Here is a 57,671-nt window from a genome sequence, read left to right as displayed (position 1 = left end):
GCGGCGCTGGCGGCCTTGGCAAGCTCCACGGTGAGGTCGGTCGCCGAACCTGTGGGGATCGGCACGCGTAGGGCGTAGCCATCGAGCTTGCCCTTGAGCTCGGGCAGCACCAGCCCGATGGCCTTGGCGGCGCCGGTCGAGGTCGGCACGATGTTCAGGGCGGCGGCGCGGGCGCGGCGCAGGTCGCTGTGCGGGCCGTCCTGCAGGTTCTGGTCCTGGGTGTAGGCGTGGATGGTGGTCATCAGGCCCTTGACGATGCCGAACTCGTCGTTGAGCACCTTGGCCAGCGGTCCGAGGCAGTTCGTGGTGCACGAGGCGTTGGAGATGATGTTCTGGCTGCCGTCGTACTTGTCGTCGTTGACGCCCAGCACGATGGTGATGTCCTCATCACTGGCGGGCGCGGAGATGATGACCTTCTTGGCGCCGGCGTCCAGGTGGCCCTGCGCCTTGTCACGCTTGGTGAAGATGCCGGTCGATTCGACGACGACATCGACACCCAGGTCACCCCACGGCAGCGCCGCCGGTCCTTCGCGGACCTCGAGGGCCTTGATCTTGTGGTCGCCGACAACGATCGTGTCGTCGCCTTCCAGGCTGACGTCGTACGGAAGCCGACCCAGGATGGAGTCGAATTTCAGCAGGTGGGCCAGGGTGGCGTTATCGGTCAGGTCATTGACCGCGACAATCTCGATGTCGGTGTTGATCCCTTGAGCCTTCTGCGCGTCCAGTGCCCGAAAGAAGTTCCGGCCGATCCGGCCAAACCCGTTTACGCCTACCCGGACAGTCACGTAGCGCTCCCTCTTGTCTGTTTGATATGTGGTGTACCCGTTATCGGGACTCACATTAGCCCAGGGGGTGAGCCACTTCGTCCCGGCCCAGTCGCGCCAATGCGTGGGCGGCGACCGCCAGAACCAGCGGCGCTATCCCGGCGATGATGAACACTGCGGTATTGCCGATCAGGTGAGCCACCGGCACGACCAATGCGAAGGACGCCGGCAACCCCACCAGCGAGACGAAGAAGTCCATGCTGGCGGCGCGGCCCAGCATCTCCTCGGGCACCCGGCGCTGCATGAGGGTGCCCCAGATGACATTGGCTGCCTGCATGGTTCCGCCGACGATGATCATCGCCACGATGATGGTCCACAGGTGCCCGGTGAATCCGATGAGCACCAGCGGCAGCGACCCGGCACCCCACATCAGGATCATCACGGTCAGATACCGGCGTGCCAGGGGCAGTGAGGACACCACGAATGAGCCCACCGCACCCGCGATACCGAACAACGCCAACACCGTGGCATGCGAACCCGGATCACCGCCGTGATCACGAATCACGAACGGCAGCAGGATTTCAATGGGGCCGACCACCACCAGCACATAGCCGATCGCGAAGAGAAGCGTCGCGAAGAACCAGCCGGTGCGCACCATGTATCTAAATCCGTCGAGGAGATCGGTGGCCGCGCGTTGGAGCGGATGCTCGTCGACGCTCGTCGGCACCGGCTCATGCCGATGCCGAATGAGAGCCAGGCAGCCGACGGCGATCACGATGAGGACACCCTCGGTCAAGAACACCCCGCCGGGCGCCCATGCATTGACGATTGTGGCGCCGATCGCGGGGCCCAAGGCCAGTTGCACCGTGGGTCGCAGCACCCCTTCGATCCCATTGGCGGCCAACAGTTCGTCATGTGGCAGCAGGCTCGGCAGCAGTGCGGTGTACGACGGGATGTAAAGGCCTTCGGAGATCCCGAACAGCAGCGACGTCACGCCAAGATGCCAGATCTGCAGGCTGCCGGTCAGGGCCAGCAGCGCCGTGACGAACATGATCGAGGCCTGCACGATCAGCGAGCAGCGCATTACCCACAGCTTGGGCAGCCGGTCCGCGGCCACGCCCGCGGGCAACACACTGATCAGCAGTCCGATGCTGAACATGGTGCCCGCCACGGCCACCTGTCCCGGCCCCATGCCCATCCGGATGACCTGCCACACCAGTGCCACGGTCCACATGCCATTGCCCAGCAGGGTCACGGCCAGGCCGAGCGTCAGCAGGCGATAATCGCGATGCCGCAGTGGACGCAGCGCGCGCGGAAGTCGGGTGCCCTGATGGTGTGGCTCCTCGCCCGAAGAGTCCTCAGGGTTTTTCCCAAGGACCCCTTCGGTTTTCACCTGCTTAGCGAAGTCCACTGCCCCAGAGTACGAAAGCGCTCCGACAATTCGCCATCGGTTTTTGCCTGCCGCCGGTGGACTGGCTAGGCCTCTTCGAGCAGCTCCGGGGTCACCGCGGACTCGGTATCGGGAATGCCGTCGGTCTTGGCCTTACGATCAGCCATCGACAACAATCGCCGAATGCGTCCTGCGACAGCATCTTTGGTCATCACCGGCTCGGCGAGACGGCCCAGCTCCTCAAGCGATGCCTGACGGTGCTCGACGCGCAACTTTCCGGCCGCCGCGAGATGATCCGGCACCGTGTCACCAAGGATTTCCAGCGCCCGCTCCACCCGGGCGGCGGCAGCGACCGCCGCACGCGCGGATCTGCGCAGGTTCGCGTCATCGAAATTCGCGAGCCGGTTTGCCGTTGCCCGCACCTCACGGCGCATCCGGCGCTCTTCCCAGGTCAGTCGGGTGTCCTGGGCGCCCATCCGGGTGAGCAGGGCACCGATGGCCTCGCCGTCACGTACCACCACGCGATCGCTGCCCCGGACCTCGCGCGCTTTGGCACTCACACCAAGCCGCCGAGCCGCGCCCACTAATGCCAGCGCGGCCTCGGGACCCGGGCAGCTGACCTCCAGTGCCGAGGACCTGCCGGGTTCCGTTAGTGAGCCGTGTGCCAGGAAGGCACCACGCCACGCGGCCTCGGCATCGGCCACGCTGCCGCCGACCACCTGGGCGGGCAGCCCGCGCACCGGGCGACCCCGCAGGTCGAGCAGACCTGTTTGTCGCGCCAACGCTTCGCCATCTTTGGCGACACGGACCACATAACGCGTTGTCTTGCGGATACCGCCCGCGGACAACACGTGCACCACGGCGTTGTAGCCGTACAGATCGAAGATGTCCTTGCGCAGGCGCCGCGCGATGCTGCCCTGGTCGACCTCGGCCTCGACGACAACCCGCCCGCTGACGATATGCAGTCCGCCGGCGAACCGCAGCAGCGACGCGACCTCGGCGCGGCGGCTACTGACCTGAGTCACCACCAGGCGGCTCAGTTCGTCCTTGACCTCGGCGGTCATCGCCACGGGGCGTCCCCTCTCTGGATTCCATGCTGTGTGCTCCCGCCCCCCGCTGCCAGGCGCACCGTGGATTCGGCATCTGTTTCCGCGGCCGCGGCCGCACTACCCGTCCGTACTCGATCCAAGACCGCCGACAGTTTCGCAGGGTCATGTAAATGTGTACCAGGACGCGAGACATCAGCGAATTGAACCTGCGCATTGAACAAGGCGGCTGCCCTGGTCAGGTGGTCGCGTTCGGTGTCATCTGCAGACGCAGATTCGACGACGATGTCATGCACACCGAACTCGGGAGCGTGTTGCGAGAGTACGTGCAAATGACGCTCCGCGGAAAAGCCCGCGGTCTCCCCCGGTTCCGGGGCAAGGTTCAAGATCAGGGCCTTGCGAGCCCGGGTCTGCTGCAAGGCGGCGAAAAGGTCGGGCACCAGCACGTGTGGGATAACACTCGTGAACCACGACCCGGGCCCTAAAACCACCAGGTCGGCGGCCATAATGGCCTCCACTGCCTGCCGGGTGGCGGGTGGATTACCCGGGTGCATACGCACCCGCCGCACCTTGCCCGGTGTGGTTGCCAATGCCACCTGCCCGCGGATCACCCGGCTCATCCGCGGGTCGGACTCCAAGCCGGACACGTCAGCCTCGATCTGCAGCGGAATCGGACACATCGGCAGCACCCGCCCGGTGATGCCGAGCATGCGTCCCATCTCGTCGAGCGCGGTGACCGGATCAGCGAGCATGTCGGTGAGTCCGGCCAGGATCAAGTTGCCGATCGGATGCCCCGCCAGTCCACCGCTGCCGCCGAGCCGGTGCTGAATGGCCGTGGCCCACATGCGCCCGCGCGGACTGTCGGAGGCGAGCGCCGCCAAGGCCATGCGCAGATCACCGGGCGGCACGATCCCCAGCTCCGAGCGGATTCGCCCGGACGACCCGCCGTCGTCGGAGACCGTCACCACGGCGGTGATGTCGTGGGTAAGCCGTCGCGCCGCCGACAGCGTCGCGTAGAGGCCGTGCCCCCCGCCGAGGGCGACGATGCGGGGTTCACGTCGCGCGAAATGGGGCTGATCGGTGTCGGGGTTCATTCGCGCCCCAGGTCGCGGTGCAACACCCGCACCGACAGGCCCTCATCGGGCGCCATGGAAGCGGCCAGCGCCTCGGCTATCGCGACACTGCGATGCTTACCGCCTGTACAGCCGACCGCGATTGTCATGTAGCGCTTTCCCTCTCGCCGGTAACCGTCGATGACGAGGTTCAGCAGCCGATGGTAGGTGTCCAAGAACTCGTCCGCACCGGGTTGGCTCAACACGTACTGACTGACCGATGGGTGCTGACCGGTGTGCGGCCGCAGCTCATCCACCCAGTGCGGGTTCGGTAGAAATCGGACGTCAACGACCATATCGGCATCCATCGGCAGCCCATATTTGAATCCAAAAGATTCCACGGTGACGCTCAGATGCGCCACCATCTCGGTGCTGAAGGCGCGCTCGATAGCAGCACGCAGCGCAGGCACCGGAAGTGATGAGGTGTCGATGACCAGATCCGCTGAGGCCCGGATCGGTGAGAGCAGTATGCGTTCGGCGGCGATGCCCTCGGCCAGCGTCTGACCGCCCTGCAACGGGTGGCTACGCCGGTTCTGTTCGTAGCGGCGCACCAGGCTTTCGTCGGAGGCCTCCAGGAAGAGCACCCGTGGGCTGATACCCCGGGTGGCCAGGTCGGCACGCACCGACTCCAGATTTCCGGTGAAGCCCCGAGACCGCACGTCCATCACCACGGCAAGCTGCGTGATGCGTGAACCGGCGGCAAGTCCCAGGTCCACCATGCGCGTGATCAGCTCGGGCGGCAGATTGTCCGCGACGTACCACCCCAGGTCCTCGAGCACCTTGGCGGTCGTGCCCCGGCCCGCGCCCGATAGGCCGGTGACCAGCACGACGTCGATATCGGCGTTCACGGTCTCATGAGGGGGGTGGAGTGTCATCGACTCCATTTTCGACCATGGCGGGCAACGGCGCGTCGGTTGCCCCGGAAGTGGCACCTGAAGTGTCAGGACCGACGAGTGCCTCGCGTACCGCGAGCGCGGTGGCCGCACCAATACCCGGAACCGCGGTGATCTCTTCGACGCTGGCCTTCTTGAGCTGCGCCACCGAACCGAAATGCGAGACGAGCGCGGCCCGGCGCGCCTCCCCTAGCCCGGGTATGCCGTCCAGTACCGAGGCAGTCATCCGCCGGGACCGCTTGCTGCGATGGAACGTGATCGCGAATCGGTGCGCCTCGTCGCGCACACGCTGCAGTAGGTAGAGCGCCTGACTTGTCCGCGGCAGGATCACCGGATCCGCCTCGCCCGGCACCCACACCTCTTCGAGCCGCTTGGCCAATCCGATGACCGCGACATCGGTGACACCCAGCTCGCTCAACTCAGCGGCGGCCGCGTTGACCTGGGGCGCACCACCGTCGACTACGAAAAGATTTGGCGGATAGGCGAACTTTCGTGATCGGCCTTCCGGAGCCGCGACGCCGGCGACATCCAACGCAGGAGCCGCGACGCCGGCGACATCCACCCCCGGATCCCTGGCCTGGTGAATCTGGGCGTCGTGCATATGCCGCGCGAATCGCCGGCGGGTGACCTCCGCGATAGAGGCGACGTCATCGGAACGCCCGTCGCCGGCAGCCTCCCTGATGCTGTAGTGGCGATAATCCGATCGTCGGGATAGGCCGTCCTCGAAGACCACCAGCGAGGCCACCACATCGGTGCCCTGGACATGGCTGATATCGATGCACTCGATGCGTAGCGGCGCCTGCTCGAGACCCAGCGCATCCTGAAGCTCCTGCAATGCCGCCGATCTGGTGGTGAGATCGCCCGCACGCTTGAGCTTGTGCTGCGAAAGTGCCTCTTTCGCGTTGCGCTCCACCGTTTCAGCGAGGGCCTTTTTGTCACCGCGCTGCGGTACCCGCAACGAGACCCGAGAACCGCGCAGACCAGTCAACCACGAGGTCATCCCCTCGGCGTCGCGCGGCAGCACGGGCACCAGGACCTCACGTGGCACGGGCGCCACATCGGCATCCGTATCGGCGACATGGGCGAGATCGGCCTGATCGCCGTAGAACTGTGTGAGGAACTGCTCGACGAGTCCTTCAAGATCCGAATCGCCTGGGTCACCAGTCTTTTCGACAATCCATCCGCGCTGGCCGCGAACTCGCCCACCGCGCACGTGGAAAACTTGCACGGCGGCTTCCAGCTCGTCATCGGCGAATGCCACCACATCGGCATCGGTGCCGTCACCGAACACCACGGTCTGTCGCTCCAGAGCGCGCTGCAGCGCCGAGATATTGTCCCGCAGCCGCGCCGCCCGCTCAAAATTGAGTTCCTGGGCGGCATGGTTCATTTCGCGTTCCATGTCACGAGCCAGACGATCCGTCTTACCCGACAGGAAGTCGCAGAAATCCAGAACGATCTCGCGATGCTCTTCGGCGCTTACCCGTCCAACACAGGGCGCCGAGCACTTTTCGATGTAGCCGAGTAGACACGGCCGATCAATCTGTTTGTGCCGCTTGAACACTCCATTGGAACACGTGCGCGCAGGGAAAACCCGGGTGAGCAGATCGAGTGTTTCCCTGATGGCCCACGCGTGCGAGTACGGACCGAAGTAACGCACTCCCTTGCGGCGGGGCCCGCGGTAGACGAACAGCCGCGGGTACTCCTCGTTGAGCGTGACGGCAAGCACCGGATACGACTTGTCATCGCGGTATCGGACGTTGAATCGCGGATCGAATTCCTTGATCCAGTTGTATTCGAGCTGCAGGGCTTCGACCTCGGTGCCCACCACGGTCCATTCCACGCTGCCCGCGGTGGTGACCATCTGCCGGGTACGCGGATGCAGACTCGCGACATCGGCGAAGTACGAGGTGAGCCGGCTACGAAGGCTCTTGGCCTTGCCCACGTAGATGACCCGTCCGTGCGGATCGCGGAATCGATAGACCCCCGGCTCGACGGGTATCGAGCCGGGAGCCGGTCGATAGGTCGAGGGATCGGGCACATATCCAGGCTAGTCGGGGGCTCTGACGCCCGAACTCATCGATAGACACGCGGCGCCTTTCGGCAATCCGCTACCCTCAGGGGGTACCTCAACCAAGGGGCGAAGGAGCGGCAACGGTGCGTAGATTGCCCACGGGGCTGATATCCGTGTTCGCCGCCGCGGCGACAGGTCTGTCCCTCATCACCGCGATACATGCCCTGGCCGGTCCGTCCAACGATGCCGATGCCGTGATCAACAGCTTGCAGTCCAGTGGATATCGCGTGACCGTGACGAGAATCGGTTCGGGCCATCCTGACAACTGCGTCGTCCAATCCGTCAATCAGCAGTCACCGGTCTCCAATGTGGCCAGTGCGCGCGATATGCGTAACAGGCCGACATCGGTTCCCGTGTCTACCAAGGTCGCTCACGTCACACTGGCGTGCTGACAGATAGGACGATGGATGAGAAACAGCGTTGGCTCCCTGGCCATTGCCATGGTGACGATGACCGGAATCGCCCTGTCGCCCGCGATCGCCGCGGCTGATCCCGATACCCCGGCACCCACACCGAATTCTGAGACCGCCCCCCGGACAGCGATACTTCCCGTCTTCGCGCAGGAGGGCATCAAGGTCAGGACCGGCAAGCCCGGCGAGCTGCTGACGATTCATTTGCCCGAGGACGCTCCCCTGCTGCCCGCGGAATGGAGCGCCGACGGCGAGGCCACCTACCGGTCTTCCGATACCGACTTCACCGTGACGCCTCTCGTCGACGGCGGCGAGTACTTCACCATCGTGAAGAAGAACCCGTCCGACGCGTTCGACTACAACCTGCGCCTCGGACTGCCCACAGGCACGCACTGGGTGCGTCATGGCACCACATTGCTCATCGAATCCGATGGCGCGGGCCCCGATCAGCCGGCGCTGTTGGTCGGAATGTTCGCATCGCCCAGGGTGACCACGGTCAAGGGCACCGACATACCCTTAACCGTCCAGATCGATCCCAATGGCGACGCCACGCTTTCGGCCCGGAGCCCTGAGCTCGTCAACACGCCCGTCGAAATCGGCTTCTCCTACCACCCGGTGGATACCGCCCCGTAACCGCTAACGTGATGGAACTGTGAGGACTCTGTCGAGACTGCTGGCCATCCCCTCGATCGCTCTCCTCACCGCCGCAGGTTGCTCGACTGATCACGCGACGCGCCCGGGTGCCGGATCCGAACCGTGCAGCATCGTCACCAACGGCATCCCGGTGGCGAAATCCGCTGTCGCCGACACCACAACCCCACGTGATATCTCCACCAATCCCGAGGTAGCCACCGGTTACCGCAAAGGCATGTCGGCGGTTCGTACCGCGAGTTTTGCCGTCGCGACGGCCAACCCGCTGGCCACCCAGGCGGCATGCCGGGTACTGCGCGACGGCGGCCAGGCGGCGGACGCACTGATTGCCGCACAAACCGTGCTCGGCCTGGTCGAACCGCAATCCTCTGGTATCGGCGGCGGCGGCTTCCTCGTGTACTACGACGCCCGGACGGGGGCGGTACACGCATACGACGGCCGAGAGGTCGCGCCCGCGGCGGCCACGGAGAATTATCTGCGCTGGATCGATGATGCCGACAGGGGCGAGCCCAGACCCGATGCACGATCATCGGGCCGTTCGATCGGGGTGCCCGGCATTATCCGCATGCTCCATGACGCCCATGCCGCGCATGGCACCGTTCCATGGCGCGACTTGTTCACTCCGGCAGTCCAATTGGCGGATGAAGGCTTCGACATCAGCCCTCGTCTTGCTGCCGCGATCAGCGACTCGGCGCCTGGCCTTGCCCTCGACCAGGAGGCGGGCACCTACTTTCTCAATCCGGATGGATCAGCGAAGTCCCCGGGGACAAAGCTCACCAACCCCGCCTACGCGAAAACCCTTGGCGCTATTGCCACCGAGGGACCGGACGCCTTCTACCGGGGGGCGATCGCCGAGGATATCGTCGCCGCGGCGGCAGATACCTCGGCGGGACGCACCCCGAGCCTGATGACGACGGCCGATCTCTCCGGGTACACGGCGAAGAAGCGCGAATCCCTCTGCACCACATACCGCGATCACGAAATCTGCGGCATGCCGGCGCCGTCCTCGGGTGGTATCGCCGTCGCCGCCACCCTGGGCGTGTTGCAGAACTTTCCGATGGCCTCCTACCGGCCTACGGACGTCGACCTCGACGGAGGCAGGCCCACGGTCGACGGAGTGCACTACATTGCTGAGGCAGAACGGCTGGCCTACGCGGATCGCGACAAGTATGTCGCCGACACCGATTTCGTAGCCCTCCCGGACAATTCACCGAACACCCTGCTCAACGCGACCTACCTGACCGGGCGCGCCAAACTGATCTCCGGCGAGAAGACGATGGGCACCGCCAAACCCGGCGACTTCAATGTGCCGGCGTCGGCGGCCGTGTCCACCCCGGAACACGGCACCAGCCAGGTGACCGTCGTCGATGCGCAGGGCAACGCCGCATCGCTCACCACCACAGTCGAATCCGCGTTCGGCTCCTATCACATGGTCGACGGCTTCATCCTCAACAACCAGCTCACTGACTTCTCTGCCGAGCCGGTGGGTAAGGACGGACTCCCGATTGCCAATCGGCTGCAACCAGGCAAACGGCCACGTAGTTCCATGGCACCCACCCTGGTCTTCGAACGCACGGAGTCCGGTAAGCGTGGTGCGTTGCTGCTCGCGCTCGGATCGCCGGGTGGTGCGGTAATCATCCAATTTGTGGTGAAAACCCTTGTCGGCATATTGGACTGGGGCCTCGATCCCCAGCAGGCGGTATCCATGGTCGACTTCGGTGCCAACAATTCCCGCAAGACCAACGTCGGCGGCGAGCACCCCAATATCTATGCCCGAGACAACGGCGCCAACGATCCGTTGGTCCAAGGGCTGCGTAGCCGCGGTCATACCGTAGATGTTGCCGACCAGTCCAGTGGCCTGTCGGCTCTGGTGCGGCGGGGCCCGGGGTGGATCGGCGGGGCGGATCCACGCCGTGAGGGCCTCGTCATGGGCGATACGGGCTAAGGACAGCAGTCAGCACAGCTCGCTTGGGCTGGCATCATCGATCGCGCCGGCCCGCGAGGTGTCCTTGAGTGACACACCGGAACGGCCCAACCGGCGCGCACCGCTGACCAGGCTCGCTGTGATGTGCGCGGCCTCCCGGTAACTGAGCCCGTCGGGAGGGTGGATGTTGGAGATGCAATTGCGATCGGCGTCAGTACAACCCGGCTGCGGTAGGTGCGTGAGGTAGATGCCGAGGCTGTCGACGACACTGAGCCCGGGCCGCTCACCGATGACGACGATCAGCGTGCGGAACCGTCCCTGCGCCGCGATGTGGTCGCCCAGCGCTACCCGGGCCTGCGTGGCGATCACGGGGGCAGCCAGCGTATATGAGCCGCCGAGCTGCAGGGCGAGTTCGCCAACAAGCGCGACACCATGGCGCATGAGGGCCGTCGGTGACAGACCATCGGCGAGGACAAATCCGATATCCGCCCCGTCTCGCGGCACGGCAGACAAATCGGCGGGCAACCTTCCGAGGTCCGGTCTACGCAAATACTCTGCCCGGGAACTCACTTGGCTGGTGACCACGGTGGGCATTCCCAGCCCGATTCCGTCGACGTCGGCGGCGAGGCGCTCGGTGTCCAGCGGCACGTGGACAGCATCGCGGGCCGCCGCGTGGGCCGCGGCCAAGTCCAATACATCCCGGGTGTGCAGCGCATTGCCCGCCCGGTCCAGCCCGATCCGGGCTTGGGTGTTCATCCGCAGTTCTTTCCAAAACTGTTGTCGGGCAACATCACCGGTTGTCATCGGGCACCCGATGTGGTCAGTGCGCGCAGTGGCGAGCTGGCCACGTCAAAGGGTGTGAGACGGCCACCCTCGTCGATCATTCCGATGGCCTGCAACCACTGCTCGAACTCGGGTGCCGGCCGCAGGCCCAGCGTCCGGCGTGCCTGCAGGACATCGTGAAACGACAGGCTTTGATAGCCGAGCATGACGTCGTCAGCACCGGGAACGGTGATGACAAACGCGACTCCCGCCGCCGCAAGCAGGATGAGCAGTGTGTCCATGTCGTTCTGGTCGGCCTCGGCATGATTGGTGTAGCAGACGTCAACACCCATCGGCAGGCCAAGCAGCTTGCCGCAGAAGTGATCTTCCAACCCAGCGCGGACTATCTGCTTACCGTCGTAGAGATATTCCGGCCCGATGAATCCGACGACTGTGTTGACCAGGAACGGTTCTAGGTCGCGGGCCACCGCGTAGGCGCGCGCCTCTAGTGTCTGCTGGTCAACAGGTTTGCCGCCAGTGCCAAGATGAGCGCGAGAGCTCAACGCGGACCCCTGTCCGGTTTCCAGGTACATGACGTTGTCCCCGACGGTCCCACGCCGCAGGGCGCGGGTCGCATCACGACCTTCGCGTAGCAGCGCGATGTTCACTCCGAAAGCGGAGTTGGCGCCCTCGGTGCCCGCGATTGATTGGAAAGTCAAATCCACCGGCGCTCCCCGTTCGATCAATCCGATCGTCGTGGTGATGTGGGAGAGAACGCACGACTGGGTGGGGATGTCGTAGCGCGATCTGATGTCGTCGAGGAGGTGAAGCAGATCCGATGTGGCGTGCGGTGAATCGGTCGCCGGGTTGATGCCGATGACCGCGTCACCGCATCCCAGAAGAAGCCCGTCAAGAACGGCGGCGGCGACACCGCGGGGGTCGTCGGTGGGGTGATTCGGCTGGAGGCGGGTGGCCAGCGTGCCCTTGCCGCCCACGGTCGTGCGGAACGCGGCGCTCACCTGCATGGCGGCCCCCACCGCGACCAAATCTTGATTACGCATGATCTTGCTCACGGCCGCCGCCATCTCGGGGGTTATCCCCGTGCTGACAGCGGCGATCCGCTGGGCGCCATCATCGCGGGAAGCGCTCTCCAGCAACCAGTCCCGAAAGCCGCCGACGGTCAGATGCGCGATGGCCGAGTAGGCCCGGCGATCGTGGCTGTCGATGATCAGCCTGGTGACCTCATCGGTTTCGTAGGGCACCACCGCCTCGTTGAGAAACATGTCGAGCGGCAGATCCGCGAGAACCCAGGCCGCAGCGGCCCGTTCGGCGTCGGATTCCGCCGCGCAGCCGGCGAGCTGGTCACCCGAGCGCAACGGCGTCGCCTTGGCCATCACATCCACGAGCCCGTCGAAGGTGTAGCTCACCCCCGCGATCTGTTGCCGGTACTTCACGTGAGCTCGCTTTCGGCCTCCGCCAGCATCGCGAACTCCTCGTCGGGCGAATTCGCCACCAGGCGGTGGCGGCTGTAGAGCGCGAAATACACCATGAACGCTGCGAACACGGCCAGACACAGGCCCGCCGCCACCGGGTTCACGAGGAACGTAGCGATGACCGCCAGCACCGCGACGACCAGGGCGAAGCCGGTGGTGGCAATGCCGCCCGGAGTGCGGTACGGGCGCGGCATGTTCGGCTCACGCACCCGCAGCACAATGTGGCTGACCATCATCAGCACGTAACTCAGGGCAGCACCGAAGACCGCCATATTCAGCAGCAGGTCGCCGTGCCCCGTCAGCGACAGTGCGAATCCGATGATGCCGGGGACTATCAGTGCCAGTGTCGGGGCCTTACGGGAGTTGGTCACCGACAGAACCGTCGGCAAATAGCCGGCACGGGACAGTGCGAACAGCTGACGCGAGTATGCGTAGATGATCGAGAAGAAGCTCGCGATGAGTCCGGCCAACCCGATGTAGTTGACCAACTTGGCGGCGGTACCGTGGCCGAGCGCCTCGACGAGCGGATTACCTGAATCCGACATCTGTTCCGCGCCACCGGCGCCGGTGGTCAGCACCAGCGCGATCGCACAAGTCACCAGGAGCACGCCGATCGCCGCGATGATCCCCCGCGGCACATTGCGTTCCGGGTTGGCCGTCTCCTCGGCTGCCAGCGGAACACCCTCCACGGCGAGGAAGAACCAAATGGCGAACGGGATGGCAGCCCAGATTCCCAGGTAGCCATGCGGCAGGACACTCGACGCTCCCGCGGCACCTTCATCCACCACGATGTTGGTCAGGTTGTGGATGTCGAAATGACCGGCGGCGGCGACCGCGAAGATCAGCAGGCCCACCAACGCAATCGCGGTGATGGCGAACATCACCTTCAGCGCTTCACCGACGCCCGACAGATGAATCCCGATGAAGACGGCATAGGCGGCCAGGTAGACCCACCACCCATTGGTGATGCCGAACAGCCCCAACGACTGGACGTATGCGCCGATGAAGGTGGCGATGGCCGCCGGGGCGATCGAGTATTCGATGAGAATTGCTGTGCCGGTGGCAAATCCACCCCACGGACCGAGAGCGCGGCGTGCGAAGGTATAGCCGCCCCCTGCCGTCGGCAGTGCCGAAGACAGCTCCGCCATGCCCAGCACCAGCGCCAGGTACATACCGGCGATCACTACGGTGGCGATCGCCAGTCCACCGAACCCGCCTTGGCTCAGCCCGAAGTTCCAGCCCGAATAATCGCCGGACACCACATAACTCACCCCGAGGCCGGCCAGCAACAGCCAGCCCGCGCTCCCCGATTTGAGTTGACGCTTACGCAGATAGTCCGCGCTCTCGAGGTGCTCCTCGACTAGGCCGTGCTTGGTGGTCGCCATATATCGTTTCCTTGCTCTCCGCAGATCAATTCAGTGGGGTGACGTCGCTTTCGGGTGATATCGCCGATGGCGATGGTCAGAAGAATCCCTGCGCCTTGGAGCTGTAGGACACCAGCAGGTTCTTGGTCTGCTGGTAGTGGTCAAGCATCATCTTGTGGTTCTCCCGGCCGATTCCGGACCGCTTGTAACCACCGAAGGCCGCGTGCGCGGGGTACTGGTGGTAGCAGTTGGTCCACACGCGACCCGCCTTGATGTCACGCCCGGCGCGGTAGGCGATGTTGCCGTCGCGGCTCCACACTCCCGCGCCCAGCCCGTAGGGAGTGTCGTTGGCGATGGCGATGGCATCGTCATAGTCGGCGAACGAGGTCACTGCCAGCACCGGCCCGAAAATCTCCTCCTGGAAGATCCGCATCGAGTTGGTCCCGGCGAAGACCGTCGGTGCGACGTAGTACCCACCCGACAGGTCGCCACCGAGTTCGGCGCGCTCGCCGCCGGTAACCAGCCGTGCCCCTTCGGATTTACCGATATCGATATAGGACAGGATTTTCTCGAGCTGCTCGTGGGAGGCCTGCGCCCCCATCATCGTCTCGGTGTCCAGCGGGTCGCCCTGGCGGATGGCCTTGGTGCGGATGGCGGCCAGTTCCAGGAACTCGTCGAAGATGTCGGCCTGGATCAGGCTGCGCGAAGGACAGGTGCACACCTCGCCCTGGTTGAACGCGAACATCGTGAACCCTTCCAGGGCCTTGTCCTGGAAGTCGTCACCGGCAGCCATCACGTCGGAGAAGAAGAGGTTGGGGCTCTTGCCACCGAGCTCCAGCGTCACCGGAATCAGGTTTTGACTGGCGTACTGCATGATCAACCGGCCCGTACTGGTTTCGCCGGTGAACGCGATCTTCGCGATCCGGCTGCTGGAGGCCAATGGCTTGCCCGCCTCTACTCCGAACCCGTTGACGATGTTCACCACGCCCGGCGGCAGGAGATCGCCGATGAGCGAGAACAAGTACAGGATCGACGCGGGGGTTTGTTCGGCGGGCTTGAGTACCACCGTGTTCCCAGCGGCGATGGCCGGGGCCAGTTTCCAGCTCGCCATCAACAGCGGGAAGTTCCAGGGGATGATCTGCCCGACCACACCGAGCGGCTCGTGGAAGTGATAGGCCACGGTGTCCTCGTCGATCTGTGAGAGCGAACCCTCTTGCGCTCGAAGGACACCGGCGAAGTAGCGGAAATGGTCGACGGCCAGCGGGATATCGGCGTTCAGCGTTTCGCGGATGGGCTTGCCGTTGTCCCACGACTCCGCGACAGCGATGGACTCCAGGTTCGACTCCATCCGGTCAGCGATCCGGTTGAGGATGAGCGCCCGATCGGCCGGTGACGTCCTGGCCCAGCCGTCCGCGGCGGCATGTGCGGCATCGAGCGCCTTCTCGACATCGGCTTCACCGGAGCGCGGGATCTCGCAGAACACCTCCCCCGTCACCGGGGTGCGGTTCTCGAAATATCGCCCAGCTGTTGGGGGAACCCATTGCCCGCCAATGAAATTCTCGTAGCGGGATGCGAAAGTCATCAGCGATCCCTCTGCACCCGGGCGGGCGTAAACAGTCACGGTGGTCTCCTACCTTCAAGACAACAAATGTGTCGGTAATCACTGAAGGTAGGTTTTGGCCCGTTGCAGCACGGTTGCAACTTTTCGCGCGGCGGCGACAGCGCTCAGGCGAGATCGGAATCCAGCGCGATGAGATGGCCACGGGCCTCAGACTGGATGAGCGCACCCGCACCGCGATGGTCGTGCAGCGCCTGCCATCCCTCACGGTCATCGCGCGCTTCGGGAAGATCAAGCCAACGGCGCAGCAGGTGCAGATCGCCGTCGGCAAGTACGGCGCCACGAAGACTCGCGCTCAACTCCAGGCGCAGTCTCCCGATGGCCGGTGCCGCGGACCGCGGCAACAGCTGGCCCGCATAGCAATCGACGGCCCTGGCAGTGTCCCCGGCGCGAAGCGCGGCGAAGACATCACCCATATCGCTGTCGACATGGGTGAGCAACCGGTAGGGACGGGACACGATCAACTCGTCTCCCACGATGCGGCGCAGTCGTGACATTTCCGCGCGGATCGTGACGACGTCGAGATCGTTTTCGTCAAGCAGCATCGCCAGATGGTCGGCGCTCAATCCCTCAGGGTGACGCAGCAAGAGCGCCATGATCTCGGCATGGCGACCGGATAGCCGGTGGGTGCGCATCCCGTCCTGCCCATCACCGGTGTGCAAAAGCGGGCGGTCCGCGCCGAGCAAGGTCAGTCGCGGTTCGGTATCGCTCTCCGGCCGCCCCGATCGCGGGTAGTTCAGGGCGATGAAATGTTCGACGGCAACCGCCGTCGCGCGCACCAAGGCCAGGGTCTGCGCCGAGGCGACCGCCGAACCGCCAGTGAGATCGATACTTCCCAGAGGGGCTCCGGTCACTGGGTCATGGATCGGAACCGCGGTACACGACCACGGCCGGACCAGCCTGCAGAAGTGCTCGCTGCCCCGGATCTGCACCTCACGATCCAGCGCGAGCGCGGTACCCGGGGCGTTCGTGCCCACTGCCCGCTCGCTCCAGTCAGCACCGGGCACGAAGTTCATGGTGGCCGCCTTGCGCCCGGCGCCGGGGTCACCTTCCACCCAGAGCAGCGCGCCATCGGCCGAGGTGACCCCCACAAGCACACCCGAGTCGGTGGCGTGGTCCACCAGCAGCCGGCGGATGACCGGTAGCGCCCCGGCGAGCGGATGGCTGCTGCGCAATTCGGTCAGGCGCGTCGCGGCGGCCGCTTCGCCGGGCCCGCGGTCGGGATCGACCCCGGTGGCCAGGCTCCGCTGCCAACTGTCGGTCACGAGCCGTGACAGAGGTATCGACTCAAGATACGAACCGTCTACCTGGCCCGCCACGAAGAGGTCGTGCGCGTCACGTACGGAAGCCAACGATGCACGAACAGCCCTGCGGCGCGTTGCGGTTCTCGTAGTCGCCACGGTCTCCAAGCTCTCTGCCCTGGCCATTGTCGCTGGCACGGTCGATATCGACACGATACTTGGACATCGGCGCCGGGAAGGGCAACTAGGTGAGATAGCTGGCCAGCCGAGTCACCGCGGGCTGGCCTGGACCCGGATCGCGTCGAACACGGCCGGATCTACCAGCGCTGTGGTGTCACCGGGATCGCGCCCCTCGGCGATGTCCCTGAGCAATCTGCGCATGATCTTGCCGCTACGGGTCTTAGGCAGCTCTGGCACGACATACAGGTCCCGCGGCCTCGCGATCGGTGATATCTGGCGAGCCACCTCGCGACGCAATTCACCAACCATGTCTTCCCGAGGCATGCCGTCATGATGGGACTTGAGGATGACGAACGCGCAGATGGCTTGGCCGGTGTGGTCGTCCGCGACACCGACAACCGCAGCCTCGGCGACCCCGGCATGCCCCACCAGCGCGGACTCGACCTCCGCCGTCGAGATCCGGTGGCCGGACACGTTCATGACGTCGTCGATGCGGCCCAGCACCCAGATCTCCCCGTCGCTGCCGTAGCGGGCACCGTCGCCGGCGAAATACCAACCCTGCTCGGCGAATCGTGACCAGTAAGTCTCCACGAACCGGTCCGGATCACCCCAGATGCCGCGGGCCATCGCCGGCCATGGCTGGTCGAGGACGAGGTATCCGGTGCCCTGCGCGGCATCACCGGAATCGCCGGGCAGCCTGTTGCCATCGTCGTCAACGATCATCGCCGAGATGCCCGGCAAGGGCCGCATCGCCGAGCCTGGTTTACAGAAGGTGACGCCGGGCAGCGGCGAGATCATCGCCGCTCCGGTCTCGGTCTGCCACCAGGTGTCCACGATCGGTGCGGTGTCGTTGCCCAACACCGTCCGGTACCAACGCCACGCCTCCGGGTTGATGGGCTCCCCTACGGAACCGAGCAGTCGCAGACTCGAGAGGTCGTGCGCGCCCGGGATCTGCCTGCCCCATTTCATGAAGGTGCGAATCATCGTCGGCGCGGTGTAGTACAGGGTGACACCGTACTTCTCGATGATCTGGAAATGCCGACGCTCGTCTGGCCAGGCGGGTGTCCCCTCGTACACCACCTGGGTGGCGCCGTTGACCAGCGGACCGTAGACGATGTACGTATGCCCCGTGATCCACCCGATATCGGCTGTGCACCAATAGATATCGGCATCCGGCTTGATATCGAAGATGGCACTGTAGGTGAACGCCGCCTGTGTTAGGTATCCACCGCTGCTGTGCACTATGCCCTTTGGCTTTCCCGTCGTGCCCGAGGTGTACAAGAGGAACAGCGGCTGCTCGGCGTCGAAGGCTTGCGGGCGATGCTCGATGGAAGCGCACCCGACGGTCTCGTGCCACCACGAGTCACGAGAGCCGTTCCAGGCCAACGCGATACCCGTGCGGCGGACAACCAGAACATGCTCGACGCCCGGCTGCTCGACAATCGCCTCGTCGACGGCCTCCTTGAGCGGAGCCGCCTTCCCGCGCCGGTACTGACCATCGGCGGTGATGACAATCTTGGCCCCGGCATCGGCGATGCGGGCACGCAGCGCGGACGCGGCGAATCCCGCGAAAACGACCGAGTGCATGACGCCGAGCCGTGCACACGCCAGCATCGCAACAATCGCCTCGGGGATCATGGGCATGTAAATCACCACACGGTCACCGGCGACGGCCCCCAATTCCGTGAGCACATTGGCCGCTCGGGATACCTCGTCCTTCAGCTCGGCGTACGTGATGGCACGCGCTTCGCCCGCCGGCTCACCCACCCAGTGGATCGCCACCCGGCCGCCGTGGCCTGCCTCGACGTGCCGATCGACACAGTTGTAGGCCACGTTGAGGGCGCCACCCACGAACCACCGCGCGAACGGAGGGTTCGACCAGTCGAGCACCTCGGTGAATGCGCTGTGCCACGAAAGTCTTTCGGCTTGATCGGCCCAGAACTGCAGCCTGTCGGCCTCTGCCTGGGGGTACAGCTCCTCGGTCGCGTTGGCCTGGGCGGTGAAGTGCGGCGCCGGCGGATAGTGCGCAACGCCCGAGCAGGCTGTGTCGGCGTGACGAATAGAGGTTTGCGCGGGCACCGGATCTCCTTGAGTCGCCTCGTTGACAGCACCCGGCAGGGGAAATCGCCAGGCCGGCGGCCCACGGGTTATGTCATTGGTGGCGGCACGTTATCGCCGGAAAGGTTGCAACAAGGCTGCACATCACGGCGGCGAGAACGTGCCGCCGTGTACACCCGGCAGCCGGCTAGGCCGTGGATTGATCCGTGTACTTGACGACCAGCCCGCGCAGCGCATCCATCGCGTCGACTGCACGCTGCTTGTCGACCGCCTGAATGGCCATCATCGGCTCGTATTCGTAGTCATCCAGATCCAGCCGCGCCCATTGCGCACCGGCCGGAAATGAGATGCCGACCACCTCCGGCCACGGAATGAGCTTGGGGCCCAAAACATTGCGAACCTCGATGCCTGCCGCACCGGCGCGTACCCGAGGGCGAGCGAACATGAGCACCACGCCCGCGATGACGAAGCCCACCAGAGCGATTCCAACCTGGTCGGAGGTCTTGAAGATCACCCCGCTATTGGGCGAGATCTTCAGCAGCAGGCCCACCGCGACATGCGCAGCCGCGATGACGAACGCAGCCGCGTAGACGAAGTACGGCGACAGGTGGGGTTTCAGGACGAGCTCCCATTCACGGTCACCCGGCGATTTGGTCACGCCTCAGTCCAGGGCTGACGGAGCCGGCGCAGCGTCAGCGCGGTATCCAGTGCAGCGGCTGCCGCCTGAGCGCCCTTGTCCTCAGACGACCCCGGCAGGCCGGCACGATCGAGTGCCTGCTGCTCGTTGTTCACGGTCAACACCCCGTTGGCGACCGGAGTGCTGGTATCCAGGGAAACACGGGTCAGCCCGGTGGTCACCGCATCGCAGACATAGGTGAAATGCGGTGTCTGGCCTTGGATCACAACTCCGAGCGCGACAACGGCGTCATGGGTACGGGCCAGGGCCTGTGCCACCACCGGTATCTCGATGGCGCCGAGTACCCGCACCACCGTCGGACGGTCGATGCCCGCATCGGTCGTGACACGCTTGGCGCCTTCCAGGAGCGCGGTGCAGATTTGGTCATGCCAGGTGCTGGCAACGATCGCCACGCTCAGCCCCGATGCGTCACCAACTTTCAGTGACGGGATGCCATCGCCGCCGCTCACGCGCCGTCTGCCTCGGGGTGATCGTCCAGATCAGCCAGATCGTGCCCCATCCGGTCCCGCTTGGTGCGCAGGTATCGAATGTTCTCCGAGTTGGCACGCACCGGCAGCGGCACCCGCTCGATGATGTGCAGCCCATACCCGTCCAACCCCACGCGCTTGGCGGGGTTGTTGGTCAGCAGCCGCATGGACTTCACGCCCAAGTCGACCAAAATCTGCGCACCCAAACCATAGTCGCGCGCGTCGGCGGGCAGGCCGAGCTTGAGGTTCGCATCTACGGTGTCCTCGCCGGCATCCTGCAGCTGGTAGGCCTGCAGCTTGTGCATCAGTCCGATGCCTCGCCCCTCGTGGCCGCGCATGTACAGCACGATGCCACGCCCCTCCTTGGCCACCATCTCCATCGCGGCGTCCAGCTGCGGACCGCAATCGCAACGGCGCGAACCGAATACATCGCCGGTCAGGCATTCGGAGTGCACGCGCACCAGCACATCGTTTCCGTCGCCCTCGGGTCCGGAAATGTCCCCCAGCACCAGCGCCACGTGCTCGACGTCGTCGTAGATACTCGTGTAACCCACCGCCCGAAACTCGCCATGCTGGGTGGGAATCCGCGCCTCGGCGATCCGCTCCACGTGCTTCTCGTGCTTGCGGCGCCACTCGATCAAGTCCGCGATCGAAACCAGGGCGAGGTTGTGCTCGTCGGCGAAGACCCGTAATTCCTCGGTCTGCGCCATCGCGCCCTCGTCCTTCTGGCTGACGATCTCACAGATCACCGCGGCCGGCCGCAGCCCGGCCAGCTTGGCCAGGTCGACGGACGCCTCGGTGTGGCCGGGTCGCCGCAGCACCCCACCTTCCTTGGCGCGCAACGGAACAACGTGTCCTGGCTTGGTGAAGTCATCGGGGGCGCTCGCCGCGTCGGCCAAGAGCCGCATCGTCGCCGCGCGGTCGGAAGCCGAAATCCCGGTCCCAATACCGTTTTTCGCATCGACGGTGACCGTGTACGCGGTTCCGTGCTTGTCCTGATTCACCGCGTATTGGGGAAGCAGCCCGAGCCGGTCACAGTCCTCCCCGGCCAGCGGCACACAGAGGTACCCCGACGTGTACCGCACCATAAACGCCACCAATTCCGGGGTGGCCTTCTCCGCGGCGAATATCAGATCGCCTTCGTTCTCCCGATCCTCATCGTCGACGACGACGATGGCCTTACCGGCGGCGATATCGGCGACAGCGCGTTCGATGCTGTCCAACCTGGTCATGGGGACCACTCTCGTTAGGGGCGTGTGGGCAACTCAATTATGAACCACCGGGAATTCAATGATTCGAGCGCTGCTCACTCAGCGGAATCAGGAGCTAAGAACGGTGCTCGAGCAGGCGTTCGACGTACTTGGCGATGACATCCACCTCGAGATTCACCGTCGTCCCCACCACCGCCGATCCGAGCGTCGTCAACCCCAGCGTGGTGGGAATGAGCGATACCTCGAACCAGTCCGGCCCCAGCCCGGACACGGTCAGCGACACCCCGTCCACCGTGATCGAGCCCTTGTGGACCACATAGCGGGCCACGGCCTCCGGCAGTGAGACGCGCACCACTTCCCAGTTCTCCGACGGTGTACGGGTGAGCACCTCTCCGGTGCCGTCCACGTGTCCCTGCACGATGTGCCCGCCGAGCCGGCTGTTGACGGCGGCGGCTCGCTCCAGATTGACCTTGGTGCCGGTCACGATCTTGTCCAGGCTCGACCGCGACAGCGTCTCCCCCATGACGTCGGTGGTGAAGACGCCACCGGCGCGCACATCGACAACCGTGAGACAGACCCCGTTCACGGCGATCGAGTCGCCATGTTTCGCATCCTCGACAACGAGCGGGCCGAGCACGGTGAGACGGGCAGAGTCGCCGAGATCTTCTCTACCCAGGATCTCGCCAAGCTCCTCAACGATTCCAGTGAACATGCAACAAGAGTAGGGCGCGTGCCGCCGAGTTAGGCGTGCGTCCCCGCCTGAGCACAGGCCATCTGGACATTGTGCGCATCGGTGTTCAGGTCGTTCGCCTTGCCGTTCACACCATCGACCGAGGCACGAACGCCCATGAGAATCATCAGCTTGTTCGCGTTTGTCGCCCATGAGCGCATCGGATCGGCAATCGCCGGGTCCAGCTCCGGGGTGTTCGCCGCCTCATTGGCGAACGATGCGGCCTCACGGAGAGCGGTCCGGCCCGTGCCATTGCTCGAGTTCACGTAGACGTCGCTGTAGTTGCCTTCCATGCCGGCCAAGTTCTCGGCGAAGTCGGAATAGTTGGTCGCCGCGTAGTCGAGTGCCGTCGCGAACTTCGCGCACGCCTCGATGGCTGCCGGGGCGGCGCTATCGGAGGTCGGGGCAGGTGCGGACACCACGGCGGGGCCGGGCGCCTGAACGGTCTGCTGAGCCGGCTGTTCGACTTGATCCTGGCCATCTGGCTCGGCGTACGCCACGGGAAGTGTTGCCAACCCCATGCCGATCGCCAGCAGCGACGGCACCGCCGCCTTCCGGCAGAGATGTAATGGCCTCATCGATTCCTCTCCAGATTCTCTGGTGCTGTTCGGCCGTGACCGTACCGGCAATTCGATACGGAGTCGCGTCGTGACAGCACCAATATCTGATAGTGAGTTGCGGAATTGTCACGAGTCTGAACGACCGTTGAACAACTGGTATACGAAGAGAAATTCGACTGACCGTTGAAAAGTGTGCTGGATACCCCTACCGGGTAGTCCCAAACGGCCTCGCTCAGGCAGTAGCGACACCAGTGGTTTTCGTCACAATCGCCGAGGCAGAAGGCTTTTCACGTTTCAAATCATCGCGGTTGGAACGGTGTGTACCGACGTACGAAATGGATAGACATTGGGCGATAACTGTTGTCCGTCCATTCACCCTTTGGAAACACAGCACCCCCAACATTCGTCGGGACAGCTTCCTCACAGAAGTCACACGGACATCACCAACAATTGAGAGGCGCTACCGCACCATGCTGAAAAGTCTTGTCACTCTGACTGCAGTCTGCGCGCTTGCTGCTTCGGCGCCCCTCGCCTTAGCAGAACCCGGTGATGATCCGGCCCCAGTCCAGCCGGTGGCCGACGCACCGCCGCCCCCTCCTGGCGATCCTGGCTTCATGCCCTCGGCAGAGCCAGGTACCTTGCCCACTCCGGATGGCTGGATCCTCGCTGTCGCCGCTAAGGACGAGAGCATTCTGCCGGTGGCTCCACTGACCACCGCGCTGTCCTCACGCGAGTACATCGTCGGTGGCACGTTCATCGGTGGAGTGAAGGGTTCGGGTAAGACCAAGCTCGCTGGTGGAACACTCGAAGCCGGGTACCAGATCGGCTGCGGCATCACCGGTGGTCCCGTGGAGCTCATGGGTGGTGTCAGCCTCCAGCCATCGATCAGCATGGCGGGTGTCCCGAGCGCCAGCGCCGGCATCGTCGGCCAGATCAAGGTCGGCCTGAAGCCCGGTACGGTGACCATCGTTCCGGTCAACAAGAAGACCTTCGAGGGCACCACCACGCGCACCACCATCACCGGTTTCCGTATCAAGATCGACGGCTGCGTCGGTCAGTCCTTCATCCGGTCATACGCCACCTTCACCAGCTCAACGGAAAACACCGATGACGTGGTCACCTACATGGGTATCACCAAGGCCGTCTGACGTCGATGCCCCACACGCTTACAGCCACCCCAATGCAAAAGACCACGAGAGGCCTCACTCCCATGTTCAAGAGTCTCGTCACCCTGACCGCCGCGTGCGCGCTCGCCGCGTCGGCGCCGCTCGCCCTGGCGGACCCGGACGACCCACCACCCGTGCAGCCCGTGGCAGATGCCCCGCCGCCCGCGGACGGCCCGCCGCCCGACAATGGCGTGGTGGGCTCTGAGGACCCGGGCATCGTCAAGACACCCGACGGCTGGGTACTGACCGTCGGCGCCAAGGATGAGACGCAGCTGCCCATCCCGCCGCTGACCACCGCCACCTCGTCCCGTGAATACCTCGCCGGTGGCACGTTCACCGGCTCAGCTAAGGGCGGCGGCAGCACCAAGCTGTCCGGCGGCACCCTGGAAGCCGGCTACCAGATTGGTTGCGGCATCAGCCTGAACACCGTGAAGCTGAACGGCTCCATCGGCCTCAACGCCGGCCTCGGTACGGCCGGTATCACCAGCGTCGGTATGCCCATTCAGGGCCAGATCGAGGTGCACCCCCAGCCCGGTGAGGTCATCAACGTCTCGGTCGACAAGAAGAAATACAAGGGCAGCGAAGTGCGCATCACTCTCAAGGACGTGCACATCAAGATCGACGGTTGCATCGGGCAGTCGTTCCTGCGCTCGTACGCCGTGCTGACCAGCTCGTCAAAGGACAACGACGATATCGTCGCGTACTACGGCGTCACGAAGACCGTCTAGCTAGACCGTCCGAACCACATTCAGTACAGAGGAGAGACGCAGCCATGAGGAACCCCGATCGTCCGTCCATCGTGAAGGTCGGGGTGGCTGCGGCTCTAGCCGCCAGTGCGCTGCTCGCGTCGGCGGCCACCGCCACCGGCGATCCCGGCGATCCCGGGGAACCAGACCCGGCGCCGGCGCCCGCGGCCGCCCCTGCCCCTCCCGGTCCGCCAGAACCACCGCCGGCATCGCAAATCGGCAACCCGCTCGCGCTATCCGGAACCGAACAAGGCCCCGGCGGCATACCCAACAACCTCGCTATTGTGGGTAATCCCAACCTGATTGGGCAGAACCCGGTACCGGCGGCGCCGACGGCCCCGGGCGCCGAGGCTCCGGTCATCACTCCGAACACCAGGGCGCTGAATAACCAGTACCTGCTGCCGCAGAACCTCAAGCCCGCGGAGCCCGGCAAGGGCGAGATCTACGGGGTAAACCCCGGCGAAGAGAACGCTGATATCTCGGGCGGCGACTACCTGGGGCGGCTCGTGCGGGGTGTTCAGGACGGCCAGTGGCGAGGCGGCATCGTGGGGCGAGGAACCAAGGAGTCGCTGAACCAGCCGTTGCCCGGAACCGCCCCACCTCCCGGCACACGCATCCCCGGCCTGGGTGATGACTCGCAGGGTCCGGCGCCTGATCAGTGGCACTGGACCCCGCCCGAGGCACCCGAGGGCGCCGCACCCGGTGCGCCCCCTGCGCCGGTGGCACCGGCAGTGCCGGCACCTCCCGCCTAACTATCGCCGAAGCGCCTTGCGCGCCAGATAGTTTCCCAAGAACTGTGCTGCCTGCACCAGCGCGATGATAATGACGGTCGACACGATTGTCACCTGCCAGTTGAAGCGCTGATACCCCTGCACGATCGCGAAGTCGCCAAGCCCGCCGCCGCCTACCAACCCTGCCATCGCGGACATGTCGACAATCCCGATCAGCACAAAGGTGTAGCCGAGAATCAAGGGCCCCAACGCTTCCGGCACCAAAAGCGTCAGGATGATTCGCAGCGGGCCAGCGCCGACGGCGCGCGCCGCCTCGATGACCCCGGGGTCGATGGTCACCAGATTCTGTTCGACGATGCGGGCGATCGCGAACGATGCCGCGACGATCATTACGAACACCACCGCCGTGGTGCCGATGGTCGTCCCCACCACTCCCAGCGTGATCGGCCCAAGGGCGGCGATCAGCACCACGAACGGTATGGGCCGGACGATGTTGACCACCACGTTGAGGAGTGTGTGCAGCACCCGGTTCTGCAGCAACCCACCGAATCTGGTGGTATACAACAACACTCCCAACCCCAGGCCGATGAGGCCGCCCAACACCAGGGTGATCGACACCATGTACAGGGTGTCACCAAAAGCCTCGAACAACTGTGGCCGCAGCCGCTCCCAATTCGTCGTCATCGCCTCACCGACTGGATGGTTGTCACTGCCGACAGATCCGAAATAATCTGCGCCACTTGATCATCAGGGCCTTCGAGTTCGAGCGTCAGATTGCCGAAGGAACGCGACTGCAGCGTGGTGATGCCGCCGTAGACCACCTCGAAGCGCACCCCGAGCTCGGTGGCACGTGCCAGCGCCGGGCCGATCTGTACGCCCTCGCTGATCTCGACCGAAACGATGCTCCCCTTGTGCCGCTGGACTATTCGTGCCACATCTGCGGCGCTGGGGGTGTTCTGCAAGACGGTGCCCACGAAGCGCTTACCCGCCTCACTCTGGGGTGTGGAGAACACATCGAACACGGTTCCCGCCTCGACAACCCTGCCATCGGCGAGAACCGCGACTCGATCGGCGACGGTACGCACCACGTCCATCTCGTGGGTGATCACCACGATGGTCACCCCGAACTCGTCGTTGACCGCGCGCAGCAGCTGCAATACATCACCGGTGGTTTCGGGATCCAGGGCGCTGGTGGCCTCGTCGGCCAACAGAATGGACGGTGACGTCGCGAGCGCCCGCGCGATGCCGACACGTTGCTTCTGCCCACCGGAGAGCTGATCTGGATAGCTCTTGGCCTTATCGCCGAGTCCCACGAACTCCAACAGTTCGGCGACCCGTGCGTTGCGCTTCTCGGGGGTCCATCCCGCCACCCGCAGCGGATACGCGATGTTTCCCGCGACGGTTCGGGACCGGAAGAGATTGAACTGCTGAAAGATCATGCCGATATCGGTGCGCAGACGCCGCAGTTCACGCTCTCCCAACGCGCTCACCTCGGCTCCGTCCACGACGACGCGACCAGAGCTGGGCCGCTCCAGCCCGTTGATGAGACGCACCAGCGTGCTCTTGCCGGCTCCCGAGTAACCGATCATGGCGAACACGTCACCCGCGGCGATATCGAGCGACACATCGTCGACGGCGGTCACGGTCTTCTTGCCCACCCGAAAGGTCTTGCTGACGTTCTCGAATCGGATGAGCGGTGTCGCGCCGGTCATTTCCGTCGTCATTTTTCGCTGCGGATCTGCTGCTCGATCCTGGCCAGGATCGACGCGCAGTCCGCGCCACTCTTTGTTACCGTCAGTTGAGTTCCCTTGCTCTCCTTGGCATATGCCTCGGTGACGGCCGGGGAATGGAACACCTCGACAAGTTTCTGGTACGTCGGGTTGTCCTTCTCTTCGGCGCGCGCAACGATGACGTTGATGTACGGCTCGGCGCCCGGACTCGCTGGATCATCGGCGTAGAGCGCGCTCTTGGGGTCAATATTCGACTGCGCCAGATAGGTGTTGTTGATGACGGCTCCGTCGATCGACTTGAGCGACAGCGCCGTCTGCGCCGCGTCCACTAGCGTCACCGTGACTCTGGAAGCGCCCTTGTCGATATCGGCGGCACTCGGCGTCACCCGTCCGCCCTTGAGCGTGATGAGCCCGGCGGCCTTCAGCACGAACAGCGCGCGTGCCTGATTGGGCGGATCGTTAGGGATGGCGATCTGCCCACCCTGTGGAATGTCGGCGAGGGTCTTATGCTTCTGCGAATAGAGACCGAGCGGCACGATGTAGGTGGCGCCGACCGGTGCAAGTGTTGCGTTATCGGCGACGTTGTATTCAGCCAGAAAACGTAGATGCTGAAACAGATTCACATCGATCTGTTTTTGGGTGAGTGCCACATTCGGCTGGCTGTAGTCGGTGAAATTGGTGGTGACGAGCTTGATTCCCGCCTTCCCCGCCTCATCGACGAAAACGTCCCAGGATTCCTTACCAGCCTCTGACGTGCCGATACGAACGATGTTTCCGCCTTGGCCATCGCCTCCAGAACACCCGACGCTCCCCATGGCTATCGCGAATGCGGCGAGAGCAATGGCAATGCGTTTCATGTCTACCTTCCAAAATTCAGTGTGATCACAATGATTGACATTGTGGAATTTCTGAAGGCGCAGCAAATTTCTTAGTGGCCCCAGAACGGCGCCACAGTACCAGAATGGAAAGCGCAATGCGCCCTACACGAATACGAAAATGAGCCGGCTGCGCCTAGGACGCCGCAGGGGCCGCGGCGGTCGCCGTGACAGGCACGCTAGGCAGCTCGGGACCACCATTGCCCGGTCCGGCAGCAGGAATCTGCGCCACCAGCTGCGACTGCATCTGAGCCGATATCGCCGACCAGGACATGGCCGCCGGCTTCCCTCCCCAGCGCAGCGAATAGATTCCCACCAGCAAGGCCTGGCCAGGCTGGGTGATGGTGTACACCGGGCCACCCGAATCACCGTGTTGCCCACCGATATCCGACATGGTGAACCAACCGTTGTTAATCGCGTCGACCTTGCCGCACGTCTCGCCTGACACCGATCCCATGAGGCATACCGGCAGCCCCGGCTCCGGCCCGGCGTTCTGCGCCATCCGCAGCGCAAGACCATTGGGCAGGGTGCTGCTCAACTCCACCCCGGGCGCGAACGAAATGCCTTCGTAGTCCGAAACGACATCTCCGGGACCGATCGCGCCTCCGGTGGGCAGGTTCCGGCTCATCAGCAGCACTTCGCCGACACGGTTCCCGCCCAGGTCGGTCACCGATCCGGTGGCATTGCAATGGCCCGCCGTCAGGCCGATTCGAGATGCCGGGTCGACGTAGCCAAGAGTGCAACGGCTATCCCCCTGGACAATCGACATGCCCGGGAAAGCGACAATCTTCGGAGGAGTTTCCGAGGCTGGATCGGCGGCCGAAAGCGCAGGTGAAGCAACAAGTATGCCGACTACCGCGGCGACCGCGGACACACCACATGCCAGAGCTCTGCTCACGTTTTTCACAACAACCAGCCCTCGGTTGACAATCCCGCCCTGCAAACGAGCATGGCGGCGGATTGCTGGAGTGTCAATTTCATCGCCAGCAACGCTGCCGTGTCGCGAGCCTCCCCCGGGGTCGCACTCAGCCTCTACGATCGGACGCATGCGCAACCGCATCCGCCTCGCCCTTATCCCTGTCGCAGTCGCCGCCATCGCCCTGGCCGGCTGCTCCAAGACCGAGAAGGCCGACGTCAACTTGCCCGAGGCCGCCACACTCCTGAGTGAGTCGGCAGCCACCACCAAGACACAGACGAGTACACACCTCGTCCTCAAGGTCACCGGCGACAAGCCGACCATCAAGCTCTCCGAGCTCACCGGCGATCTGACCACCACGCCTGCCCTTGCCGCCAAGGGCACCGCCAAGACCGGTGGACTGGAGCTGCCCTTCGTGGTGGTCGACGGCGAGCTGTTCGCCCAGCTCGGCAGCGCTTACTCCAGCATGGGCCCCGTCAAGGATGTCTACGACGTCGGGATCATTCTCGATCCCAACAAGGGGTTGGCCAATCTGCTCTCGAACTTCACCGGCGCCAAGTCGGAGAAGACCGAGACCGTCGACGGTGTCGATTCCGTGCTCGTGACCGGGACCGTGAACAAGGACGCCATCAACACCTTCGCCGGCTCCAAGCTCACCTCGGACATCCCGGGCAAGGCCTGGATCGCGAAGGACGGCAATCACGCACTGACCAAGGTCAGCGTCGACACGTCCCCGGGCAACACCATTGAGATGTCGTTGTCCGATTGGGGCAAGCCAGTCACGGTCGACAAGCCCGCCTCGTGATCGATACAGCCAAGGAGACAACTCTCCCGCTGCGGCATCGCGGCATCGCGATCGGCGCCGGAAGCCTGGCGGTGCTGTTGGGCGCCCTCGACACCTATGTCGTGGTCAGCGTTATCACCGACATCATGCGCGACGTCGGCATTGCGCTGAACAACATCCAGCAGGTCACCCCGATCGTCACCGGGTACCTGCTGGGCTACATCGCCGCAATGCCGCTCTTGGGGCAGGCCTCCGACCGATTCGGCCGCCGGTTGATCCTGCAGCTGGCACTGGTGGGCTTCGCGATCGGCTCTGTTGTCACCGCGATGTCGACCGATCTCACGATGTTGGTCACGGGCCGGGTCATCCAGGGTGTCGCGAGCGGCGCGCTGCTGCCCGTCACCCTGGCTCTGGGAGCCGATCTCTGGGCGGCACGCAACCGCGCGACGGTTCTCGGCGGCATCGGTGCCGCGCAGGAACTGGGCAGCGTGCTGGGCCCGCTCTACGGCGTTCTGTGTGTATGGCTGTTCGGCTCCTGGACCGCGATCTTCTGGGTCAACGTGCCGCTGGCGATCATCGCCATCGTGTTGGTTCAGTTCAGTGTCCCCGCGCACCAGCACGACGCGAACCGCCCGAAGGTCGACGTCATCGGAGGCGCACTGCTTGCCATCGCCCTGGGCCTGCTGGTCGTGGGCCTGTACAGCCCCGACCCCAAGGTCTCCGCGCTACCGGACTGGGGTCTGCCGGTACTGACCGGGGCCGCGGTCGCGTTCGTGGCATTCATCCTCTGGGAATCGCGCGCCAAGACTCGGTTGATCAGCCCCGAAGGGGTTCGGTTCGGTCCGTTCTTCGCGGCGCTGGCCGCATCGCTGGCCGCCGGAGCCGCCCTCATGGTGACGCTCGTGAACATCGAGCTGCTGGGGCAGGGCGTGCTGCAGATGGACAAGGCCGACGCCGTGTTCCTGCTCTCGCGGTTCCTCGTCGCACTGCCGATCGGCGCGGTGATCGGAGGCTGGCTGGCGACACGATTCGGCGACCGGATCATCGCGGTCGCCGGTCTGTTGATCGCCGCATTCGGTTATTACCTGATATCGGGCTGGCCGGTGGATGTGTTGGCCGCCCGGCACGATTTCGGGTTCTTCACACTGCCCCGGCTCGATACCGACCTGATCGTCGCCGGCGTGGGTCTGGGCCTGGTGATCGGCCCGCTTTCCTCGGCAGCGCTACGCGTGGTGCCCGCCGTACAGCACGGCATCGCGTCGGCGCTGGTGGTGGTGGCTCGAATGACGGGCATGCTGATCGGGATGGCGGCCCTCGGCGGCTGGGGCATCCATCGCTTCTACCAGAACTTCGACGCACTGGCAGCCAAGGAGCCCAAGCCGGAAGGAAAGCCGAATCTCCTTGTGCTGCAACAACAGCTCCTGGACCGATCCATTCACGCCTACAGCCAGATGTATAGCGAGATGTTCGCGATCACGGCCGTCGTCTGCGTGATTGGTGCGGCCATCGCGATTTTCGTTGGCTCACAACGCAAGTCGGGGGACGAGGCTCAGTAGCACATCGGGCCCCATTCGCTCGATGTGGTCGTACTCCCAGCGCAACGCGCGCGACAGGGTGGTGACGCCCACGTCCTCCACGGCGGGGACGTTGCCACCCAGGAGCATCGGGGCGAGGTAGGCCAGGATCCTGTCCACCAGACCGGCGCGCAGGAAGGCCCCGGCCAGCGTCGGTCCACCCTCCAAGAAGACGTCGGTTCGGTCCGCCAGCGCCGCGATCACCTCGGCCGGGTCGTGCGTCCGGATCACCATGGTGTGCGAGTCATCGTTCAATACCTTGGCGTCCGAGGAGACCTCGCGCATACCGACGACGACGCGCAATGGCTGATGCGGGCACAACACGTTCTCGGGGGTGCGGGCGGTGAGTTGTGGGTCGTCGGCGAACACGGTGCCGGTACCCACCAGAACGGCATCGGCGAACGCCCTGCGCCGATGCACGTCGGCCCGTGACTGCTCACTGGTGATCCATTGACTGGTGCCGTCATTGGCGGCACTGCGCCCATCCACACTGGCGCCGTACTTCCAGGTGACATGCGGCCGTCCGGTGCGTTGTTTGTGCAGCCATTCTCGCAGTGGACCTGCCGCCACCCGGTCGGCAGCCACGCCTCCGAGAACGTCCACACCCAGCGCGCGCAAACGCTGGGCTCCCCCGGCCGCCTGCGGATTGGGATCATCGACTGCGTAGACAACACGTGAAACGCCAGCCAATGCAAGCGCATCCACACATGGCCCGGTTCTCCCCTGGTGATTGCACGGCTCCAGGGTGACGACGGCAGTACCCCCTGCCGCGGCATCTCCGGCCTGGGCCAGCGCGACCACCTCGGCGTGCTCCTGCCCGGGCGGGCGAGTACCGCCTACCCCGACGACCACGCCAGTGGCATCCAGGATTACCGCGCCGACAGGCGGATTCGGATAGGTGCTGCCCTTGACCTGCTCGGCGGCCCGGATCGCCAGATCCATCGCGGCATCAAGACCGATCGGGTTGGTCATATCAGCGGGCCAAATGTGTTGCTGCCCTGGCGGCTTGTTCACGCAGCGCCCGCACCGCCGCTTGGGGGTCCTGCGCGCCATAGACAGCCGAACCCGCGACGAAACAGTCGACGCCCGCCTCGGCGGCTTGCTCGATAGTGTCGGCATTAATGCCGCCGTCAATCTCCACAAGCACGGTCAGCTCGCCGGAGTCTACGAGCTTGCGCACCGCGCGCACCTTGTCGAGTACGCCTGCGATGAATGATTGTCCACCAAATCCTGGTTCCACCGACATCACCAGGAGCGTGTCAAAGTCCTTGAGCACCTCGAGATATGGGTCCAGGGGTGTGCCCGGTTTGATGCTGAGACCGGCCTTGGCACCCGCGGCACGAATGTCACGGGCGACGGCGACGGGATTATCCGTGGCCTCGGCGTGGAAGGTCACGTTGTGTGCCCCCGCCTCGGCGTATCCGGGTGCCCAACGATCCGGGTTATCGATCATCAGGTGGCAATCAATGGGGATATCGGTTGCGGCCAGCAGACTGTCGACGACGGGAAGACCCAGCGTCAGATTGGGTACGAAGTGCCCATCCATGACGTCCACATGCAGCCAATCGGCCCCTTCCACGGCCGCCATCTCGTCGGCAAGACGTGCGAAGTCGGCGGACAGGATCGATGGGGCGATCATGGGAGCGCGGTGAGACATGCCGTTCAGCTTATGTGCCGCTTTATGCGTGTTTGCGCAGGAGGGCAGTGAACATGGCATCGGTGCCGTGCCGGTGCGGCCACAATTGCACCGCATCGGCATCGCCGAGCCCATCCACACCGGGGAACGCCGCACGGGCGTCCTCGGCGGTTACCGGGTGACGCCGCACCGCATCGGACACCACACCCACTGTTTCCGCCAGGTGCGGCGAGCAGGTGCTGTACACGATGACGCCGCCCGGTCGAGTCAATTCGATGGCGCTGGAGAGCAATTCGCGTTGCAGCTTGACTAGCGCCGGGATGTCGCCTGGTTGACGCCGCCAGCGAGCCTCGGGGCGGCGGCGCAGCGCACCGAGCCCCGTGCACGGTGCGTCAACCAGCACGCGGTCGAAGGATGCGGGCGCCAGCCCGCTTTCACGCCCATCCGCGGTGAGCACCGTCACCGGCAACGATTTCGCGGCGGTGGCCACCAACCCGGCCCGGTGCGCGGCGATCTCGACCGCCGTGACATGGGCACCGCGCTCGGCAGCCAGGGCTCCCAGTAGCGCCGTCTTGCCGCCTGGCCCGGCGCACAGATCAAGCCATCGTTCGTCGGTGCCGTCGAGTGGAGCCAGCGCTGTCGCGCGCGCGACCAGCTGGCTGCCTTCGTCTTGTACCTGTGCCAGGCCGTCGCGGAGGGCCTCCAGTCGGCCCGGGTTTCCGCCGGGTAGATACACCGCGTAGGGCGAGTAGCGGCCGACGGTGCCGCCCACCTCTTCGGCCAGCGTTTCCGCGTCCATGTGGCCCGGACGTGCGGCGAGGTGAACGACAGGGCGCTCGTCGTCACTGGCGAGCACGTCACCGAGCTCAGCGGCCGCTGGGCCCAGCGCATCGGAGAACGCCTGTGCGATCCACCGCGGGTGGGCGGTCGCGAAGGCGAGCCGGCCGATCCTGTCGGATTCCGGCGGGGCCAGCTCCTGCACCCATTCTTCTTCGCTGCGGCGGGAGATCGTCCGCAGTACCGCATTCACGAAACCGGCTCTGCCCTGGTCGAATTCGACGGCTACCGCATCGACGGTGGTGGACAGCGCCGCATGGGGTTCTACGCGGGTGCGTAGCAGCTGATAGGCCCCCAGCCGCAGCGGATCGCGCAGCCCCTCGTCCACCTCGTCGATCGAGCGGCCCGCTGCCGAGGCGATCACCGCGTCGAGAAGGCCACGGGCCCTCGATGTTCCATAGGTGAGCTCGGTGGCGAAGGCCGCGTCGCGCCCGGCTATGCCGCGCTCACGCAGCAACGCGGGCAGCGCCAGATTGGCATACGCGTCGTGACGAGATACCGCGCGCAGCACATCGAGCGCTGCCTGACGTGCCGGATCGAGCTTGCGGCGCGCACGCTCGGGCGGACGTGCATCCTGGTTGGGCCGCCTACGCGGCGGTCGTGTGCTCACAGTGCGCGAACCTCCGCATCCAGTCTGGCGCCGCGCGCCCAGTCGACAGCGTTCATCAGCTTCTTACCTTGGGGCTGCACCTCGTTGAGCGCGATCGCCGTCGTGCCGGTGCCGACCAGTACGTCTCGTTTGCGAACCGCGACCACTCCGGGCGGCAGTTGTTCGGCGTGCTCGTCAACATCGACCCGCACCGGCCCCACCTTGACCCGCGTCTCGCCGATGGTTGTCCAAGCGCCGGGTTCGGGGGTCATGGCTCGCACATGGCGATCGATCACATGCGCCGGAAGCTCCCACCGGATTCGAGCGTGCTCCACGGTGATCTTCGGTGCGGTGCTCACTCCGTCGGCTACCTGCGGAACGGCGATCAGTGCCCCGTCTTCGATCCCGTCCATTGTCGATTCAAGAAGGCCCGCACCGGATTCGGCGAGCCTGCCCAGCAACGCACCAGCGGTGTCGCCGGCGCTAATCCGCTCGGTGACCACGCCGTAGACAGGCCCGCTGTCCAATGCGGGCTCGATAAGAAACGTGGTGGCACCGGTTATCTCGTCACCAGCGGCGATGGATGCCTGTACGGGCGCGGCGCCACGCCACGCGGGCAACAGTGAGAAATGCAGATTCACCCAGCCATGCGTGGGCACGGCGAGCAACTCGGATTTCAGCAGGGCCCCGTAGGCGACCACCGCGCAGCAGTCCGGAGCGAGTTCAGTGAGCTCGCTGACGAATTCGGGGGCGTTCGGGCGCGATGGGGCAAGCACGGTGATCCCATGCTCGTGGGCCAGCTCGGCCACGGGCGACGCCGCCGAGGCTCGTCCCCTGCCTGAGCGGGCGTCGGGCCGGGTCAGTACCGCGACCACCTCATGACGGGAGGCCAACAGCCCTCGCAGAGACGGCAACGCCGGGGCCGGAGTACCGGCGAACACTATGCGCACCGCGTCAGTCTAGGAACGATGCGCCGTCTACATCGAATCCCCGGTGGACCGGCCGCGCCCGGGACGGCCCGTTGCGTTCGCCGAGGATCGCGATCCCAAGTCTGGATACATCCGATACCATAATCTTGATGGCTACCAGAGGACGAGGCCGGCCGAGTGGCGCTCCCTACGATCGCAAGTTGCGAACCGAGGACCTGCTCGACGCCGCGGAGCGCGCGATTCGCAACAGCGGGGGCAGCGTGTCCATTGCCGAGGTCGCCAGGGAGGCAGGATTCGCCCGGTCCGCCTGCTACGCGATCTTTCCCACCAAGGCGGACCTGCTGCGGGCGTTGAGCCGCCGTCACGCAGATCGGCTGATCGCCGGTTCGTGGCGCGACAGCATGGTTGGCGATATACGCGATCAAACTCGGGCTTTTTCGGACATCGTTATCGACTGGATCATCGCGGAGCCGGAGCTGTACGTCGCGCTCGATCGCGACCTCACCGCCCAGGAACGACTCGACCACGGCGTCTTCGACCTCATCGCGCAGGTGACCGAAGAGCATTTGCAGGCCGAGTTTCCCGGCGCACACATGCGACAGCTGGCGCCTATCTGGTCACGGCTCGCGGTCGGCGGCGTGCTCATGACCATCAACTGGTGGACAAACACGAGCGATATGACTCGCGAGGAGCTCCTGGGCTACATCGTCGATACCTTCGCCCACGGTATCGGTGGTGGCTCCGCGCTCACCGCCGCTAATGCCTGACGTTCGCCGGATCAACCCACGTGCAGCGGATCGATCTGGATTCTGACGGGCTCGGCGTCGCGTCGCGCACTCAGCGTTGCCACTCCCCGGCGCAAAGCCGCGGCCATCTCAAGTCCCGCCGTGCGCTCGACCCTAATGAGCATGCGCACCACCTCGACGCCATCGGATATCCCGGCCGGGCGGCGCGCCCCTACCGGTAGATCGACGGGTCCCAATAGCTCGGCACCCTCGGGAAGATCAGCAGTGTCGATGAGGGCCGCCACCGCCACGGCGGGCCCGTCGATGGCCGCGATATGCACCTGCGGCGGCAATCCCACCTCCGCACGGGCAGCCAGTTCGGCGGCGGCATGCCCCACCGGATCCCACCGGATCAGTGCCTGCACCGTCGGTAGGGTCGAGTCCGCCACGACAACGACGGTTCCGCCCTCGTCGGCTCCGCGCACCAGCGCGGCGGCAGCCATCCACTTGCGCAAGGTGTCTTCCGCGGCCCGCAGGTCCTGACGGCCGAGCAATGCCCACGCATCCAGGAGCAGTGCCGCGCCATATCCGTTGGGTGTCAGGGGTTCTGCCCCTGGCGTGCACACCACCAGGCTCGGCGGCCCGGTGACCGTGGTGTGCACCTCGCCGCCGCCGGATGTCACCACCGGAACTCCCGGCAGTGCTCTACCGAGCTCCTCGGCGGTCCTGCGCGCGCCCACCACCACGGCGCGCACCGCACCCGAGCCGCAGCGGGCGCAACGCAGATCGGCATCGACGCGTCCGCACCAGCGACAGCTGGGGCTCGAGGTATCACTTGGTCCCTCCAGCGCCAGCGGGCCGGTGCAATGACGACACCGCGCGACAGTGCGGCAGCGAGTGCAGGCCAACGCGGGCACATACCCACGGCGCGGGACCTGCACGAGCACCGAATGCCCACGCTTCAACGCATCCCGTGCGGCAGTCAGCGCCACCATGGGGAGTCGCGCCGAACGTGCTGCCGGATCGCGTTCCTGCGCATATCCACTGTCGTCGAGGGCACTGATCCGGGCGGAGGCCTTGCGTACCACCGCACGGGCCGCGACCAGGTCATGCGCCCAGCCGCTCACCACCAGTGCCTGAGACTCGGCGGTGCGCGCATACCCCCCGATCACCGCGGCACACCGCAGCTGATGCGCACGCAGCATCGCCACCTCGCGGGCGTGCGGATAAGGAGAACGGGGCTCGGCGAGGTTGTCATCACCGTCGTCCCAGACCATTACGAGCCCCAGATCGGACACCGGCGCGAACACCGCGGCCCGGGTACCGATCACCACCGTGGCGTCTCCGCGCAGCACCGCGAGCCAGCGCCGATACCGCTCAGCGGGGCCGAGCTCCGCCGAAAGTGCGATAACACGTTGTGCACCAACATGTTTCACACATTCAGCGGCCAACGCATCGATATCGCGCTGATCCGGGACGACCGCGAGCACTCCCCTGCCGGTACTCACCGCGGCCACCGCGGCCTCGGCGAGCCGGGTGCACCACGCCTCCCCGGGCAGTGCCTGCCACACCGCACGCGCGGCGCGGCCCTGCGCGAGCGCCTCGAGAAATCGCTCACCACGTTGATAGCGGCCCCATCCCGAGCCGTCGACCGGCGCCGCCACGACATCATCGGCCGCCGCCGCGCGGATTTCCTTTTCGACGCGCGCGTGACGAGGCGGCAGCGCCAGGCGCAACACGTCCGCGCGGGTTCCCGCGTAGCGGGCCGCCACCGCGTCGACGAGCCTGCGCACATCCGGCGTCAGCACTCGCGTAGGCGATACGACACGATCCAGCCACCCGAGCTTGCCGGGGTGATCAGTTTCCGAGCGGCGTTCCAGCAGGATCGCGTCCACCAGCCGACCGTGGAATCGCACCCGCACCCGCACTCCAGGCTGGGCGTCGTCGGACTGCTCCGCCGACACCAGGTAGTCAAACTCGCGATCCAGATGAGGCACGGTGAGCAGCGGCAGTACCCGAGCCACCGGCTCGTGCTCGGCCACCACCCGCGTCGCAGTCACCTGGTGGTTCTAGCAGACGCCCCCGACTCGCAGGTCAGCACCCGATACAGTGACGACATGACCGCCACCGAAACCGGCATCGACCCGATCATCCTGAAGATCCTGGAAGCTGTTCCGATTCAGCTCGTTTCGCCGGACGGCCCGCAGGCTTCCCGGGACGCCTATCGGGCGATCGCCACCGCACGCCCACCGTGGATCGAGGTCGCCAAGGTGGAGGACCGCACCATCCCCGGCCCCGCCGGTGAGATACCGGTGCGTATCTACTCCCCGTCCGCGGACGGGGTACACCCGGTGTTCGTGCTGATCCACGGGGGTGGCTGGGTAATCGGCGACCTGGATACCCATGATGCGGTCGGCCGTGCGGCGGCCGTGCAGGCCGACGCCGTGGTCGTGTCGGTGGACTATCGACTGGCACCGGAGCATCCCTATCCGGCCGCGGTCGAGGACTGCTGGGCCGCGTTGCAATGGGTGCACGAACATGCCGCCGACATTGGCGGCGACCCTGATCGTCTTGCCGTCGGTGGCGATTCCGCCGGCGGAAACCTCTCCGCGGTGCTGGCCCAGCTGGCCCGCGATCACGGCATTCCATTGGCTTTCCAGGTGCTGTGGTACCCAGCGACCACCTTCGACGTGACGCTGCCATCGATGATCGAAAATGCCGAGGCGCCCGTCCTGGACGTCAAGGCAGTCGCCGGGCTGAGCAAGTGGTATCTCGGAGACACCAATCCCGCCACCGCCGGCCCGACGCTGGTGCCGGCCCGCGCCGAAAGCTTCGAGGGGCTGGCCCCGGCATTCATCGGTACCGCACAGTTCGATCCGCTGCGCGATGACGGCGCCAAGTACGCCGAGCTGCTCAGCGGAGCTGGCGTGCCGGTCGAGCTGCACAACGCCCCCACGTTGATTCACGGCTACCTGGGGTACGCCGATATCGTGCCCGCCGCCACCGAAGAGCGGGATCGGTCATTGGCCGCTCTGAGGGCGGCGCTGCACGGCTAGCCCGATGCGCGACAAGCTCAACACGTACATCAGCACGCCCCCCAACAGCGCACCGGCGGGCCAGGACAGCGCGGTCAGGCTCTGCGACGAGGGCACAAGCGCAAGAGCGACCGCTGCCGCACCCGAAACACCCAGCGCGATCAAGGCCGCGGGGTTGAACCCGCGAATGTAGTAGTAGGCGCCCTCGGTGGACTCGGAGTACAGGTCGGCCGTATTGGTGCGTTGGCGGCGCAGCAGGTAGTAGTCGACGACGAGGATCCCGAACACCGGCCCCATCAGTGCGCCGACCCCGCCGAGGAAGTACACGATGGCGGCTTCGTTTCCCCAGATCTTCCAGGGAAGCACCGCGACCGAAAGGACCGCGGTGATGATGCCCCCGGTGCGAAATGAGATGTACTTCGGTGCGACGTTCGAGATGTCGTACGACGGCGAGACGAAATTGAGCACCACATTGATGCCCACGGTGGCGACGGCAAAGAGCACCGCCGCGACAATCACGACGGCATCCGAATCGATATCGGCGACCAGCTCCACCGGATCGGTCATCACACTGCCGTATTTCTTCAGCGCGGCAAGCGAAATGACGATCGAGATCACCACGAACGCGGTCTCGTTGAGCGGGATGCCCAGCGCATTCCCGCGCAGGATCGCCCCGCGGCTGGGCGCAAACCGGGCGAAGTCCGCGTAGTTGACCAAGGGACCGGCCATGAAGGCAACCATCAAGAACGCCACTCCGGTGAAGGCGAGCACCGTGGCTCCCGGTGTGAGCGGCGCTCCGACGCGCGCACCGAAGTCGATGCTCCAGTCCACCCGGGCCAGCATCCATATCGCCAGGGCGATCATCCCGATCCACACGACCGGACCCGCCACGTCGGAGGCCTTGCGGACTATCTCCATGCCGTAATTGAGGATCACCAGCTGCACGGTCCACAGCGTCAGGAAGGCGGCCCACCCCAAGACGTGTAGGCCCAAGAATGTCGGCTCGGTCCACGCCCGCAGCCCGGGATCCAGCCGCAAGAGCAGCACGATCACCGCCGTGGACGCCAGGTAGGTCTGGATTCCGTACCAGAAGATCGCGACCATTCCACGCAGCAGCGCCGGGACATTGGCGCCGAAGATCCCGAACGTGGCGCGCGCGAACACCGGGAACGGCACCCCCAGCCGTTGGCCGGCGATCCCGATCAGGTTGCTCCCGAACCAGAGCACCAGCACCCCGGCGAAGAGCGCCAGCATGGTCTGCCAGCCCGTCAGCCCCAGGGCCAACATGCCCACAGCGAAGCCGTAGCTGCCCAGGCTGTGTGCCGAGGTCATCCAGAGGCAGAAGATGTCCCAGGTGCGCCAGGTCGCCTGCGCCGCGGTGGTGGGCGCCAGGTCCTCGTTAATCAGCCGGCTCGCGGCCGCTGCCGGCACCAGCTCCCCCTCTGCTGTCGTCATCAGCTCTTCGCCGTGATGTGTTGTGACAGAGCGGGAATAACCGTTTCCCCGTATACGCGCAGTGTTTCCTCCTTGTTGTCGTGCTGCAGGTATCCAGCGAACTGGTCCACCCCGAGCGCCTTGAGCTCCAACAACTTTGCGATGTGGTCTGCCGCGGTGCCGAGCACACAGAAGCGCTCGACGATGTCGTCGCTCACGAACTCCGCATGGGTATTCCCTGCCCGACCGTGCTGGTTGTAGTCGTATCCCTCACGGCCGGCGATGTAGTCGGTAAGCGATTGTGGTACCTGACCGTGGGAGCCATACCTGGTCACGATGTCGGCCACGTGATTGCCCACCATGCCACCGAACCATCGGCATTGGTCGCGCATATGCGTCCAGTCCAATCCCACATATATGGGTGCGGCCACGCAGATCCGCACGTCCGCCGGATCACGCCCGGCCGCCACGGCCGCTTCCCGCACGGCGCCGATCATCCACCGCGCGATGTCGATATCGGCGAGCTGCAAGATGAAACCGTCCGCTACTTCGCCGGTCAGGGCGAGGGCCTTGGGCCCGTATGCCGCGACCCATACCTCGAGCGTGGAGGAGCGGCTCCACGGGAATTGCATAGTGGCACCGTGGTATTCGACGGGTCGCGAGTTCGCGAGCTCTCTGATGACGTGGATCGAGTCACGCAGCGCGGCCAGGGTCGTGGGCGCGCCGCCGGTCACCCGGACGGCCGAATCGCCGCGGCCGATGCCGCAGATAGTGCGATTGCCGTACATGTCGTTCAGGGTCGCGTACAGCGATGCGGTCACGGTCCAGTCCCGGGTGGCGGGGTTGGTGACCATGGGCCCCACGACGATCCGCTTGGTCTCATGCAGAATCTGGCTGTAGAGCACATAGGGCTCCTGCCACAGCAAGTGCGAATCGAAGGTCCACACATGGCTGAAGCCATGTGCCTCGGCAAGTTTGGCCAGCTGCACCGTTCGCGCGGCCGGTGGATCACATTGCAGGACTACTCCGAAATCCATCGCGGGCCCTCTCTATCGACCAGCCTCAGATGAGGTATTGACACAGGCCGCGGCGCAGAAACGCACCGTCTCCCTTGCTGCCCAGATACTCGTCGCCGTCGACGATCACCTTTCCACGGGAGAGCACGGTGTCGACGTGTCCGTCAATCTCGTACCCCTCCCACGCCGAGTGGTCCATGTTCATGTGGTGGGTCTTGCCCAACCCGATCGAGGTGTGCCCGTGGGGGTCGTAGACAACGATGTCCGCGTCGGCACCTGGCGCGATCACTCCCTTGCGGCCGTAGAGCCCGAACATCCGGGCCGGAGTCGTCGAGGTGATCTCCACCCACCGCTCCACGGTGATCCGGCCGTCCACAACTCCCTGGTACAGCAGATCCATCCGGTGCTCGATCGAGCCGATCCCGTTGGGAATCTTCGAGAAATCCCCGACGCCCATGTCCTTCTGCCCCTTCATGCAGAACGGACAATGATCGGTCGACACCATCTGTATGTCGTTGGTCCGCAGCGCGCGCCACATCTCATCCTGGTGATGTTCATGTTTGGACCGCAGCGGCGTCGAGCAGACCCACTTGGCGCCCTCGAAGCCCGGCGCACCCAGGTTGTCCTCGAGGGACAGGTACAAGTACTGCGGGCAGGTCTCCCCGTATACGTTCTGGCCCGCGTCTCGCGCGGCGGCCAACTGGGCGACAGCCTGTTTCGCCGAGACGTGCACGACGTACAGCGGCGCGCCCGTCAGGTTGGACAGCATGATGGCGCGGTGCGTCGCCTCCTCCTCGAGCTGCCAGGCCCGCGCGATCCCGTGGTAGTACGGATCGGTCTTGCCCGCCGCGAGCAGCTGAGCCACCAAAACATCTATGGCAGGACCATTCTCGGCGTGCATCATGGTCATCAGTCCGGTGTCGGCACCCACCTGCATGGCGCGCAATATCTGCGCGTCGTTGCTGTAGAAGACCCCCGGGTACGCCATGAACATCTTGTAACTCGTGATGCCCTCGTCGGCCAGGCCGCGCAGGGCCGTCAGCGAGGCATCGTTGACGTCACCCACAATCTGGTGAAAGGAATAGTCCACCGCGCACCGGCCCGCCGCCATCTCATGCCATGTCTGCAGCGAATCTTGCAGCTGCTCACCGTATTTCTGCACAGCGAAGTCGATGATGGTCGTGGTGCCGCCCCAGGCCGCGGCCCGCGTCCCCGTCTCGAAGTCATCCGAGGCGGTCGTGCCACCGAAGGGCATCGACATATGAGTGTGCGCGTCAATCCCGCCCGGGATGACGTACTTGCCGGCCGCCTCGATCACGGTGTCGACGGCGCGGGCCAGATCCACCCCCAGCAGCGTGCTGCCGGGTTGCAGCACGGCAGCGATCTTCTCGCCGTCGATCAGGACATCCGCGTCGCCACGTCCGGTCGCCGTCACCACGGTGCCGCCTCGGATCAGGGTCGTTGTCATCGACAGCCTCCTACGGAGCGACGATCGGGCCGTACGTGTCGGGCCGGCGATCCCGATAGAACTGCCAGTCGGCCCGCACCTCACGGACCACGGACAGGTCCAGGTCCCGTATCACGATCTCCTCGGCACTCTCGGAGGCGATCTCACCGACGTAGTTGCCGCGCGGATCGACGAAGTAGGAACTGCCGTAGAACGTGACGGCCTGATCCCCGAATTCGCCGTTCTCAGTTCCTATTCGGTTATTGGCACCGACGAAGTACTGGTTGGCCGCCGCCGCGGCAGGCTGCTCCAGCTCCCAAAGTCTGTTGGACAGGCCGGGTTTGGTGGCCGAAGGGTTGAAAACCAGCTCTGCTCCGGCGAGCCCGTAGTTACGCCAGCCTTCCGGGAAATGCCGGTCGTAACAGATGTAGACGCCGATCTTCCCGACCGCGGTGTCGAACACGGGGTACCCGAGGTTCCCGGGCCGAAAGTAGAACTTCTCCCAAAATCGGTCGAGATGCGGAATGTGGTGCTTGCGATATTTGCCCAGGTAGGTGCCGTCGGCATCCACCACCGCGGCGGTGTTGTAGAGAACACCCGGCCGCTCCTCCTCATATACCGGCAGCACCATGACCATGCGATGCTCCCTGGCGAGCGCCGCGAACCTCTCGGTAACCGGTCCGGGCACTGACTCGGCGTATTCGTAGTACTTCTTGTCCTGCACGATGCCGAAGTAGGGACCGTAGAAGAGCTCCTGGAAGCAGATCACCTGAGCGCCCCGGGACGCCGCCTCGGCGACAAAGCGCTCGTGCTTGGCCAGCATCGATTCCTTGTCGCCAGTCCAAGTCGCTTGCGTCAGTGCGGCTCTGATCACCGACGAGCCGCTCGCACGAAGAGCATCAGACACCGTCATTGGCAGACTCTATGCGCACCTCGCCCGGCGCGCGCGCCAATCCGCACAACACCGGCGCACAGGCCCGGCGGTTGGCCACTTCCGTCCGGGCCCGATACGCGCGTGGTAGAACACGTTACAGTTCTGCGATTCGCATCCGGGCGATGCCGCCCGCTCACCGAGGGAAACGTCATGCACTGGTACACCGGCAACACCGTTTACGACACCGTGCTGACGGCGGCACTCGGCTTCGCGGCATTCGTGATCATCGGAGGCCTCTTCGCCCAGAGTTCGTATGGGCGCTTCTCGACAACAAAACTCGGGCTCAATCTGAATCCGAAACTCGGCTGGTGGCTGATGGAGATTCCGGCGACCGCGGTATTTCTCATCTGCTATCTGACCGGACCGGCCCGCTTCGAGCCGACGTCACTGGTTCTTGCCGGGATATGGATGCTGCACTACGCCAACCGCGGCTGGTACTTCCCTCTTGCCATCCGCCAGGTACCCGGCAAGCGCAGCACGTTCAACGTCTCGGTTGTCGTCATGGGCATGCTCGTGACGTCGATGCATGGGTACCTCAACGGAACGCTCTTCAGCCACGACTTCTTCGGGCAATACGACAGCGCCTGGCTGCGGGACCCACGATTCCTGGCGGGCCTGGCCATCTACCTGTGCGGATTCGCGCTCCTACTCAGCTCTGAGTCGATCGTCCGAAACCTTCGTAACAAGCAGAACCCCGGCGGTGTCGAGTACCGCATCCCGTTCGGCGGCGGGTTCCGATGTGTCACCAGCCCCGCGTATCTGGGCGAGCTGATCGCCTGGTCCGGATTCGCCCTCCTCACCTGGGCGCTGCCCGGGATCGCCATCCTGCTGATCACCGCCGGCAATCTGATTCCGCGCGCGCTGGCCACCCACCGTTGGTACCACGAGAAATTCACCGACTACCCGACCGACCGGAAAGCCCTGATTCCCTATCTGATCTGAGTGCCGGTGCGACAAAAACGCCGAGTGTGAGCAGTTCTGCTCACACTCGGCGTTCTTTGTGGGAAAGCTAGATGGCGGCTTTGAGCGCGTCGACCCGGTCGGTTCGCTCCCATGGCAGGTCGACGTCGGTACGGCCGAAGTGGCCGTACGCGGCGGTCTGCGCATAGATCGGCCGCAGCAGGTCCAGATCGCGGATGATCGCTCCCGGCCGCAGGTCGAACACCTCGTTGATGGCCTTCTCGATCTTGACCTGGTCGATGGTGTTCGTGCCGAAGGTGTCGATGAACAGGCCCACTGGAGCGGCCTTACCGATCGCGTAGGCGACCTGTACCTCTACCCGGTCCGCCAGCCCGGCGGCCACCACGTTCTTGGCCACCCAGCGCATCGCGTACGCGGCCGATCGGTCCACCTTTGAGGGATCCTTACCGGAGAACGCGCCGCCGCCGTGCCGGGCCCAGCCGCCGTAGGTGTCGACGATGATCTTGCGGCCGGTCAGGCCGGCATCACCCATCGGGCCACCGAGCACGAACTTGCCGGTCGGGTTCACCAACAGCCGGTAGTCGGAAATGTCCAGCGACTCCTGGTCCAGCTCGTCCAGGACCGTGTTGACGACCTTCTCCCGGATATCCGGGGTCAGCAGGTTGTCCAGGTCGATATCGGCGGCGTGCTGTGTGGAGAGCACCACCGTGTCGAGCCGCACGGCCTTGTAGCCGTCGTATTCGATGGTGACCTGGGTCTTGCCGTCAGGACGCAGGTACGGCAGCAGGCCTTCCTTGCGGACCTCGGTCAGCCGGCGCGCGAGGCGGTGCGCCAGCGCGATGGGCAGCGGCATCAGCTCGGGGGTGTCGTTGATGGCGTAACCGAACATCAGACCCTGGTCACCGGCGCCCTGAGCGTCCAGCGGGTCGGCGGCACCCTCGACACGGGCCTCGTGAGCGGTGTCGACACCCTGGGCGATATCAGGAGACTGCGCGCCGATGGCGATGTTCACACCGCAGGAGTGCCCGTCAAAGCCCTTGGATGACGAGTCATAGCCGATCTCCAGAACGCGATCACGCACGATCTTGGGGATGTCGGCATACGCGGAGGTGGTGACTTCACCGGCGACGTGCACCTGACCGGTGGTCACCAGCGTCTCCACCGCGACACGGGACTTGGGGTCCTGTGCGAGCAGCGCGTCGAGGATCGAGTCGCTGATGGCATCACAGATCTTGTCCGGATGCCCCTCGGTCACCGATTCGCTGGTGAAAAGCCGTCCCGCTGAGCTCACAGCGCAGCCCCTTTCAGATCGTTACGTGTCCTAATCATTATGGCCGACGAATTGAGATCGGGGCCACACCCGGTTGTCAGGTTCACTGACAAAGCCCGGCGACGGCATCCACAATACGGCTTGCCATCAGAACTTTGGTGCCGTGCTCGAGGACAACTTCAGAGACCGCACCGCCGCTTTGGACCGAGAGCAGCCAACCATCGTTGCTATCCACTTCGAACGCTCGTCCTTCACCAACGGCGTTGACTACCAACAGATCACAGCCCTTGCGCTTTAACTTGGTGCGGGCGTGGTGGAGCACATCGCCGTTGGCGTCGCCGGTTTCGGCGGCGAATCCGACGATGGCCCGCATCTTGGGCAGCTGCCCGTCTGTGCGCGCACGGACCACGCCGGCCAGCACGTCAGCGTTGCGCAGCAATTCGATGGGCGCATCGACGGGGTTCTCACCGTCGGGACTGTGGCTCTTTTTGATCTTGCTGGTCGCAACGTGGGCGGGCCGGAAATCGGCCACGGCCGCGGCCATAATCAACGCCTCTGCCTCGGGAGCATGTTTGGTGACCGCGTCCTGCAGTTGCGCCGCGGAGCTGATGTGCACCACATCGACCCCGGCCGGATCTGGCAGCCCAACGGTGTGCGCCGCGATAAGCGTGACCTCGGCTCCGCGTTGGGCGGCGACCCGGGCTATCGCGTATCCCTGCTTACCGGAGCTGCGGTTCCCGATGAAGCGCACGGGATCCAGCGGCTCGCGCGTGCCACCGGCGGTGACCAGGACGCGTACCCCGGCCAGATCGTGCGGCAGCGCGTCCGCGCGGGCCAGTAGCAGTTGCGCCAGGGTGGTGATTTCTTCCGCCTCGGGCAGACGGCCAGGACCGGTGTCGGCACCGGTGAGCCTCCCCGACGCGGGCTCGAGGACAACGGCGCCGCGCTCACGCAGTGTCGACACGTTGTGCTGGGTCGCGGCGTGCAGCCACATCTCCGTGTGCATGGCAGGGGCGAAGAGCACCGGACAACGCGCAGTCAGCAGGGTCGCGGTCAGCAGATCGTCGGCGCGACCCGTGGCCGTGCGGGCCAGCAGATCCGCGGTGGCAGGCGCGACCACGACCAGGTCCGCGTCCTGCCCGAGCCGTACGTGCGGAACCTCCGGAACGTCATCGAAGACCCCGGTTCGGGCCGGCTCACCCGAGAGCGCCTCGAACGTTGCGGCACCCACGAACTGCAGGGCCGACTCGGTGGGAATGACCCGGACGCTGTGTCCGGCCTCCGCGAGCTGGCGTACCACGGTGCAGGCCTTGTAGGCGGCAATTCCCCCGCCCACTCCGACGATGATCCGCTTACGGTCGGCCATGACCGGCGTCCTGGCTTCTACTCGCCTTCGGTGTGCTCAAGCAGGTCGCCGTGGATCTCGCGCAGCGCGATCGACAGCGGCTTCTCCTGCAGACCCGGCTCGACCAGCGGACCCACGTACTCGAGGATGCCGTCGCCCAGCTGGTTGTAGTAGTCGTTGATCTGGCGGGCGCGCTTGGCTGCGTAGATCACGAGCGCGTACTTGCTCGATGCCCGCGCCAGCAGCTCGTCAATCGGCGGGTTGGTGATACCCAGCGGCGTGTCGAGAGCGGCGTCGTAGCTTTCGGTGCCCGGTTCGACGATGACGTCGGTCTGGGAGGTGCTCACTAAGAAATCTCCTGGATAGGTAGATGGCGCTGAGTATGGCTGGCGCGGTGTTCGCAGTGTCTGTTGATGCGCTGCCGGTTAACGTCCGACCAATAACGATACCAACTGTGCGCAGGCATTTTCCAACTGGTCATTGACGACGACGACATCAAAGTCACTTTGAGCCGCCATTTCGACCTCGGCAGTTTGCAATCGCCGGGCGATCACGGCCTCTGATTCGGTGCCTCGGCCGGTAAGGCGCTGCACCAGCGCGTCCCAGCTCGGCGGAGACAGGAAGACCGTCAGAGCCTGCGGAAGTGCGGCCTTGATGGCACGGGCCCCGGCCAGGTCGACCTCGATGAGGGTCGGGCGACCGGCCTCCATCGCTTCGCGGACCGGCGCGGCCGGAGTTCCCGAACGCTGCAATCCACCGTGGATATCGGCCCATTCCAGCAGCGCACCGGTGTCAATGAGCCGCTGGAACTCTTCGGCGGTGACGAAGTGGTAGTCGACGCCGTCCACTTCCCCGGGCCTCGGGGCCCTGGTCGTGGCGGAGACGCTGAAGAAGAGGCCTTGTACGTCATCGCGCAGGCGACGCACGACGGTGGACTTGCCGACGGCTGAGGGGCCGGATAGGACTACTACCCGGCCCCTCATCGAAGCTGTCATCTGGAGAAGATCAGGAGAAGTCGAACCGCTCCAACAGCGCCTTGCGCTGACGGTCACCAAGACCACGCAAACGGCGGGTCGGGGCGATCTCCAGCTCGGTCATGATCTCCTGCGCCTTGACCTTGCCGACCTTGGGCAGGGCTTCCAGCAGTGCAGAAACCTTCATCTTGCCCAGGACCTCATCGGTCTCGGCGTCCTTGAGCACCTGCTTGAGATTGGTGCCACCTTTCTTGAGCTTTTCCTTGAGCTCGGCCCGGGCGCGGCGGGCGGCAGCCGCCTTCGCCAACGCGGCGGCACGCTGCTCGTCAGTCAACTGTGGAAGGGCCACGATTCCTCCGTCTCATACGAAACTCGTCGGTTTTTCTGATCGGCTGGAAAACAACCAGCCAGCGACAGCGACCGTACCCACGCCAACCGACATATGTGAACCCCACCCCCCTGTTCTCGGTGAAAATCGCCTGCTAGAGGGGCCGCGGGCGATCCTGCCGAGCAACCATCGCGTTCACCCGTTCCCACCCGGCATTTCTGCAGGTCGCCAATGAAAGCTATTGCCTCCCTGCGTATTTCGTTCAGAGTTGACAATACCAGTAATTCTTGTCCCTGAACCGGAGACAAGCAAACCGTGATTGCCGTGAGGGCAAACTGAAAATCTTGTGTGAATCTCGTGTTGCGCGTGTCGCGACCCGTCAACGTCCAGTTGAAGAGACGCAGGTGAGAAAGCCGGCGACGAGGCACCCCGTGAAGCTGCTGAGCAAGGCACGGCAGTTGCTGGGTAGGGTGCGCCATATGGGTGACGTCATGCACCCATCACGTGAGCGTGATCGGGTATTGGATGCCGTGAGGCTCGTGTCACTGGCCACGGTCGTGGCCTACCACGTCCTCGCGGGCAGCCCTACCCTCATCAAGGGCAAACCGGCTATGTCAGCGAATTACAACGTGCACTGGCTGTTTTGGCTGATCCCACTGATGCCCCTGTTCTTCTTCGCGGGCGCCGCAGCTAATCTTCACTCCTGGGAGTCCGGTAGGTCGTGGGGGCAGTTTCTGATGAGCCGGACGACGCGGCTCTTCCGTCCGGTCTTCTACTTCCTCGCATTCGTGGCGCTGGTGACCACCTTGCTGCGCATCACCATGGGCAACTCCCGACAACTCTTGTATCTCGAGATGCGCCATATCGAGCTGCTCTGGTACGTCGGCGCCTATCTGCTGACGCTGGCGTTCATGCCCTGGCTGGCCCGCATTCGCACGGGACGCCGACTCGGCGGGTTCATCGCGGCAATGTGCCTGTTCACGGCCCTGATCGACACCATCAGCGTCGTTACCGACACCTGGGTGATGACCGGCTGGATCAACATGATCTTCATGTGGCTTGTCCCCGCCGCGTTGGGCATCGCCTATCAGCGCAGGCTCATCCCCCGCCGGGTGGCGCTGGCAGCCGCGGCCGTCGCCCTCGGCGCCACCGTGGCACTGGCCATCCTGGGGCCGTACCCGACGGGACTGATCGCCAACATGCCGCCGACCTTGCTCCTCGCGACGAGCGCAATAGTCGAGTGCCTGGTGGTGATCGCGCTGGCACCGGCCATCAATCGCCGGCTACAGGGGGCACGCACCTGGAGATTCGTGGAGCTGTGCACCAGCGGCAGCATGACGATCTACCTGTGGCACTGGGTGGTCACGTTCCTGTTGTCCTACGGGGTCTACCTGGCCCTGCATATCGGATTGGTGAGCCCGCGCGATGGCTGGTACTGGCCCGGAAACGTGCTGCGCCTGGCGATCGTATGCGCCATCGTGGCCGTCTTCTTCGTCCCGCTGCGGGCCACCGAACGCCGCGCGCTGCCGTGGTGGGACCGCCCCATCCCGCCGATGAGTAAGGGGCGCGATATCGCGGTCGGCGTCCTCGTGCTGATCGGCGCCATCCTGACGCTTGTCTATACCCGGATCTACGTCATCAATCCGGGCTGGGGCGGATTCACACCCGCAGGACGGTGGGTCGTTGTCGCGTCACTGATACCACTGGCCGCTGCGCGCATACTCTGCCGAAAGACGTTGCCCGGCACAGTGAATAGATCAGAAGCTCAGCTTCCGCTTGTTCACTCGTCAAGCAGATAGGCCACGCTGTCCCGCAGCCGTGACACCGCCGCACGCAGCGCCGAGACGTCAGGGCCTTCGCGTAGCACCTCGCGCGAGACCGCGGGCAGCAGAAGCGATCCCGGCGCCCCGCCTAAGCCACGCAGATCGCCGGGCCTACCCCCCTGGGCGCCGAGCCCCGGGACAAGCACGGGGCCGCCAATCGACGACAAGTCCGGCGGATCGGTGACGGTTACCCCGACCACCACACCCATGGATCCCGGACCGGTCTCCTCGGCGTTCAGCGCGGCCACCTGATCCACCATCGCTTGCGCGACGGTCGCGTCTCCGGTGCGCGCCCGCTGTACGGGAGGTGCTTCCGGATTGGAGGTCGCGGCGAGGACGAAGACACCACGATCGCGTTCACGCGCCAGGTCCAGCAGCGGAGATAACGACCCGAAGCCCAGATACGGCGAGGCGGTGACGGCATCGGAGCTCAACGGAGAATCACCCAGCCAGGCCTGCGCATATGCAGCCATGGTCGATCCGATGTCGCCGCGCTTCGCGTCGGCCAGCAGCAACACCCCGGCCTCACGCAGCCCGGCGATAACTCGTTCGAGTACCGAATACCCTGCCGCACCATAGGTTTCGAAAAACGCCACCTGCGGTTTGACGATCGCCACCTCGGCGAAGGCCTCCACGCAGATATCGCTAAATCTGGCCAGGCCCGACGCATTGACATCCAGCCCCCAGGCGCGCAGCAGCTCCGGATGCGGGTCGATGCCCACGCACAGCGGGCCGCGGGATGCGGTGGCCGCCCGCAGCCGTGCGCCGAACGTCACCGCAGGCCCGCGTGGAGTTCCTGCAGCGAGCGCACGCCGATGTCGCCGCGGATACCCGCCTCGATCCCCTGCACCGCGGCCGAGGCGCCCTGCACCGTCGTAATGCACGGGATGTTCATCGACACCGCGGCCGATCTGATCTCATAACCGTCGACGCGGGGGCCCGAGTTCCCGTAGGGAGTATTGATGACCATCGCAACCTTGCCGGACTTGATGACGTCTACTGCCGACTGGACCGGACGTCCCTCCCCCGCGCTCTCATAGTGCTTACGCACCTCTTCGCACGGTATTCCATTGCGGCGCAACATCTCTGCCGTGCCCTCGGTGGCCAGCACCTTGAATCCGAGATCCGCCAGACGCTTCACCGGGAACACCAGGGAGCGCTTGTCGCGGTTGGCCACCGAGACGAAGATCGTGCCCTCCTTGGGCAGCGAACCGTATGCGGCGGTCTGGCTCTTGGCGAAGGCGCTGCCGAAATCGGCGTCGATGCCCATGACCTCGCCGGTGGACTTCATCTCCGGTCCCAGCAGGGAATCCACTTGGCTACCGTCGGCCTTACGGAATCGGTGGAACGGCAGCACGGCTTCCTTGACCGCGACGGGAGCGCCGGGCGGCATCGTCGCCCCATCGCCGGCGGCCGGCAACAATCCCTCCTCGCGCAGACCGGCGATGGTGGCGCCCAGCATGATCCGCGCGCATGCCTTGGCCAGCGGCACGGCCGTGGCCTTGGAGACGAACGGCACGGTGCGGCTCGCACGCGGATTTGCCTCCAGGACGTACAGCACGTCGTCCTTGAGCGCGTACTGCACGTTGAGCAGGCCGACCACACCAATTCCGTGCGCGATGGCCTCGGTGGCGGTGCGCACCTTTTCGACATCGCTGCGGCCCAGGGTGACCGGCGGCAGCGCGCACGCCGAGTCGCCGGAGTGAATGCCGGCCTCCTCGATATGTTCCATCACGCCGCCGAGGTAGACCTCGGTCCCATCGCATAACGCATCGACGTCGATCTCGATGGCGTCCTCGAGGAAGCGGTCCACCAGCACCGGGTGCTCCGGCGAAAGCTGAGTAGCGCGAGTGATGTAACCGTGCAGGGTGTCCTCGTCATAGACGATTTCCATGCCCCGACCGCCCAGCACGTAGGACGGTCGCACCAGTACCGGGTAGCCGATGTCCGCCGCGATCTGCCTGGCCTGCTCGAAAGTCGTCGCGGTGCCGAACCGTGGCGCCGGCAGACCAGCCGACACCAGCAGGTCCCCGAACACGCCCCGGTCTTCGGCGCGGTCGATGGCCGCCGGGCTGGTGCCCACCACCGGCACACCCGCATCGGCCAAACGCTTGGCCAGGCCCAACGGAGTCTGCCCGCCGAGCTGCACGATCACACCGACGACACCCGGTCCACCGCGGCCGGATTCACTTTCGGCGTGGTAGACCTCGAGCACGTCCTCGAAGGTCAGCGGTTCGAAGTACAGGCGGTCAGCGGTGTCATAGTCGGTGGACACCGTCTCCGGGTTGCAGTTGACCATGATGGTCTCGAACCCGGCCTGCGACAACGTGGTTGCCGCGTGCACGCAGCTGTAGTCGAATTCGATGCCCTGCCCGATGCGGTTGGGGCCCGAGCCCAGAATGAGCACCTTGGGCCGCTCGGTCTGCGGGGCCACTTCCGACTCCGCCGCCGGATCCAACTCGTAGCTGGAGTAGTGATACGGGGTCCTGGCCTCGAATTCGGCGGCGCAGGTGTCGACGGTCTTGTACACCGGCCGGATACCCATCCGGTGCCGCAACGACCGCACTCCGTCCTCCCCTGCCAGTTCCGGTCGCAGCGCGGCGATCTGGCGGTCCGAGAGTCCATAGTGCTTGGCACGGCGCAGCAGTTCCTCGTCAAGGATCGGCACATCACGCAGCTCAGCACCGAGGTGGTGAATCTGCGCTATTTCTTCGACGAACCACGGATCGACGCCGGTGATCTCGGCCACCTGCTCGACGGGTACACCAGCGGCCAGCGCGTGTTCGATGCCGTAGAGGCGCCCGTCACGTGGCACCCGCAGCTCCTGCAGGAACGTGTCCAGATCCTCGATGGGACCGGCGTTGTCGGTCCAGAAGCCCGCCGCGGAGGTCTCCAACGAGCGCATGACCTTCCCGAGTGCCTCGGCGAAGTTCCGCCCCAGGGACATCGCCTCACCCACCGATTTCATGGTGGTGGTCAATGTCGCGTCGGCACCGGGGAACTTCTCGAAGGCGAACCGCGGTGCCTTCACCACGACGTAGTCCAGAGTCGGCTCGAAACAGGCCGGGGTCTCCTTGGTGATGTCGTTGACGATCTCGTCGAGCGTGTACCCGATGGCCAGCTTGGCGGCGATCTTGGCGATCGGGAACCCGGTTGCCTTGGAGGCCAACGCACTGGAGCGCGACACACGCGGATTCATTTCGATGACGATCAAGCGACCGTCCCGCGGGTTGATGGCGAACTGGATGTTGCAGCCACCGGTGTCGACACCGACCTCGCGCAAGATCGCGATACCGAGGTCGCGCATCTTCTGATACTCGCGGTCGGTCAGCGTCATCGCGGGAGCCACCGTCACCGAGTCTCCGGTGTGCACACCCATCGGATCGACGTTCTCGATCGAACACACGACCACCACATTGTCGCGGCTGTCGCGCATCAGTTCGAGCTCGAATTCCTTCCACCCGTAGATGGATTCTTCGATCAGCACATTCGCCGAGGGAGACGCCGAGAGGCCCTCCCCTGCCATCCGCTCAACGTCCTCAGGGGTGTACGCCATGCCGGAACCCAAGCCGCCCATGGTGAACGACGGCCGTACCACCACCGGCAATCCGAGGTCCGAGACGGTGTCGCGGACCTCGTCCATGGTGAAACAGACGCGGGACTTCGCCGACTCGCCACCCACCTTGGCGACGATGTCCTTGAACCGCTGCCGGTCCTCACCGCGCTGGATGGCCTCGAAGTTCGCGCCAATGAGCTCCACGTCGTACCGGTCCAGTGCGCCGTTCTCGTAGAGGGCGACCGCGGTGTTCAACGCGGTCTGACCGCCCAGCGTCGGCAGCAGGGCATCGATCTTGTTGCCCTTCTCTGCCTGTGCGGCAAGGACTTTCTCGACGAACTCGGCGGTGATCGGCTCGACGTAGGTGTTGTCGGCGTACTCCGGGTCGGTCATGATCGTGGCCGGATTCGAGTTGACGAGACTGACCTGCAACCCCTCCGAACGCAGCACACGACAGGCCTGAGTGCCCGAGTAGTCGAACTCGCAGGCCTGGCCGATCACGATGGGCCCGGAGCCGATGACCAGGATGTGGTTGAGGTCTGTGCGACGTGGCATCAGCGGTTACCCCGATTCTCAAGTGACGTAACGAACTGATCGAACAGGTACTCGGCGTCATGAGGTCCGGCCGCCGCCTCCGGGTGGTACTGCACCGAGAAAGCCGATCCGTCCAACAGCCGGATCCCTTCCACCGTGCCATCGTTGGCGCAGGTGTGGCTGACCTCGGCGCGCCCGAACGGCGTGTCGAACTGCTCGCCTGCTTCACCTTCGAGGGCGAAGCCGTGGTTCTGCGCGGTGATCGCGACCCGGCCGGTCGAGTGGTCGATGACCGGGATGTTGATGCCGCGATGCCCGAAGGTCATCTTGTAGGTGGACCGACCCAGTGCCCGGCCCAGCAGCTGATTGCCGAAGCAGATGCCGAACAGCGGGATCTTCTGTTGCAGCACCGCCTGCGTCACCGCCACCACATGATCCGCGGTGGCCGGGTCGCCCGGCCCGTTGGACAGGAACACGCCGTCGGGCGCCAACGCGAGCAGCTCGTCCGGGCTGATGGACGAGGGCACCACCTGCACCCGGATACCGCGTTGCGTGAAGTTGCGTGGAGTGTTGGTCTTGATCCCCAGGTCCAGAGCCGCCACGGTAAACCGATGCGCACCTTCGGGTTCCACGATGTAGGTGTCGTCGGTGCTCACCTCGCCGGCCAGGTCCGCACCCAGCATTGAGGGCTGGCCGTTGACGCGCGAGAGCAGGAAGTCGGTGGGCGCGTCGGCGACGGTACCGCTGAAGATCCCCGCCTTCATCGAACCGCGGGTACGCAGGTGACGGACGACGGCGCGGGTGTCGATTCCGGCGATGCCGACGACGTGCTGCTTCTTGAGGGCATCGTCGAGGGAACCCGTGGCCCGCCAATTCGATACCCGGTTGGAGGGATCTCGCACCGCGTATCCGGCAACCCAGATCTTGCCGCCGCGACTCTCGTCATCCTCGTCGTTCCACCCGGTGTTGCCGATCTGCGGCGCTGTCGCCACCACAATCTGCCGGTGATAGCTCGGGTCGGTCAGGGTTTCTTGATAACCGGACATGGCCGTGCAGAACACCGCCTCGCCGAGGGTTTCACCCACCGCACCGAACGGCTTACCGGTGAACACCCGCCCGTCTTCGAGAACGAGCACCGCCTTGTCACTCATGACGCCTGCTTCCATTCCTCGTATTCGCTTCGCGGTCGTGCCAAAAATCCGGTGTCGATCTCGACGCCCGAGGGCAGCCGCCACCGAATCGCGAGAATTCCGTCGTGGGTAAGTACCTTGCCCGCCAGCGCCTTTGCCGTACGGATCTCGGTGATGACATCTGCGGGTATCCAGATGTCTGCGGTTCCGCTGCGCTCCAGCAGGACTCCGCCGGTGTATCGAGTCAAGGTGGCGCTCGCCCGGTAGCCCAAGTCGCCCACCGCGATCCGATCTTGCCAGTCCGGCGCGATGGTACTGCCGACGTAGAGACCGTCGGCGGGTTCGATGACGATGTCACCGCGCTCGGCGGGCACGGCGGGCAGCTCTCCGACGCTGTCGGCCTGGCGCTGCGCACGCGCCCGCCAGCCGCGCCACATCAATCGGAAGAGCAGCACGGACAAGGTAAGCGAGGCGCCCGCCATGATGAGCGCACCAATGAAGTCTCCGTGGTTCACAGCGCCACCTTGCCGTCCCGCGCAGTCACCCGGCCGCGCAGCAGCGTCGCAGTCACGATGGCAGGCAACGTCATCGATTCGAATGGGGTGTTGGCCGACTTACTGGCCAATCCATCACCCGTGACGGTCCAGGTGGCGTCGGGGTCAACGATCGTCAGGTTGGCGGGTTCGCCGACGGCGATCGGGCGCCCCTGATCGGGCAGGCCGACGATCTGCGCCGGACGCTCGCTCATCACCCTGGCGATGTCGCGCCAGGTCAGCAACCCGGGTTTCACCATGGTCTCGACGACCACGGACAGCGCGGTCTGCAACCCGAGCATGCCCGGGCGGGCCGCGGCGAACTCGCAACATTTCTCGTGGTCGGCATGCGGCGCGTGGTCGGTCGCCACACAGTCGATCACGCCATCGGCGAGGGCCCGACGCAATGCTTCGGCGTCGGTGGACTCCCGCAACGGCGGGTTCACGCGGTACACACCGTCGTAGGAGGCGAGCCGGCTGTCGTCAAGTAACAAGTGATGCGGAGTCACCTCGGCGGTGATGGAAATTCCTTGCCCCTTGGCCCATTTGAGCAACTCAACGGTTCCGGCGGTGGACGCGTGACAGATGTGCACCGGGGCACCGCTGTCACGGGACAAAATCGCATCCCGCGCGACGATGGATTCCTCGGCGGCGCGGGGCCATCCGGTCAGGCCCAGCTTGGCCGCATGGGCGCCCTCGTGTGCCACGGAGCCGACGGTCAGCCGCGGTTCCTCGGCATGCTGAGCGATGAGCACACCCAAACCCTTGGCATACTCCAGCGCACGTCGCATGATCAGCGGATCGTGCACGCACTTGCCGTCATCGGAGAACATCCGTACCCGGCCCGCGCCACGCGCCATCATCGCCATCTCGGTGAGCTGCTTGCCTTCCAGCCCGACCGTGACGGCACCCACCGGATGCACATCGACAAGTCCTACCTGCTGGCCGCGCTGCCACACGTGATCGGTCACGACGGGGCTATCCGCCACGGGGTTGGTGTTGGCCATCGCGAAGACGGCGGTGTAGCCCCCCAAAGCCGCTGCCGCCGAACCGGAATCGATGGTCTCGGTGTCTTCACGGCCAGGCTCGCGCAGATGCGTGTGCAGGTCGACGAACCCGGGCAGCAGCACCTGACCGGGCGCTTCGATGGCCGTGTCGACCTCCGTCTCGATGCCCGGCCCAATACCGGCCTCGATGCGGGCGATCTGGCCGTCCTCGACGAGGACGTCAACCTGCTCGCCCTCCCCGTACAGCAGTACGCCCTTGATCAAGACACTCATGCGGGTACCGCCTCATCCGAACCCACCAGGAGGTGGAACAGCACGGCCATACGAATATGCACTCCATTCGATACCTGTTGCAGAACAGCGGATTGCGAAGAATCAGCCACGGAGGACGCGATTTCCATGCCGCGCAGCATCGGACCCGGATGCAGCACCACCGCGTGTTCGGGAAGGAGCCGCTGCCGGGACTCGGACAAGCCGTACAGCACCGAGTACTCGCGCGCCGAC

General features: G+C 65.0%; 52 protein-coding genes and 1 pseudogene (1 of these 53 running past the window's edge). 12 read left to right on the top strand and 41 right to left on the bottom strand.

The window, feature by feature from the left end:
- The 6 genes from gap to uvrC form a co-directional block, all read right to left on the bottom strand.
- A protein-coding gene (gene gap / locus B4400_RS15580; RefSeq protein WP_078295684.1) for a type I glyceraldehyde-3-phosphate dehydrogenase crosses the window boundary here: on the bottom strand, nt 1-785 show its 5' portion. It extends 238 nt beyond the left edge of the window; the window shows 785 of its 1,023 coding nt (coding positions 1-785); its start codon is at nt 783-785; the stop codon falls past the left edge of the window.
- 55 nt (nt 786-840) lie between these two features.
- Nucleotides 841-2,061: an MFS transporter gene (locus tag B4400_RS15575; RefSeq protein ID WP_078312075.1), complete on the bottom strand. Its 1,221-nt coding sequence runs from the start codon at nt 2,059-2,061 to the stop codon at nt 841-843.
- Between the two features lie 179 nt (nt 2,062-2,240).
- Nucleotides 2,241-3,218 (bottom strand): DNA-binding protein WhiA, encoded by a 978-nt coding sequence (gene whiA / locus B4400_RS15570; protein ID WP_139360298.1) that lies wholly within the window; start codon nt 3,216-3,218, stop codon nt 2,241-2,243.
- Complete coding sequence (locus B4400_RS15565; protein ID WP_078311935.1) at nt 3,215-4,294, bottom strand: gluconeogenesis factor YvcK family protein; 1,080 nt, start codon at nt 4,292-4,294, stop codon at nt 3,215-3,217. Before B4400_RS15565 ends, whiA begins: the two co-directional genes overlap by 4 nt.
- Nucleotides 4,291-5,196 (bottom strand): RNase adapter RapZ, encoded by a 906-nt coding sequence (rapZ, locus tag B4400_RS15560; RefSeq protein WP_078311933.1) that lies wholly within the window; start codon nt 5,194-5,196, stop codon nt 4,291-4,293. The genes B4400_RS15565 and rapZ overlap by 4 nt, the downstream gene beginning before the upstream one ends.
- Nucleotides 5,165-7,243 carry an excinuclease ABC subunit UvrC gene (uvrC, locus tag B4400_RS15555; RefSeq protein WP_078311931.1) on the bottom strand — a complete coding sequence of 693 codons (2,079 nt, stop codon included), beginning with the start codon at nt 7,241-7,243 and terminating at the stop codon, nt 5,165-5,167. Before uvrC ends, rapZ begins: the two co-directional genes overlap by 32 nt.
- Before the next feature lie 125 nt (nt 7,244-7,368).
- On the opposite strand from uvrC, the gene B4400_RS15550 reads away from it, so the two are divergent.
- Genes B4400_RS15550 through B4400_RS15540 form a run of 3 tightly spaced genes read left to right on the top strand, consistent with a single transcriptional unit; the run spans nt 7,369 to nt 10,282 of the window.
- Nucleotides 7,369-7,668: a hypothetical protein gene (locus tag B4400_RS15550; RefSeq protein ID WP_286142113.1), complete on the top strand. Its 300-nt coding sequence runs from the start codon at nt 7,369-7,371 to the stop codon at nt 7,666-7,668.
- Nucleotides 7,669-7,683: 15 nt separating this feature from the next.
- Nucleotides 7,684-8,319 (top strand): hypothetical protein, encoded by a 636-nt coding sequence (locus B4400_RS15545; protein WP_078311929.1) that lies wholly within the window; start codon nt 7,684-7,686, stop codon nt 8,317-8,319.
- Nucleotides 8,320-8,338: 19 nt separating this feature from the next.
- Entirely contained in the window at nt 8,339-10,282 is a 1,944-nt protein-coding gene (locus B4400_RS15540; RefSeq protein WP_078311927.1) for a gamma-glutamyltransferase family protein, read from the top strand.
- A gap of 9 nt (nt 10,283-10,291) precedes the next feature.
- On the opposite strand, the gene eutC is transcribed toward B4400_RS15540, so the two are convergent.
- The 11 genes from eutC to B4400_RS15485 all read right to left on the bottom strand — a co-directional run bounded on the left by eutC (nt 10,292) and on the right by B4400_RS15485 (nt 22,660).
- Nucleotides 10,292-11,065: an ethanolamine ammonia-lyase subunit EutC gene (gene eutC / locus B4400_RS15535; RefSeq protein ID WP_078311925.1), complete on the bottom strand. Its 774-nt coding sequence runs from the start codon at nt 11,063-11,065 to the stop codon at nt 10,292-10,294.
- Entirely contained in the window at nt 11,062-12,477 is a 1,416-nt protein-coding gene (locus tag B4400_RS15530) for an ethanolamine ammonia-lyase subunit EutB (RefSeq protein WP_078311923.1), read from the bottom strand. Before B4400_RS15530 ends, eutC begins: the two co-directional genes overlap by 4 nt.
- Complete coding sequence (gene eat, locus B4400_RS15525; protein ID WP_078311921.1) at nt 12,474-13,901, bottom strand: ethanolamine permease; 1,428 nt, start codon at nt 13,899-13,901, stop codon at nt 12,474-12,476. Before eat ends, B4400_RS15530 begins: the two co-directional genes overlap by 4 nt.
- 76 nt (nt 13,902-13,977) lie before the next feature.
- Nucleotides 13,978-15,501 (bottom strand): aldehyde dehydrogenase, encoded by a 1,524-nt coding sequence (gene adh / locus B4400_RS15520; protein WP_078311919.1) that lies wholly within the window; start codon nt 15,499-15,501, stop codon nt 13,978-13,980.
- Between the two features lie 104 nt (nt 15,502-15,605).
- Nucleotides 15,606-16,898, bottom strand: a complete 1,293-nt coding sequence (locus B4400_RS15515) for a helix-turn-helix domain-containing protein (protein WP_078312073.1) — start codon at nt 16,896-16,898, stop codon at nt 15,606-15,608.
- A 111-nt stretch (nt 16,899-17,009) separates the two neighbouring features.
- Entirely contained in the window at nt 17,010-18,998 is a 1,989-nt protein-coding gene (gene acs, locus B4400_RS15510) for an acetate--CoA ligase (RefSeq protein WP_286151386.1), read from the bottom strand.
- Between the two features lie 166 nt (nt 18,999-19,164).
- Nucleotides 19,165-19,635, bottom strand: a complete 471-nt coding sequence (locus B4400_RS15505) for a PH domain-containing protein (RefSeq protein ID WP_078311918.1) — start codon at nt 19,633-19,635, stop codon at nt 19,165-19,167.
- Entirely contained in the window at nt 19,632-20,123 is a 492-nt protein-coding gene (gene ribH, locus B4400_RS15500; RefSeq protein ID WP_078311916.1) for a 6,7-dimethyl-8-ribityllumazine synthase, read from the bottom strand. The genes B4400_RS15505 and ribH overlap by 4 nt, the downstream gene beginning before the upstream one ends.
- Nucleotides 20,120-21,373, bottom strand: a complete 1,254-nt coding sequence (locus B4400_RS15495; RefSeq protein ID WP_070939561.1) for a bifunctional 3,4-dihydroxy-2-butanone-4-phosphate synthase/GTP cyclohydrolase II — start codon at nt 21,371-21,373, stop codon at nt 20,120-20,122. The genes ribH and B4400_RS15495 overlap by 4 nt, the downstream gene beginning before the upstream one ends.
- 94 nt (nt 21,374-21,467) lie before the next feature.
- Nucleotides 21,468-22,064 (bottom strand): riboflavin synthase, encoded by a 597-nt coding sequence (locus B4400_RS15490; RefSeq protein WP_078311915.1) that lies wholly within the window; start codon nt 22,062-22,064, stop codon nt 21,468-21,470.
- A 29-nt stretch (nt 22,065-22,093) separates the two neighbouring features.
- Entirely contained in the window at nt 22,094-22,660 is a 567-nt protein-coding gene (locus B4400_RS15485) for an Rv2240c family protein (RefSeq protein ID WP_078311912.1), read from the bottom strand.
- A gap of 452 nt (nt 22,661-23,112) precedes the next feature.
- Here B4400_RS15485 and B4400_RS15480 point away from each other — a divergent pair, with 452 nt between their 5' ends.
- The 3 genes from B4400_RS15480 to B4400_RS15470 all read left to right on the top strand — a co-directional run bounded on the left by B4400_RS15480 (nt 23,113) and on the right by B4400_RS15470 (nt 25,306).
- A complete protein-coding gene (locus B4400_RS15480) occupies nt 23,113-23,790 on the top strand; it encodes an MspA family porin (protein ID WP_078311909.1) in 678 nt (225 codons plus the stop codon).
- Between the two features lie 62 nt (nt 23,791-23,852).
- Nucleotides 23,853-24,536 carry an MspA family porin gene (locus B4400_RS15475; RefSeq protein ID WP_078311907.1) on the top strand — a complete coding sequence of 228 codons (684 nt, stop codon included), beginning with the start codon at nt 23,853-23,855 and terminating at the stop codon, nt 24,534-24,536.
- 44 nt (nt 24,537-24,580) lie between these two features.
- Nucleotides 24,581-25,306, top strand: a complete 726-nt coding sequence (locus B4400_RS15470) for a hypothetical protein (protein ID WP_078311906.1) — start codon at nt 24,581-24,583, stop codon at nt 25,304-25,306.
- Here the strand turns inward: B4400_RS15470 and B4400_RS15465 are convergent, their stop codons facing one another.
- The 4 genes from B4400_RS15465 to B4400_RS15450 all read right to left on the bottom strand — a co-directional run bounded on the left by B4400_RS15465 (nt 25,307) and on the right by B4400_RS15450 (nt 28,764).
- A complete protein-coding gene (locus tag B4400_RS15465; RefSeq protein ID WP_078311904.1) occupies nt 25,307-25,969 on the bottom strand; it encodes a methionine ABC transporter permease in 663 nt (220 codons plus the stop codon).
- Nucleotides 25,966-26,997 (bottom strand): methionine ABC transporter ATP-binding protein, encoded by a 1,032-nt coding sequence (locus tag B4400_RS15460; RefSeq protein ID WP_078311902.1) that lies wholly within the window; start codon nt 26,995-26,997, stop codon nt 25,966-25,968. Before B4400_RS15460 ends, B4400_RS15465 begins: the two co-directional genes overlap by 4 nt.
- An 8-nt stretch (nt 26,998-27,005) precedes the next feature.
- Nucleotides 27,006-27,872: a MetQ/NlpA family ABC transporter substrate-binding protein gene (locus tag B4400_RS15455; protein WP_078311900.1), complete on the bottom strand. Its 867-nt coding sequence runs from the start codon at nt 27,870-27,872 to the stop codon at nt 27,006-27,008.
- A gap of 154 nt (nt 27,873-28,026) precedes the next feature.
- Nucleotides 28,027-28,764 (bottom strand): Rv1815 family serine proteinase, encoded by a 738-nt coding sequence (locus tag B4400_RS15450; protein ID WP_078311899.1) that lies wholly within the window; start codon nt 28,762-28,764, stop codon nt 28,027-28,029.
- Nucleotides 28,765-28,936: 172 nt separating this feature from the next.
- On the opposite strand from B4400_RS15450, the gene B4400_RS15445 reads away from it, so the two are divergent.
- Together B4400_RS15445 and B4400_RS15440 are read left to right on the top strand one after the other, a co-directional pair.
- The gene (locus B4400_RS15445) at nt 28,937-29,611 is read left to right on the top strand and encodes an LppX_LprAFG lipoprotein (RefSeq protein ID WP_078311897.1); all 675 of its coding nucleotides are present in this window, start codon (nt 28,937-28,939) and stop codon (nt 29,609-29,611) included.
- Nucleotides 29,608-31,146, top strand: a complete 1,539-nt coding sequence (locus tag B4400_RS15440; protein ID WP_078311895.1) for an MFS transporter — start codon at nt 29,608-29,610, stop codon at nt 31,144-31,146. The genes B4400_RS15445 and B4400_RS15440 overlap by 4 nt, the downstream gene beginning before the upstream one ends.
- On the opposite strand, the gene ribD is transcribed toward B4400_RS15440, so the two are convergent.
- Genes ribD through fmt form a run of 4 tightly spaced genes read right to left on the bottom strand, consistent with a single transcriptional unit; the run spans nt 31,114 to nt 35,176 of the window.
- A complete protein-coding gene (gene ribD, locus B4400_RS15435) occupies nt 31,114-32,136 on the bottom strand; it encodes a bifunctional diaminohydroxyphosphoribosylaminopyrimidine deaminase/5-amino-6-(5-phosphoribosylamino)uracil reductase RibD (protein WP_078311893.1) in 1,023 nt (340 codons plus the stop codon). The genes B4400_RS15440 and ribD overlap by 33 nt on opposite strands.
- Before the next feature lies 1 nt (nt 32,137).
- Nucleotides 32,138-32,821, bottom strand: a complete 684-nt coding sequence (gene rpe / locus B4400_RS15430; protein WP_099051837.1) for a ribulose-phosphate 3-epimerase — start codon at nt 32,819-32,821, stop codon at nt 32,138-32,140.
- Between the two features lie 22 nt (nt 32,822-32,843).
- Nucleotides 32,844-34,247 (bottom strand): RsmB/NOP family class I SAM-dependent RNA methyltransferase, encoded by a 1,404-nt coding sequence (locus tag B4400_RS15425; protein ID WP_078311889.1) that lies wholly within the window; start codon nt 34,245-34,247, stop codon nt 32,844-32,846.
- Complete coding sequence (gene fmt, locus B4400_RS15420; RefSeq protein WP_078311887.1) at nt 34,244-35,176, bottom strand: methionyl-tRNA formyltransferase; 933 nt, start codon at nt 35,174-35,176, stop codon at nt 34,244-34,246. The genes B4400_RS15425 and fmt overlap by 4 nt, the downstream gene beginning before the upstream one ends.
- A gap of 179 nt (nt 35,177-35,355) precedes the next feature.
- Between fmt and B4400_RS15415 the strand changes: the two genes are divergently transcribed.
- Nucleotides 35,356-35,922 carry a TetR/AcrR family transcriptional regulator gene (locus B4400_RS15415; protein ID WP_078312071.1) on the top strand — a complete coding sequence of 189 codons (567 nt, stop codon included), beginning with the start codon at nt 35,356-35,358 and terminating at the stop codon, nt 35,920-35,922.
- Nucleotides 35,923-35,933: 11 nt separating this feature from the next.
- Here B4400_RS15415 and B4400_RS15410 read toward each other — a convergent pair whose 3' ends face one another.
- Nucleotides 35,934-37,940, bottom strand: a complete 2,007-nt coding sequence (locus B4400_RS15410; RefSeq protein ID WP_139360293.1) for a primosomal protein N' — start codon at nt 37,938-37,940, stop codon at nt 35,934-35,936.
- A gap of 57 nt (nt 37,941-37,997) precedes the next feature.
- Between B4400_RS15410 and B4400_RS15405 the strand changes: the two genes are divergently transcribed.
- Nucleotides 37,998-38,936 (top strand): alpha/beta hydrolase, encoded by a 939-nt coding sequence (locus B4400_RS15405; RefSeq protein ID WP_078312069.1) that lies wholly within the window; start codon nt 37,998-38,000, stop codon nt 38,934-38,936.
- On the opposite strand, the gene B4400_RS15400 is transcribed toward B4400_RS15405, so the two are convergent.
- From B4400_RS15400 to B4400_RS15385, 4 genes are read right to left on the bottom strand one after another with little or no spacing between them, the layout of a single operon-like run.
- A complete protein-coding gene (locus B4400_RS15400) occupies nt 38,901-40,370 on the bottom strand; it encodes an NCS1 family nucleobase:cation symporter-1 (RefSeq protein WP_078311885.1) in 1,470 nt (489 codons plus the stop codon). The two genes, B4400_RS15405 and B4400_RS15400, sit on opposite strands and share 36 nt — an antisense overlap.
- Complete coding sequence (locus B4400_RS15395; protein ID WP_078311884.1) at nt 40,370-41,386, bottom strand: TIGR03842 family LLM class F420-dependent oxidoreductase; 1,017 nt, start codon at nt 41,384-41,386, stop codon at nt 40,370-40,372. The genes B4400_RS15400 and B4400_RS15395 overlap by 1 nt, the downstream gene beginning before the upstream one ends.
- Nucleotides 41,387-41,411: 25 nt before the next feature.
- Entirely contained in the window at nt 41,412-42,833 is a 1,422-nt protein-coding gene (gene hydA, locus B4400_RS15390; protein ID WP_078311882.1) for a dihydropyrimidinase, read from the bottom strand.
- 10 nt (nt 42,834-42,843) lie between these two features.
- Nucleotides 42,844-43,686: a nitrilase-related carbon-nitrogen hydrolase gene (locus B4400_RS15385; protein WP_170915032.1), complete on the bottom strand. Its 843-nt coding sequence runs from the start codon at nt 43,684-43,686 to the stop codon at nt 42,844-42,846.
- A gap of 210 nt (nt 43,687-43,896) precedes the next feature.
- On the opposite strand from B4400_RS15385, the gene B4400_RS15380 reads away from it, so the two are divergent.
- The gene (locus tag B4400_RS15380) at nt 43,897-44,688 is read left to right on the top strand and encodes a phosphatidylethanolamine N-methyltransferase family domain-containing protein (RefSeq protein ID WP_078311879.1); all 792 of its coding nucleotides are present in this window, start codon (nt 43,897-43,899) and stop codon (nt 44,686-44,688) included.
- A gap of 67 nt (nt 44,689-44,755) precedes the next feature.
- Here B4400_RS15380 and metK read toward each other — a convergent pair whose 3' ends face one another.
- The 5 genes from metK to mihF form a co-directional block, all read right to left on the bottom strand.
- Nucleotides 44,756-45,958, bottom strand: a complete 1,203-nt coding sequence (metK, locus tag B4400_RS15375) for a methionine adenosyltransferase (protein ID WP_078311878.1) — start codon at nt 45,956-45,958, stop codon at nt 44,756-44,758.
- Nucleotides 45,959-46,040: 82 nt separating this feature from the next.
- Nucleotides 46,041-47,303: a bifunctional phosphopantothenoylcysteine decarboxylase/phosphopantothenate--cysteine ligase CoaBC gene (gene coaBC / locus B4400_RS15370; RefSeq protein ID WP_078311877.1), complete on the bottom strand. Its 1,263-nt coding sequence runs from the start codon at nt 47,301-47,303 to the stop codon at nt 46,041-46,043.
- Nucleotides 47,304-47,320: 17 nt separating this feature from the next.
- Complete coding sequence (rpoZ, locus tag B4400_RS15365) at nt 47,321-47,629, bottom strand: DNA-directed RNA polymerase subunit omega (protein ID WP_030093542.1); 309 nt, start codon at nt 47,627-47,629, stop codon at nt 47,321-47,323.
- A 78-nt stretch (nt 47,630-47,707) separates the two neighbouring features.
- Nucleotides 47,708-48,277 carry a guanylate kinase gene (gmk, locus tag B4400_RS15360; RefSeq protein WP_078287980.1) on the bottom strand — a complete coding sequence of 190 codons (570 nt, stop codon included), beginning with the start codon at nt 48,275-48,277 and terminating at the stop codon, nt 47,708-47,710.
- 10 nt (nt 48,278-48,287) lie between these two features.
- A complete protein-coding gene (gene mihF / locus B4400_RS15355; protein ID WP_030093544.1) occupies nt 48,288-48,605 on the bottom strand; it encodes an integration host factor, actinobacterial type in 318 nt (105 codons plus the stop codon).
- Between the two features lie 458 nt (nt 48,606-49,063).
- On the opposite strand from mihF, the gene B4400_RS15350 reads away from it, so the two are divergent.
- Entirely contained in the window at nt 49,064-50,383 is a 1,320-nt protein-coding gene (locus B4400_RS15350; RefSeq protein WP_078312068.1) for an acyltransferase family protein, read from the top strand.
- On the opposite strand, the gene pyrF is transcribed toward B4400_RS15350, so the two are convergent.
- From pyrF to B4400_RS15320, 6 genes and pseudogenes are all read right to left on the bottom strand, one after another.
- Nucleotides 50,365-51,183, bottom strand: coding sequence for an orotidine-5'-phosphate decarboxylase (gene pyrF, locus B4400_RS15345; RefSeq protein WP_078311875.1), 819 nt, complete (start codon nt 51,181-51,183; stop codon nt 50,365-50,367). The two genes, B4400_RS15350 and pyrF, sit on opposite strands and share 19 nt — an antisense overlap.
- Nucleotides 51,180-54,518 carry a carbamoyl-phosphate synthase large subunit gene (carB, locus tag B4400_RS15340; protein ID WP_078311872.1) on the bottom strand — a complete coding sequence of 1,113 codons (3,339 nt, stop codon included), beginning with the start codon at nt 54,516-54,518 and terminating at the stop codon, nt 51,180-51,182. The genes pyrF and carB overlap by 4 nt, the downstream gene beginning before the upstream one ends.
- Complete coding sequence (carA, locus tag B4400_RS15335) at nt 54,518-55,648, bottom strand: glutamine-hydrolyzing carbamoyl-phosphate synthase small subunit (RefSeq protein WP_078311870.1); 1,131 nt, start codon at nt 55,646-55,648, stop codon at nt 54,518-54,520. Before carA ends, carB begins: the two co-directional genes overlap by 1 nt.
- Complete coding sequence (locus B4400_RS15330) at nt 55,645-56,142, bottom strand: PH-like domain-containing protein (RefSeq protein WP_078311868.1); 498 nt, start codon at nt 56,140-56,142, stop codon at nt 55,645-55,647. Before B4400_RS15330 ends, carA begins: the two co-directional genes overlap by 4 nt.
- Nucleotides 56,139-57,440, bottom strand: coding sequence for a dihydroorotase (locus B4400_RS15325; RefSeq protein ID WP_078311866.1), 1,302 nt, complete (start codon nt 57,438-57,440; stop codon nt 56,139-56,141). The genes B4400_RS15330 and B4400_RS15325 overlap by 4 nt, the downstream gene beginning before the upstream one ends.
- Nucleotides 57,437-57,671, bottom strand: a pseudogene (locus tag B4400_RS15320) (aspartate carbamoyltransferase); the annotation flags it as partial. The gene B4400_RS15325 and the pseudogene B4400_RS15320, both read right to left, overlap by 4 nt.

Origin of the sequence: Mycobacterium sp. D16Q13, from assembly GCF_002013375.1 — a bacterium.
GTDB lineage: Bacteria > Actinomycetota > Actinomycetes > Mycobacteriales > Mycobacteriaceae > Mycobacterium.
Note: the sequence above shows the minus strand (reverse complement) of the source record. Positions and strands in the feature narration are given on the sequence as shown.

Bases quoted from the DNA above. Each gene is read 5' to 3' on its own strand.
- carA (WP_078311870.1), bottom strand. From the start codon at position 55,648: ATGAGTGACAAGGCGGTGCTCGTTCTCGAAGACGGGCGGGTGTTCACC.
- B4400_RS15405 (WP_078312069.1), top strand. From the start codon at position 37,998: ATGACCGCCACCGAAACCGGCATCGACCCGATCATCCTGAAGATCCTG.
- rapZ (WP_078311933.1), bottom strand. From the start codon at position 5,196: ATGGAGTCGATGACACTCCACCCCCCTCATGAGACCGTGAACGCCGAT.
- B4400_RS15485 (WP_078311912.1), bottom strand. From the start codon at position 22,660: ATGAGGCCATTACATCTCTGCCGGAAGGCGGCGGTGCCGTCGCTGCTG.
- coaBC (WP_078311877.1), bottom strand. From the start codon at position 47,303: ATGGCCGACCGTAAGCGGATCATCGTCGGAGTGGGCGGGGGAATTGCC.
- gmk (WP_078287980.1), bottom strand. From the start codon at position 48,277: ATGACAGCTTCGATGAGGGGCCGGGTAGTAGTCCTATCCGGCCCCTCA.
- B4400_RS15350 (WP_078312068.1), top strand. From the start codon at position 49,064: ATGGGTGACGTCATGCACCCATCACGTGAGCGTGATCGGGTATTGGAT.
- B4400_RS15465 (WP_078311904.1), bottom strand. From the start codon at position 25,969: ATGACGACGAATTGGGAGCGGCTGCGGCCACAGTTGTTCGAGGCTTTT.
- B4400_RS15395 (WP_078311884.1), bottom strand. From the start codon at position 41,386: ATGGATTTCGGAGTAGTCCTGCAATGTGATCCACCGGCCGCGCGAACG.
- B4400_RS15480 (WP_078311909.1), top strand. From the start codon at position 23,113: ATGCTGAAAAGTCTTGTCACTCTGACTGCAGTCTGCGCGCTTGCTGCT.
- B4400_RS15445 (WP_078311897.1), top strand. From the start codon at position 28,937: ATGCGCAACCGCATCCGCCTCGCCCTTATCCCTGTCGCAGTCGCCGCC.
- B4400_RS15455 (WP_078311900.1), bottom strand. From the start codon at position 27,872: ATGAAACGCATTGCCATTGCTCTCGCCGCATTCGCGATAGCCATGGGG.
- B4400_RS15495 (WP_070939561.1), bottom strand. From the start codon at position 21,373: ATGACCAGGTTGGACAGCATCGAACGCGCTGTCGCCGATATCGCCGCC.
- eutC (WP_078311925.1), bottom strand. From the start codon at position 11,065: ATGACAACCGGTGATGTTGCCCGACAACAGTTTTGGAAAGAACTGCGG.
- B4400_RS15380 (WP_078311879.1), top strand. From the start codon at position 43,897: ATGCACTGGTACACCGGCAACACCGTTTACGACACCGTGCTGACGGCG.
- B4400_RS15490 (WP_078311915.1), bottom strand. From the start codon at position 22,064: ATGTTCACTGGAATCGTTGAGGAGCTTGGCGAGATCCTGGGTAGAGAA.
- hydA (WP_078311882.1), bottom strand. From the start codon at position 42,833: ATGACAACGACCCTGATCCGAGGCGGCACCGTGGTGACGGCGACCGGA.
- B4400_RS15325 (WP_078311866.1), bottom strand. From the start codon at position 57,440: ATGAGTGTCTTGATCAAGGGCGTACTGCTGTACGGGGAGGGCGAGCAG.
- eat (WP_078311921.1), bottom strand. From the start codon at position 13,901: ATGGCGACCACCAAGCACGGCCTAGTCGAGGAGCACCTCGAGAGCGCG.
- B4400_RS15460 (WP_078311902.1), bottom strand. From the start codon at position 26,997: ATGACCGGCGCGACACCGCTCATCCGATTCGAGAACGTCAGCAAGACC.
- B4400_RS15400 (WP_078311885.1), bottom strand. From the start codon at position 40,370: ATGACGACAGCAGAGGGGGAGCTGGTGCCGGCAGCGGCCGCGAGCCGG.
- carB (WP_078311872.1), bottom strand. From the start codon at position 54,518: ATGCCACGTCGCACAGACCTCAACCACATCCTGGTCATCGGCTCCGGG.
- B4400_RS15475 (WP_078311907.1), top strand. From the start codon at position 23,853: ATGTTCAAGAGTCTCGTCACCCTGACCGCCGCGTGCGCGCTCGCCGCG.
- B4400_RS15565 (WP_078311935.1), bottom strand. From the start codon at position 4,294: ATGAACCCCGACACCGATCAGCCCCATTTCGCGCGACGTGAACCCCGC.
- B4400_RS15545 (WP_078311929.1), top strand. From the start codon at position 7,684: ATGAGAAACAGCGTTGGCTCCCTGGCCATTGCCATGGTGACGATGACC.
- B4400_RS15470 (WP_078311906.1), top strand. From the start codon at position 24,581: ATGAGGAACCCCGATCGTCCGTCCATCGTGAAGGTCGGGGTGGCTGCG.
- whiA (WP_139360298.1), bottom strand. From the start codon at position 3,218: ATGACCGCCGAGGTCAAGGACGAACTGAGCCGCCTGGTGGTGACTCAG.
- ribD (WP_078311893.1), bottom strand. From the start codon at position 32,136: ATGACCAACCCGATCGGTCTTGATGCCGCGATGGATCTGGCGATCCGG.
- rpe (WP_099051837.1), bottom strand. From the start codon at position 32,821: ATGTCTCACCGCGCTCCCATGATCGCCCCATCGATCCTGTCCGCCGAC.